General features: G+C 49.7%; 44 protein-coding genes, 3 tRNA genes, 1 pseudogene and 1 riboswitch (1 of these 49 running past the window's edge). Of the genes and pseudogenes, 38 read left to right on the top strand and 10 right to left on the bottom strand.

The genetic code is table 11. The features are described from left to right. The 3 genes in view from EK22_RS03425 to rsfS are tightly spaced (at most 32 nt apart) and all read left to right on the top strand, a layout consistent with a single transcriptional unit that may run on beyond the window. On the top strand, window positions 1-430 hold the 3' portion of the coding sequence (locus tag EK22_RS03425; RefSeq protein WP_020157580.1) for a glutamate-5-semialdehyde dehydrogenase. 827 nt of this gene lie to the left of the window's left edge; 430 of the gene's 1,257 nt are visible here — the last part of the coding sequence; its start codon lies off the left edge, out of view; its stop codon occupies window positions 428-430. Next, on the top strand, window positions 431-1,051 hold the full coding sequence (nadD, locus tag EK22_RS03420) for a nicotinate-nucleotide adenylyltransferase (RefSeq protein ID WP_036248103.1): 621 nt from the start codon (window positions 431-433) through the stop codon (window positions 1,049-1,051). It begins immediately after the preceding gene. 32 nt (window positions 1,052-1,083) lie between these two features. Next, entirely contained in the window at window positions 1,084-1,425 is a 342-nt protein-coding gene (gene rsfS / locus EK22_RS03415) for a ribosome silencing factor (RefSeq protein WP_020157578.1), read from the top strand. Between the two features lie 58 nt (window positions 1,426-1,483). On the opposite strand, the gene EK22_RS03410 is transcribed toward rsfS, so the two are convergent. From EK22_RS03410 to EK22_RS03375, 8 genes are all read right to left on the bottom strand, one after another. Beyond that, window positions 1,484-2,053 carry a hypothetical protein gene (locus EK22_RS03410; RefSeq protein WP_036248100.1) on the bottom strand — a complete coding sequence of 190 codons (570 nt, stop codon included), beginning with the start codon at window positions 2,051-2,053 and terminating at the stop codon, window positions 1,484-1,486. Between the two features lie 47 nt (window positions 2,054-2,100). Further along, the gene (locus tag EK22_RS03405) at window positions 2,101-3,939 is read right to left on the bottom strand and encodes a TonB-dependent receptor domain-containing protein (protein ID WP_036248098.1); all 1,839 of its coding nucleotides are present in this window, start codon (window positions 3,937-3,939) and stop codon (window positions 2,101-2,103) included. A 103-nt stretch (window positions 3,940-4,042) separates the two neighbouring features. Then, a riboswitch (cobalamin riboswitch) is annotated at window positions 4,043-4,249 on the bottom strand. Between the two features lie 268 nt (window positions 4,250-4,517). Then, complete coding sequence (mutM, locus tag EK22_RS03400) at window positions 4,518-5,333, bottom strand: bifunctional DNA-formamidopyrimidine glycosylase/DNA-(apurinic or apyrimidinic site) lyase (RefSeq protein WP_020157574.1); 816 nt, start codon at window positions 5,331-5,333, stop codon at window positions 4,518-4,520. A 161-nt stretch (window positions 5,334-5,494) separates the two neighbouring features. Then, window positions 5,495-6,841, bottom strand: a complete 1,347-nt coding sequence (locus EK22_RS03395) for a GldG family protein (protein ID WP_020157573.1) — start codon at window positions 6,839-6,841, stop codon at window positions 5,495-5,497. Next, a complete protein-coding gene (locus EK22_RS03390; protein WP_020157572.1) occupies window positions 6,838-7,590 on the bottom strand; it encodes an ABC transporter permease subunit in 753 nt (250 codons plus the stop codon). Before EK22_RS03390 ends, EK22_RS03395 begins: the two co-directional genes overlap by 4 nt. Next, window positions 7,587-8,522, bottom strand: coding sequence for an ABC transporter ATP-binding protein (locus EK22_RS03385; RefSeq protein WP_036248096.1), 936 nt, complete (start codon window positions 8,520-8,522; stop codon window positions 7,587-7,589). Before EK22_RS03385 ends, EK22_RS03390 begins: the two co-directional genes overlap by 4 nt. Before the next feature lie 9 nt (window positions 8,523-8,531). Next, window positions 8,532-9,155 (bottom strand): high frequency lysogenization protein HflD, encoded by a 624-nt coding sequence (gene hflD / locus EK22_RS03380; RefSeq protein WP_020157570.1) that lies wholly within the window; start codon window positions 9,153-9,155, stop codon window positions 8,532-8,534. 31 nt (window positions 9,156-9,186) lie between these two features. Continuing rightward, a complete protein-coding gene (locus EK22_RS03375; protein ID WP_036248093.1) occupies window positions 9,187-10,392 on the bottom strand; it encodes an EAL and HDOD domain-containing protein in 1,206 nt (401 codons plus the stop codon). 260 nt (window positions 10,393-10,652) lie between these two features. Here EK22_RS03375 and EK22_RS03370 point away from each other — a divergent pair, with 260 nt between their 5' ends. From EK22_RS03370 to EK22_RS03215, 28 genes are all read left to right on the top strand, one after another. Further along, window positions 10,653-10,862, top strand: a complete 210-nt coding sequence (locus tag EK22_RS03370; RefSeq protein ID WP_020157568.1) for a heavy-metal-associated domain-containing protein — start codon at window positions 10,653-10,655, stop codon at window positions 10,860-10,862. A 51-nt stretch (window positions 10,863-10,913) separates the two neighbouring features. Then, window positions 10,914-13,163 carry a heavy metal translocating P-type ATPase gene (locus tag EK22_RS03365; protein WP_020157567.1) on the top strand — a complete coding sequence of 750 codons (2,250 nt, stop codon included), beginning with the start codon at window positions 10,914-10,916 and terminating at the stop codon, window positions 13,161-13,163. 3 nt (window positions 13,164-13,166) lie between these two features. Continuing rightward, window positions 13,167-13,670, top strand: a complete 504-nt coding sequence (locus EK22_RS03360) for a hypothetical protein (protein ID WP_020157566.1) — start codon at window positions 13,167-13,169, stop codon at window positions 13,668-13,670. Between the two features lie 113 nt (window positions 13,671-13,783). Then, on the top strand, window positions 13,784-14,239 hold the full coding sequence (locus tag EK22_RS03355; RefSeq protein WP_051961647.1) for a hypothetical protein: 456 nt from the start codon (window positions 13,784-13,786) through the stop codon (window positions 14,237-14,239). Continuing rightward, a complete protein-coding gene (locus EK22_RS03350) occupies window positions 14,208-15,407 on the top strand; it encodes a hypothetical protein (RefSeq protein WP_051961645.1) in 1,200 nt (399 codons plus the stop codon). Before EK22_RS03355 ends, EK22_RS03350 begins: the two co-directional genes overlap by 32 nt. An 8-nt stretch (window positions 15,408-15,415) precedes the next feature. Further along, entirely contained in the window at window positions 15,416-18,214 is a 2,799-nt protein-coding gene (locus EK22_RS03345; protein ID WP_020157563.1) for a bifunctional diguanylate cyclase/phosphodiesterase, read from the top strand. A 405-nt stretch (window positions 18,215-18,619) separates the two neighbouring features. Then, complete coding sequence (locus EK22_RS03340; protein WP_036248090.1) at window positions 18,620-19,555, top strand: Gfo/Idh/MocA family protein; 936 nt, start codon at window positions 18,620-18,622, stop codon at window positions 19,553-19,555. A 55-nt stretch (window positions 19,556-19,610) separates the two neighbouring features. Further along, window positions 19,611-20,708, top strand: coding sequence for a DegT/DnrJ/EryC1/StrS family aminotransferase (locus EK22_RS03335; protein WP_036248088.1), 1,098 nt, complete (start codon window positions 19,611-19,613; stop codon window positions 20,706-20,708). A 112-nt stretch (window positions 20,709-20,820) separates the two neighbouring features. Beyond that, window positions 20,821-21,969, top strand: coding sequence for a lipid-A-disaccharide synthase (gene lpxB, locus EK22_RS03330; protein WP_036248085.1), 1,149 nt, complete (start codon window positions 20,821-20,823; stop codon window positions 21,967-21,969). A 131-nt stretch (window positions 21,970-22,100) separates the two neighbouring features. Beyond that, on the top strand, window positions 22,101-23,138 hold the full coding sequence (gene recA / locus EK22_RS03325; RefSeq protein WP_020157559.1) for a recombinase RecA: 1,038 nt from the start codon (window positions 22,101-22,103) through the stop codon (window positions 23,136-23,138). 98 nt (window positions 23,139-23,236) lie between these two features. Then, window positions 23,237-23,629 carry a regulatory protein RecX gene (locus EK22_RS03320; protein ID WP_232216313.1) on the top strand — a complete coding sequence of 131 codons (393 nt, stop codon included), beginning with the start codon at window positions 23,237-23,239 and terminating at the stop codon, window positions 23,627-23,629. A gap of 30 nt (window positions 23,630-23,659) precedes the next feature. Further along, a complete protein-coding gene (gene alaS / locus EK22_RS03315) occupies window positions 23,660-26,263 on the top strand; it encodes an alanine--tRNA ligase (RefSeq protein WP_036248314.1) in 2,604 nt (867 codons plus the stop codon). Between the two features lie 18 nt (window positions 26,264-26,281). Then, window positions 26,282-27,508, top strand: a complete 1,227-nt coding sequence (locus EK22_RS03310) for an aspartate kinase (protein ID WP_020157555.1) — start codon at window positions 26,282-26,284, stop codon at window positions 27,506-27,508. 92 nt (window positions 27,509-27,600) lie between these two features. Beyond that, the gene (csrA, locus tag EK22_RS23490; protein ID WP_081917748.1) at window positions 27,601-27,801 is read left to right on the top strand and encodes a carbon storage regulator CsrA; all 201 of its coding nucleotides are present in this window, start codon (window positions 27,601-27,603) and stop codon (window positions 27,799-27,801) included. Window positions 27,802-27,809: 8 nt separating this feature from the next. Further along, window positions 27,810-27,901 (top strand) — tRNA-Ser (locus EK22_RS03305). 84 nt (window positions 27,902-27,985) lie between these two features. Beyond that, window positions 27,986-28,062 (top strand) — tRNA-Arg (locus EK22_RS03300). Between the two features lie 23 nt (window positions 28,063-28,085). Next, a tRNA-Asn gene (locus EK22_RS03295) sits at window positions 28,086-28,161 on the top strand. A 1,810-nt stretch (window positions 28,162-29,971) separates the two neighbouring features. Further along, window positions 29,972-31,102 carry a sugar transferase gene (locus EK22_RS25155; RefSeq protein ID WP_036248078.1) on the top strand — a complete coding sequence of 377 codons (1,131 nt, stop codon included), beginning with the start codon at window positions 29,972-29,974 and terminating at the stop codon, window positions 31,100-31,102. Window positions 31,103-31,521: 419 nt separating this feature from the next. After that, window positions 31,522-32,022 carry an acyltransferase gene (locus EK22_RS03270; RefSeq protein WP_020157551.1) on the top strand — a complete coding sequence of 167 codons (501 nt, stop codon included), beginning with the start codon at window positions 31,522-31,524 and terminating at the stop codon, window positions 32,020-32,022. A gap of 341 nt (window positions 32,023-32,363) precedes the next feature. Further along, complete coding sequence (locus tag EK22_RS03265; RefSeq protein WP_036248076.1) at window positions 32,364-33,407, top strand: Gfo/Idh/MocA family protein; 1,044 nt, start codon at window positions 32,364-32,366, stop codon at window positions 33,405-33,407. Beyond that, window positions 33,404-34,567, top strand: coding sequence for a DegT/DnrJ/EryC1/StrS family aminotransferase (locus EK22_RS03260; RefSeq protein WP_036248073.1), 1,164 nt, complete (start codon window positions 33,404-33,406; stop codon window positions 34,565-34,567). The genes EK22_RS03265 and EK22_RS03260 overlap by 4 nt, the downstream gene beginning before the upstream one ends. Window positions 34,568-34,818: 251 nt before the next feature. Continuing rightward, window positions 34,819-39,792, top strand: a complete 4,974-nt coding sequence (locus tag EK22_RS23020) for a beta-xylosidase family glycoside hydrolase (RefSeq protein ID WP_051961643.1) — start codon at window positions 34,819-34,821, stop codon at window positions 39,790-39,792. A 321-nt stretch (window positions 39,793-40,113) separates the two neighbouring features. Then, on the top strand, window positions 40,114-40,737 hold the full coding sequence (locus EK22_RS03250) for an Lcl domain-containing protein (protein WP_161786370.1): 624 nt from the start codon (window positions 40,114-40,116) through the stop codon (window positions 40,735-40,737). A 49-nt stretch (window positions 40,738-40,786) separates the two neighbouring features. Continuing rightward, window positions 40,787-41,629: an ABC transporter permease gene (locus tag EK22_RS03245; protein ID WP_036248070.1), complete on the top strand. Its 843-nt coding sequence runs from the start codon at window positions 40,787-40,789 to the stop codon at window positions 41,627-41,629. 75 nt (window positions 41,630-41,704) lie between these two features. Further along, window positions 41,705-43,042 carry an ABC transporter ATP-binding protein gene (locus EK22_RS03240; protein ID WP_235209208.1) on the top strand — a complete coding sequence of 446 codons (1,338 nt, stop codon included), beginning with the start codon at window positions 41,705-41,707 and terminating at the stop codon, window positions 43,040-43,042. A 405-nt stretch (window positions 43,043-43,447) separates the two neighbouring features. Continuing rightward, window positions 43,448-45,223 (top strand): GumC family protein, encoded by a 1,776-nt coding sequence (locus tag EK22_RS03230; protein ID WP_036248061.1) that lies wholly within the window; start codon window positions 43,448-43,450, stop codon window positions 45,221-45,223. Between the two features lie 3 nt (window positions 45,224-45,226). Further along, a complete protein-coding gene (locus EK22_RS03225) occupies window positions 45,227-45,982 on the top strand; it encodes a CpsD/CapB family tyrosine-protein kinase (RefSeq protein ID WP_036248058.1) in 756 nt (251 codons plus the stop codon). A gap of 293 nt (window positions 45,983-46,275) precedes the next feature. Further along, window positions 46,276-47,616: a nucleotide sugar dehydrogenase gene (locus EK22_RS03215; protein WP_051961641.1), complete on the top strand. Its 1,341-nt coding sequence runs from the start codon at window positions 46,276-46,278 to the stop codon at window positions 47,614-47,616. Window positions 47,617-47,621: 5 nt separating this feature from the next. Here the strand turns inward: EK22_RS03215 and EK22_RS03210 are convergent, their stop codons facing one another. Both EK22_RS03210 and EK22_RS03205 read right to left on the bottom strand, forming a co-directional pair. Continuing rightward, complete coding sequence (locus EK22_RS03210) at window positions 47,622-48,797, bottom strand: glycosyltransferase family 4 protein (RefSeq protein ID WP_036248054.1); 1,176 nt, start codon at window positions 48,795-48,797, stop codon at window positions 47,622-47,624. 76 nt (window positions 48,798-48,873) lie between these two features. Next, a complete protein-coding gene (locus EK22_RS03205) occupies window positions 48,874-50,343 on the bottom strand; it encodes a polysaccharide deacetylase family protein (protein ID WP_036248051.1) in 1,470 nt (489 codons plus the stop codon). Window positions 50,344-51,050: 707 nt separating this feature from the next. Here EK22_RS03205 and EK22_RS03200 point away from each other — a divergent pair. From EK22_RS03200 to EK22_RS03170, 7 genes and pseudogenes are all read left to right on the top strand, one after another. Then, window positions 51,051-52,175, top strand: a complete 1,125-nt coding sequence (locus EK22_RS03200; RefSeq protein ID WP_020157538.1) for a glycosyltransferase family 2 protein — start codon at window positions 51,051-51,053, stop codon at window positions 52,173-52,175. A gap of 71 nt (window positions 52,176-52,246) precedes the next feature. Further along, window positions 52,247-53,062: a glycosyltransferase family A protein gene (locus EK22_RS03195; RefSeq protein ID WP_020157537.1), complete on the top strand. Its 816-nt coding sequence runs from the start codon at window positions 52,247-52,249 to the stop codon at window positions 53,060-53,062. 58 nt (window positions 53,063-53,120) lie between these two features. After that, on the top strand, window positions 53,121-53,996 hold the full coding sequence (locus tag EK22_RS03190; protein WP_036248048.1) for a glycosyltransferase family A protein: 876 nt from the start codon (window positions 53,121-53,123) through the stop codon (window positions 53,994-53,996). A 184-nt stretch (window positions 53,997-54,180) separates the two neighbouring features. Beyond that, window positions 54,181-55,251 (top strand): glycosyltransferase, encoded by a 1,071-nt coding sequence (locus EK22_RS03185; protein ID WP_152564996.1) that lies wholly within the window; start codon window positions 54,181-54,183, stop codon window positions 55,249-55,251. Window positions 55,252-55,317: 66 nt separating this feature from the next. Beyond that, the gene (locus tag EK22_RS23015) at window positions 55,318-56,142 is read left to right on the top strand and encodes a glycosyltransferase family 32 protein (protein WP_051961637.1); all 825 of its coding nucleotides are present in this window, start codon (window positions 55,318-55,320) and stop codon (window positions 56,140-56,142) included. Between the two features lie 449 nt (window positions 56,143-56,591). Next, a complete protein-coding gene (locus EK22_RS03175; protein ID WP_152564995.1) occupies window positions 56,592-57,341 on the top strand; it encodes a glycosyltransferase family protein in 750 nt (249 codons plus the stop codon). Between the two features lie 100 nt (window positions 57,342-57,441). Beyond that, window positions 57,442-57,671: pseudogene (locus EK22_RS03170) on the top strand (IS110 family transposase); the annotation flags it as partial.

The raw sequence follows: 57,671 nt of genomic DNA, 5'->3' as shown, positions 1-57,671 counted from the left end.
GAGACTGGCCAGGGAATATGAGGAAAAAGGCGTGGAATTGCGCGGCTGCCTGAAAACCTGCTCCCTGATTCCAGGGTGCAAAAGAGCAACCGAGGAAGACTGGCGCAGCGAATACCTGGCGCCGGTTTTATCGATCCGGATTGTCGATGGGCCGGATCAGGCCATGGAGCATATCCATCGGTACAGTTCCGGCCATACCGAAGCCATCGTCACGGAAGACTACACGCTGGCCCGACGCTTCCTGAGGGAAGTCGATTCCAGTTCGGTCATGGTCAATGCCTCGACGCGTTTTGCCGACGGCTTTGAATATGGCTTGGGCGCCGAGATAGGCATCAGCACTGACAAACTGCACGCACGCGGCCCGGTCGGTTTGAAGGGCCTGACCTCGCTGAAATACATTGTGCTCGGCGATGGCCATATCCGGCAATAAATGATCGGTATTTTGGGCGGCACGTTCGATCCGGTGCACTACGGTCATCTGCGCCCGGCGCTGGAAGTCAGGGAAGTTTTCGGGTTGACCGAGATCCGCTTGTTGCCCAGCGCCCATCCGCCCCATCGCGAACAACCAGTCGCCACGGCGTTGATGCGCGCGCGGATGCTGGAATTGGCTATTCAAAATCAGTCCGGCTTTGTCATCGATACCCGGGAACTGGACAGGGCGGGTCGGTCCTATATGATCGATACGCTAAAATCCTTCAGGCTGGAATTCCCCGAACAGACTTTAATATTGTTTGTCGGGGCCGATGCGTTTAAAAATCTGACCAACTGGCATTGCTGGCAGCAGTTGTTCGATTATGCGCATATCGTCGTGATGACGCGGCCAGGGGTTCAATTACAGGAACTTGACGGCTATTTCGCGGCCAAAAAGGCTAACGGGATAAGCGAGCTCACGCAGGAGCCGGCCGGCAAATTATTCTTTCAGCCAGTTACACAGCTTGAAATCTCGGCAACGGCTATCAGACAAATGATTGCGGAAAAACACAATCCGGGTTTTTTATTGCCTGATGCTGTCATAGAATACATTAAGCAACATAAGCTTTACGAGAGTTAAGCTCTCATAATTTATTGACTATAGGAATTTGAATGCGAACAGATGAGTTATTAAATATTGTCCAGACCGTTTTGGATGAACGCAAAGGACAATACATCACCACAATAGATGTCAGGGGTAAAACCAGTTTTACCGATTATATGGTTATCGCTACCGGTACTTCCGATCGTCATGTTCGGTCTTTATGCGAGTACGTATCGGAAAAAGTCAAAGAGAGCGGTTTTAGACCGCTCGGCATCGAAGGCGACCAAGGCGCTGACTGGGTATTGCTGGATCTGGGCGATGTCATCGTTCATGTGATGACGGCCCAGGCACGCGAGTTTTATCAACTGGAAAAATTGTGGTCGGTTGACCGGGCCAAAGAAGTAGTCTGATTGGTACGGGCAGAACATTAGTGGCACAGAGGGCTTAAAGCCCTCTGTGGAAACAGCTTCAAACTTCTTTATGTGCTGCCTGTAAGTCAGGCATTGATTTCAATAGCTTGATAATCAGGTAACCGGCTAATCCATAAACCATGGCGAAGCCTACATAAGGCGGATAATACTGTGCCACGCGAGCAACGTATTGTGCCCATGACAAATCCGTATAACGTCCTGAAAATAGATAGAAACTGCCGTTCGAGATGACGAATGCAACTGAGGTGGCCAGTGTCATCAGACCGACCGAGATGGCCAGTTCGGGTGCGTTAAATGATTTGAACTTCGAGCAGTAACGGCCCGCCAGCCACATGACCGCATAGGTCGGAACCAGAAATACATAGGCAGGGGACACGCACCAGGCGCTGGTGCCGTTTGCGATCGCGACATAATCGATCAAGCCGGCCAGCAATAACAAAAAGGCGAATAAGGCTTTTTTGCGGTAAAAGCCGGCGAAGAAGAAAACCGCCAGCGAGGCATCGGGCAGATGCAGAACATCGCCGAAATGATGAAAGCGCGTCAGCGCCATGATAGCGATCAGCGGAATCGGCAAATACTCGACTTGCAGCCATTGTTTTATATTCATATTGTTATCTCCAAATGGGTTAGTGATTAAAGTCCAGCGATGTAGGGTCAATTATTATAATGAATAGCGAGGAAGAAGTTCCTGTCCGCAGTATTGTAAGTATTAATTGTCTGATAGTTTTTATCCAGCAGGTTATTGAGTTGCGCGCTCAATATCCAGTTTTTATTGAAATGATAGGCTGACCGCAGGTCGACGGTGACGTAACCGGCCACTTTGGTCTGGTTGCGAGCATCATCGAAGCGGTCGCCTTGGGCCAGGACATGCGTGCCCAGATCCAATGATCCGAATGACCTGGACAGATCAACCGACAGGGTTTTCTCGGCGCGGCGCGGCAGGCGGGCATTGGTTTCGCGGTTTTTGGGGCTTAACAGGTTGAGGCTCAGCTTACAGTCCCAACCTTGCCAATGCTTGCTGATTTCAGCCTCAATCCCGTCTATTTGAGCCTTGCCGGTATTTTCCGCGCTGAATTCAAAGGTGACGGGATTCATGACCGGCGTGATCAGGTCGTCGATATTGGTATGATAGCCTCGTACTTCCCATTGCAGCCAATGATCGCCGGCAATTCCCGCTTCAAACGAGGTCGATTTTTCCGGTTTCAGGCGGGCATTGCCGTAATTCGGAAAATAAAGATCGTTAAAGGTCGGTGCCTTGAAGGCATTGCCAAAGCTGGCAAAAAGGCTGATGCCGTGCTCCGAGTTATAACGCCAGCCGAAATTGCCGGTAACATAATCGCCGAAGGCCTCGTTTTCATCCCAGCGCAGCGAGGCATTGATAAAGTGATTGTCCAGTATGCGGCTGTGCAATTCCGTGAATATGCCTATATCGTAGCGGGATTTTTCATTATAAGATGTTGTGCCTTCCACCTCATCGAAGCGGTAATCCGTGCCGGCAGTCAGTTGATGATTGTCGGACAACGTGAATTGATTCAGCCAAGTGGCATTCCAGCGCGTCGTGTTGAAACGGCTGGCGAATGACCCGTCGGGCGCAAACTGGTCGCTGTCGTCACGGCTTTGCCCCAGGCGCAGCGTTGACCGCCAGTTATCCAGTAGATCCATACTGGCCGATGTGCCGACCACTTGGTCAACGAATTTGGTTTTGTTCTGGAAGTTGCCGTCGTATTCGTTTTTGCCTTCGGCGCGCATGAAAAAGGCTTCCAGTTCGGCATTATTGTCGAAACGGTAGCCGAGCCTGGCGTTCAAGCCCGTGTTGCGGTAACCGTCCTTGTCGGGCTGGTCGAGGCCGAAACGTCCCGGGACCGGCTCGCGGTTATCGAAGCCCTGGGAATTGAAATGCGATGCACCCAGGCTGTACCAACTGTTTTTCCATTTGCCGCTGACCGTGCCGGAGGTCTTGATGGTATCGTATGATCCGCCGCCGGCATCCACGCTGAAACTGGGTTTTTCTTCCTGACCGCCTTTGCGGGTAAAAATCTGGATGACGCCGCCTATCGCTTCCGAACCGTACAGGCTCGATTGCGGGCCTTTGATGATTTCCACGCGCTCGATCTGGTCGATGGGAATAAACTGAAACGGTGTCGTGCCCAAGGTCGCCGAGCCGACTTTAATGCCGTCGACCAGGACCAGTACGTGATCGGAATTGGTGCCGCGCATGTAAACGCTGGTGTTTTGACCGTAACCGCTTTGCGTCATATCGATACCGGTCGTGTGCCGCAACAGTTCCGGCAGGGTTTTGGATTGCAGACGTTCGATATCGGTTCGGGAATAAACGGTTGCCGAAGCCGCCAACTGGTTTTTCGGGGTTTCCGTTCGTGTGGCCGTCACGACCATTTCGGGTAAATTGAGCGATTCGTCAGCCTGAGTTTCCCGAGCCTGTACAGAGCTGTTAAAACCGGCCAACAATAATGAACTGACTATGAATTTTCGCATGTGTCCTCTGCGCCGCCCGCGCATAAAGGTTGTGTAATAACAACGGAGGACAAAAAGAAGACGACGAAGATATGCTGTCTTTTTCGCAGACAGCCCTCCGCTGTTCCGAATAATACTTTCGGGCCGGTCTCCGGGCTTATAAGTGGCGAGAGCCTGAATCGTCACCTTCCCATGCATGACACAGTGGCATATTAACGATTCTTTCACTTATCTACCGTTGCGGGGGCAGCGTCGGCATTGGCATAACCTGACCGACTTCCCGTTTAACCATCGGCAAAAAACCGATGGAACCTGAAAGCAGGCGGCAATTATAAGGATTAACAGGGATAAAGCAAATTTATCGGTATGGCCGGTTCGTTTCAGTTAAATACCGGCAACAATCTGCCGGACACTTACGGTTCGACAAGTATTTCCATGCCTGAATTTGACGATATTACCGCGCCGCTACGAAGATATTCGACAGATGCGGACATTAACCAGCCTTAATTGATTCGATTCAAAGTGGGTGAAATTCGGGATAGCGTTCGTAAATTTTCGAGTCAAGCCGCTCATGTTGGAAGTAGAAGTGCACCTTACCATTACCGCTGACAATCGCCGCAAAATACCGTTGAACGATTGGATAACCTGATTTCCTTTAAAGTCTGTCGGCAGCGGGGGCAAGGCAGTCCAGTCCGGCCGTAGACATTGAGCTGTTGCTGGAAATAGCCCGGTTTTCCGGCTTCGTTGACAAAGTCGCGCAATGTCGTGCCGCCTTGTGCGATAGCCTGATGCAGGATCATACGAATACAGTCGGCCAGTTTCTGATAACGGGACAGGGCAATTTTGCCCGCTTGACGTGCGGGGTGTATGCCGGCCATGAACAAGGCTTCATTGGCGTAGATATTGCCGACGCCAACCACTATGTGGCTGTCCATAATGAATGACTTGACCGCCATTTTTTTGTTTCTGGACAATTTATAGAGCAACTCGCCGCTGAAATCCGCCAGCAATGGTTCGGGGCCGAGGTTTTTGAGCAGCGGATGTTGTTCGGCCGGCGCCGATGTCCATAACACCGCGCCAAACCGGCGCGGATCGTTGAAGCGCAGGATGATATTGTCATCAAAAATAAAATCGATATGGTCATGTTTGCCGGTGATCTGGCCGTTGGCAATGATCCTCAAACTGCCGGACATGCCCAAATGCAGCAGCAACGTGCCGGCATCGGTGGCAAGCAGCAGATACTTCGCTCTTCTGCAAACGGCTTGTATGCGCCGGCCTTTCAAGATTTGATCGAGATTTTCCGGCACCGGCCAGCGGAGGCTGGGTTGGCGGATAATGACGCGTCTGACCGTTTGTCCTTCAATATAAGGCGCTATGCCGCGTCGGGTCGTTTCAACTTCGGGTAATTCGGGCATGAAAGTAAAGCCAAGGAGTCAAAGGTAATGGTGCTTAAAGCATAAAACCACGAAGCACACGGAGGACATGAATTTATTTGGTTTTGCCCGGCAATTCATGCCGTCGTTCATGAGTCGCGTGTTTTCCGTGGTTTGCTGATCAATCTATTGAAATTTTATATTTATCGCCGTTTGCGTCGGCGCCAGATCAAAAATCCGGTGCCCATTAACGATAAGGGTATGACCAGCAGGAAGCCGAAGCCGATGACGGCAACCGATGTTTCTGTCAATTGCAGGCTTTTATCGCTGGCGGTTTTAGCCGGAATGTCGATAAAACGGTCGTCATGGATCAGCCAGTTGACCATTCTGAGCCCCATGTCCAGGTTGCCGACATTGCCGATATAGGCATTGGACAGAAAATCGCCGTCCCCGACGACGACAATGCGTTGCTGCGTTTTTTCATTGACGGCGCGCGTCAACGCATAGGCCACGGGCAGCGGACCTTGTTTTTCATCGCTGTCGGCATCAAATTGGACATTTCCTTTAACAGGGCCGGTTTCTGTCCAGGACTGTCGGGCGCTGCTGAGTATGGCTTCGGCCTGAAAATCCGATTCCGCGTCCATTTCCAGCGCCGCGGCAGCGGGATAGATCGTGGTGGTCTGGAAACCTTGCGTGATGGCGTGAGGCCCGTATTCCGCCACGAGCACAAAACTCGGATCGGTAATGCCGTACAACTGGGTACTGCCGTCCATGATGGCGCCAGGCAGTCGATGTATGCCCAGGCGCTGCTCCAGGGTATCGAGATGCACGGCATCAGGATCGGCCAACACGAGCAGATTGCCGCCTTGCTCTATGTAGCGATTGATGATCTCGGTTTCGTTCGCCAGCAGCGGCACTGTCGGGGCGGTCATGACCAGCAATGCCGAGTTATCGGGAATGGCCGGCAGGGTGGCCAGGTTAATGGTTTGGGCGTTGATCTTGCGTCGGGCCAGTTCCTTGCCGAATTGCTCCAGATCAAAATTGGCCTGTCCTTCAACCGAACGCTCGCCATGGCCGGTCAGGAACGTGATCCAGCGTTCATGAGCATTGGCCAGTTGCAGCAGGGCATTGGTCAAGGATGATTCATCAATAAAGGTTAATTTCTCGATACGACCCTGATATTCGATCAGAATGGCGCCGGCTGGGCCGATATTCAGCTCGCGCGTCTTTTCCGGTTGCGTATCGGGATCTATGAAAGTGAGGCTCAGGTCGGGTTTATGTCGTTTGTAACGATCGACCAGTTGCGCGATCTGGCTGCGAATCGGCTGATCTGCTTTCATGTAAACCGTGATGGCGAGTTTGTCCGGCATGGACGCAAGCAGCTTTACCGAAGCCGGAGACAGCGTGTTGCCGGCATTGGCGGTTATGTCGGTTTCCAGGGTGTAGCGGGTGCTTAACCAGGCCAGTCCACCGATGGCGGCCAGCAACATCAAGGTCAGCAGCAGGTTTTTCACGCGTATCCGCTGATGTATGCGTCGGGATATCTTCATCTTTGCAACCGGTCGTTATCGAGTCTGCGTATGCTGAGCAGGATAAAAGTGCTGATAAACAGCAGAAAATAGCTGATATCGAGGCTGCTGACCAGGCCGGTTTGAATATTCTGGAAATGCCTTAACAGGGACAGGTATTCAAACAACTCGCTACGTTGGTCATCCATGCCCATTGTCCAGTCCAGAACCCACAGCACCAGTAACAAGCCGAACGTACCCAGGGCGGCAACGGTCGGATGACCGGCCAGGCAGGATACAAATAGGCCGGTCGCGGCGAAAGCGGAAACCAGCAGCAGTAACGCCAGTATGTTGGCGAACAGTTTGCCGAAATCCAGCTCGCCGCCCGCAAGCAGGGATAACGGCATCAGCGCGGTCAGCAGGATTATCAGCAGCAATAAGCCGAGCGTGCCCAGATACTTGCCGATAATGATGTCGCTGTTGGAAACAGGTGCCGAAAGCAGCAATGACAAGGTTTTGTTTCTTCGTTCCTCACAAATCAAGCGCATGGTCAACAGCGGGGTTACCAGCAACAGGATAATGGCCGCGTTTCCGAACAAGGGTGTGACGATGATATCGGTCAGCCCCGGCGCGCCTTCGATAGCAGCCAGTTTGGGCTGGAGCATGGTAAAGGTTTCGACTTGCGATAAGAATAAAAAGGCGAGGATGAATTGCAGAATCGCCAATATCGTCCAGGCCATCGGCGATGAAAACAGGGTTTTAAACTCACGCGCGGCAATAGCTAGAATCATAAGTCGATCTGTTTCGGTTCTTGGGTCAGGGTAATAAAAATATCTTCCATCGATCGTTTGATCGGTGTCAGTTCCTGCAGACCCCATCCTGAAGCTACAATGGTCTCGGCAATTCGCTCGGCCGTGTGGTCGTTCGTGCTGTGATGAATTCTGATCTGGCGTTCGGTCACGGTTTCGATGGAGGTCACGCCAGGCAGCGACATCAGCGCGTCCAGATCAGGCGGGAGGCGCGTACTGGCCCGCAACGTGCCGGTATTCATTTGCCGGTTAAGGCCGGCAATGGTTTCTTTCAGGATCAGTCGCCCCTGATGGATGATTTGTACATGCGAACAGGATTCCTGGACTTCGGTCAGAATATGCGTGGACAGGATAACACCGTGATCCTGGCCCAGTTCGCGGATCAGCGTGCGGATTTCACGGATCTGAATAGGGTCGAGGCCCACGGTCGGCTCATCCAGTATGATGACTTCCGGGTTGTGCAGGATGGCCTGGGCAATGCCGACGCGCTGCTGGAAGCCTTTGGACAGATTGGTGATCAGCCGGTCGGCGACGTCATTGAGACCGCAGCGCTCTTTAGCCTTGGCGATGGCCGGCTTTATCGAACTTCGGGGGATGCCGTGCAGTTGCGCGCAATAATGCAAAAACTCCTGCACGCTTAAGTCGCGGTATAGCGGCGGCGTGTCGGGTAAATAGCCTAGGCTCCGTTTGGCTGCTTTGGGCCGGTCGAGCAGATCAAAGCCGTTGATTTTAATCTGGCCGGCACTGGGCGCCAGATTGCCGCAAAGCATCTGCATGGTTGTCGTTTTACCGGCGCCATTGGGTCCGAGAAAGCCCAGTACCTCGCCTTTTTCCAAGGTAAAGCTGACGTCATGTACCGCACAATGTTTGCCGTAATAGCGATGCAGATGCTCGGCTTCTATAAGAGTTGTCATGTTAACACTTTAGATTTGTTTCAGCAGGTTTTCCAATTCGACTTGAATCTTTTTCCTGAAAAACAGGAACTTCCAGCGGGTGCCGCCGCACTGTTTCCATAAAATGGCCGAGCGAATGCCGGCCAGCAACAATGCGCGTATTTTATTGACGATATCGGGCCGGGACAGGTAGCCCGGCTCGCCATTGACCATAATCCTCGGTTGCAGGGTGCTGATCGTGCTGTGGTATATTTCGCCGAGGTTAGCCAGTACATTTTCATGCATCGGGCCGAAATGCTCACTTTGGAGCTTGGCTTTTTCCACGCCGTTTCGTATGGTTTTGAGCATATCCTTGCGACCGGACAGCTGTTTCTCCAGAAAAACCAGGGACGCGGAATAACGCGCCTGCTCAGGATTGACAATTTTATAACCGGTCATTTGCTCATGGAGCTGTTCAAGCCCTAGTTTCAGGCCGGACAAGCCGCCATAGATATCGGTCACGCTGTCGGAATCGATTTTTAAAATACTGGCAATGCTGGCTTCCATGGCGTCGGCATCGGCCGTGCCGGTTGTTGCCAGTTGTTGAACCAGCGCCGCCGCCTGGGCAATACCGGCGAGTGCAATAGTTTGGTTGGTAATCGTGTTTAATTGCATAGATTTATTTACAGGTGTGGAGTCGGGCAGTTTATATCAATATAACCTCGCTCAGTACATCTTTTGCCCAGTTGATGCTTTGGATGTAGGCTTCGCCTATGATTTTCTGGTCCAGGTCCTGAAACGCCACGGCTGAAATATTCCAATAGTTATAATTGATGACGCACCGCAGGGCTTCTCCGGCCGGTCCCTCGCAGGCCAATATGGCTGAAGTCATGTCGTCGGTCAAGGGTAGTTGGGCAAGTGCGTCTTCCAGGGGGATATCCAGGATGCTGTCCAGGCTGGACAAGATGCCGACCAGGAAAAAATGCTCGGATTGTTCGCCAATCAGATCGCCTAGCCGCTCGCACATTTTGGCGCGGATCAATGCGTTCTGCAGCATCGCCACCGGTTTGTTCGATAGTGACGCCAACGTCAATATATTCGACCAGCGTTTGATTTCCTTTAAGCCCAGATAAGATATCGCGTGGCGGATGGATTTGATTTTATTCGGCACCGAGAAGAAAGCGGAATTGATGTAATGCAGCAGCTTGTAGCTGAGCACGGCATCCTGGGAGATGATCAGGGTGAGTTGTTCGAATTCAACCTCGGGATCGTTAATGACCGTCAGCAACCGGATAGCGGCGGCCTGATTGACGCCCAGGCGCTTGCCCGCGATGATATTGGGCTTTTGGAAGAAGTAGCCTTGAAAATAATCGAATCCCATTTCACGCAGGTATAGATATTCATCATGGGTTTCTACTTTTTCAGCGAGAAGTTTCACGTTATAAGGTTTAAGTTGTTCAATGGTAGTCCGGGTTTTGTTTTCGCCCAGGTCCAGAATATCCAATTTGATGATGTCGGCAAACTCTATCAAGGGCTTCCATTTCTCGGAAAACACAAAATCATCCAGGGCGATAGTATAGCCCTGCTGGGTCAGTTCTTTCAGGTTGCTGACGATTCTTGAATCGACGGACACATTCTCTAAAACTTCGACTACTATCCGGTCCTTGGGAAGATTCATGGGCGTTTTTTCCAGAATGTTCTGTGTGGTGAAGTTAATAAACGCCTTATGAGGACCGACGATCTGGTTGAGGCCAAGTTCCAGAATGGAGTCGGTAATAACTTGATTGGTGGCCTGCGTGGCGCCGTCTTCCCGTCTTAAATCGAAATCCTGGCCGCGAAAAAGAATTTCATAGGCGTAAATGTTCAGCTTTTTGTCAAGAATCTGCTGCCGTCCGATAATAAAGTCTGCCATTTTATTTAGGTGGGTATTAAATTTCGGAGGGTGTGAATACAAAATCCATTGTCTGAAGCAAAGTGAGACCGGTTGGCTATTGTTGTGACTGAATCTTTATATTTTAGCGGAAGTAACAGAAATTTCCGGTTAGCAACAAACATCCGGGTAGGCGGGACAAACCAGATGTTTGTATGATGAAATGTCAATTTATATCATGATTATTGGCGATCGGTCGAGTATGATATAAAGACTAACGTACTGGTTAAAAGGAGAGAGAAATGACTGAATCTGTAACATTAACCGTTACCGGCATGAAATGTGGCGGTTGTGAATCGAATGTAACGAATAAACTGAATACTATCGAAGGTGTCGTGTCAGTTAAAGCATCGGCCAAGGATAATGAGGTGAGCGTTGAATATGATGCTGGAAAAACGGATCTGGATGCGATTACAGAGGCCATTACGGAAGCGGGCTTTACTGTAGAGTGATATTTTATTGGCTGTAAGGTATCTAATATTGTTAGTCAGACCGGATAATTTATGAATGCACAAGAAATTTCTGATACGGCGGCGGAAGAGTTGCGGTTATCTATTTTGGGCATGCGTTGCGCGGGTTGCGTAAGTGCTGTTGAGAGTGCCTTGTCCGCGGTAGAAGGCGTAACTTCGGTCAGTGTCAATTTTGCCGATCATTCAGCGATGGTAAAAGGACACGCCGATCCCGAGGTGTTAACGCAGGCCGTTAAGGAGGCCGGTTATGACGCAGCCGTGATGGAAGGGCTCGAAGATGTAACCGAACAGGAAGAGCTGGAGCTGCAACGTTACCGAAACCTGATGAAAAAAGCATCCGCGGCCGCGATGCTTGGCGTGCCGCTGATGCTTGGCGATCATCTCGGGTGGTTGCCTGAAATCGATTCGGCGGCAGGGCAATGGTTCTGGCCGGAAATCGCGCTGATCACCTTCTGCATCCTGTTTTATTCAGGCGGGCATTTTTTCAGCGGCGCGATCAAATCGCTACGTTTAGGTCAGGCCAATATGGATACCCTGATTGCTCTGGGCACGGGCTCTGCATGGCTTTATTCCACGATAGTCATTGACTATTCCGACACGCTGCCTTCCCTGGCCCGGCATGCCTATTTTGAGGCCGCCGTGATCATCCTGGCATTTATTAATCTCGGCTCAGCGTTGGAAATGCGGGCCAGAGGCAAAACTTCCGGAGCGATTCGCCAGCTGATCGGTTTGCAGCCACGCACGGCGCGCGTGCTTAGAGACGGGGTGGAAATGGATATTCCGATTGAACTGGTAGGCTTGGGCGAAACGTTGAGAGTGAGGCCCGGTGAAAAAATCGCTGTGGACGGCGTGCTGCTGGAAGGGCATTCCACTATTGATGAGTCCATGCTGACGGGCGAGCCGCTGCCGGTAGAAAAAACGGTAGGATCAGAAGTGGTCGGCGGCACGATAAACCAGACCGGCAGTTTTCTGTTCAAAGCGACGCGTATCGGCCGCGATACCGCATTGGCGCAAATCATTAAAAGCGTGCGCCAGGCACAAAGCAGTAAACCTGAAATCGCCCGGTTGGCTGATAAAATTGCAGCCGTTTTTGTACCGGCAGTGGTCACGCTTTCGGTGCTGACATTCCTGATTTGGTATACCTGGGGGCCGGAACCAGCATTAGGCTATGCTTTTGTGACTTCCATGACGGTATTGGTTATCGCCTGTCCTTGCGCGCTCGGCCTGGCGACGCCTATCTCAGTCATGGTCGCGGTCGGCCGGGCCGCCCAGTCAGGGATTTTGATCCGCAATGGTGAGGCGCTACAGACGGCAGGTAAGCTGACTTGTATGATACTTGACAAAACCGGGACGGTAACCGAGGGCAGACCTGTCGTTTCGGCTATCGAAGCCATCGGTGATTATAGCGATGAGGCTGTTCTGCAATGGGCCGCGAGTATTGAAGCCGGCTCGGAGCATCCGTTAGCGGCGGCCATTTTGTCGGCGGCGGAAGACCGGGGCATCAGGCTGGAAAAAGTCAAAAAATTTGAAGCGGTTACGGGGCATGGCGTAACGGCGCAAATCAACGAACAGTCCGTGTTGTTCGGCAATCAGGCGCTGATGGATAAAAAAGGCGTCAAATATTCGCGATATAACAGCAAATTGCAAAAGCTTTCAGCCCAGGGCCAAACACCGATGCTGTTGGCAGTGGATCATAAAGTCGCCGGCATTATCGCCGTGTCGGATCCGATTAAAAAAGATTCGGCGGAGGCCGTGCAGTTATTGAAAAGCCAGGGCGTTCGCCTGCTAATGGTAACTGGTGATAATGAAATTACGGCGCAGGCTATCGCCCGCCAGGCGGGTATTTCTGAAGTCAGGGCGCAAGTGCTGCCGCAAGATAAGGCGGCTGTCGTGAAGGAACTGCAGCAGCAAGGGGAAATTGTCGGCATGGTAGGTGACGGCATCAATGACGCGCCGGCATTGGCTCAGGCCGATGTCGGGTTGGCTATCGGTACCGGCACCGACGTTGCTATTGAAAGCGCTGATGTCGTCATTCTGCAAGGGTCGTTATTAAAAATTCCTGAGGCCATCGAATTGTCCAAAGCGACTCTTGTCAATATAAAACAGAATCTGCTCGGGGCTTTTTTCTACAATACGATCAGTATTCCGGTCGCGGCGGGGTTGTTGTATCCCGTATTTGGAATTTTATTGAATCCTATGATAGCTGGTGCGGCAATGGCCATGTCATCCGTGACAGTGGTCTCTAACGCCAACCGTTTGCATTGGGTAAAATTTAGAGGGTAAATAATGAAAAACATGTTTCAAGCTGTCATTGTCGCCGTGCCTTTACTTTTGGGCGGTTGCAGCGATTCGTCAAATGATAAGGGTTCGGCGGCACAGGCCTATTCCCATATTGAAGGTGTCGTCTCGGACAGGGATGGGCCGGTAATCAGCGGTGAGGTCGCGGTTAAAGATAAAAATGGCGTACCGGTGACTTCGGTAGTGCTCAATGGCGACTCCCAATATTCGGTGAACATTCCGGCCAATACCGCCTATCCGGTCTTCCTGGAAATCACCGGCCATGATGAATTGCTGGAAGCGGTTGTTATCGATCCTTCGGCAGTGAAACAGGATATTACGCCTATGTCTACACTGGTGGTGCGTTCGGCACGAGATCTCGGCGGCGTGACAAAAGAAAATATGGCCAGGGCGGCCATCAATGCAATTTCACAGAGCAAAACGGCTAGCGGCAAAGGTACAACGGCCGGATTTAAAGGCGATCCCACCAAACAATACGGAGGGTGGCATTAGGCTTTAAGCAAATGGACCAATTGTTTGGGTGTTAAAGGAGAACATATAGCCCCAGACCTGAATCAGTATTAATAAACTCGTCTATAAAGACTCATGCCGTTAGATAAAAATTAATGGAAACTTTTACGTTGCAGCAGTTTGTTCATGAAAAACTGGCTAGTTTCTTAAGAGTCGGCATTATCATCGCTATCATGAGTCTTTCTTCTGTCAATGCGGCGGAGATAGTCGTCAATCAAACCGTGCCTTCGAAGCAGTATACGCTGGCGGAAGTTCGGGCTGTATTCATGATGCGCCAGCAATTCTGGCCTAACGGCGAGCGAATCAAAGTTTTTACTTTATCCGATGATGACTTTCTTCATAAGGATTTTGTTAAAAACAATCTCAATATGTTTCCACACCAGCTCAGAAGAATATGGGACAGAATGCTTTACTCTGGGACTGGGGCGATACCCGTTCAGCTGGATTCTGAACAGGAAATGATTGATAAAATAGCCAATACGCCCTATGCCATCGGGTATTTAAATAGCAGAACGGACAATGAAAAAATACGCTTATTTGAATACCAATAACGGAATTTTACTGTTGAGCCTGTTCTGTCTGTCCGGTATCGCGCAAGCCGGTATTGTTCCTGATGAACTCAAGTTTCATGGTTTTTTGACACAAGGTTTTTTTCATTCTTCCGATAATAATATTTTTGGGCAAAGCGACGACGGCATTACTCCTGGATTGACTGAAATAGGTTTGAATGTCTCCTATCAGCCGCTCGATAGATTAAGATTCACGGCTCAAGGCTTATATCGGCGTGATGGAGATGTTGATCGTGGCAGTGTAAAACTCGATTATGGCTTGGCTGATCTGACATTATGGAATTATGCAAGCGGCCGGATCGGCCTCCGTGCCGGCCGGGTTAAAACGCCGTATGGCCTATATAATGAAACCAGGGATGTATCTTTTACGCACCCGACTATACTATTACCTCAAGGCATCTATTTCAATCGTTCACGCTCGTTGCTGATTTCCGCGGATGGCGGTTCACTTTATGCCGAGCAACGCACGCATTATGGCGATTTTTCCTTCAAGTTTAATGTCGGCGTCCCGCTAGGAAATAATAGAGAAATACGGTCAACCGTACTCGGTCCTGATGCCAAAGGCGAGTTTCAGGCGCAGCCTGCTATTGCCGCGCAGCTTAATTATGAAATTAATGGCGGAGAATATGTTTTTGCCGTGAGCTATGTGGATCTTGAGCTTGAATATCGACCTGTGGCGGGCGATACGTTTTCGAGCGGTGAGGCTCATATTCGGCCATTGGTGTTTTCCGCCCAATATAACGGCGAAAAATTTTCATTAACAGGCGAATATGATTATCGATGGAATCATGTCAGTAATTTCGGAACTTCTTTTCCAGATTTTAAATCGGTAACGGAAAGCTGGTACATTCAGGGGGGCTACCAGATTTTGGAGCAGTTGCGGGCGAATATTCGCTATGATGTTCTCTATAATAATAAAAATGATAGGGGCGGGCAGAGAGCCGTTGCACTCGGGTTGCCGAATCATGCCGCTTATGCCAAGGACTGGATGTTTGGCCTGCGTTGGGACATGACGACATCCTGGATGTTAAGGGCTGAATACCATCGAATCCATGGTACGGCCTGGATACCCCAGGCGGACAATTCCATCAGGAGCCTTACCGTTCAGGACTGGGATCTGTATGGATTGCAATTATCGTTTAGGTTTTAATTAAGCACATGCATATTAAAGGAATTTTTTTTAGTCTGAGATGGAAATTAGCTATTCTATTCGGTAGTGTCTTCCTGATCTTGCACAGTGTTTTCTCCTATTTTTCCTATCTGGAAGCTATAGATAATTTCGAACTCGACCGGAAAAAAATTCAAAGCAGTCATATTAATATAGCCAAGGCATTGACTGAAGACTCATTTCTGGTTCTAGAACAGTTTGGCGAGCTGTTATCGCTAATTGATGTGCTTTCGTCACAGGACAAGCCTCGATATCAGGTATTGTCAGTATTGGATGAGACGTTATCGAAATGGCAATTCAGTTGGGACATGGAAAACGTCACTTATTTTGATAATCAAGCCCAGCCGATAAAGTCCTGGGGTAGCCAGTTGGTTTCCTTGAATTCAATTGTCAAGAAGGTTCTGCGCAATGAGGCGCCGGAACATCAGGTTTTTTGTCCCCACAAATGTTTTCAGCAGACTGTCACGCCGGTCATGGGAAATTCGGAAACATCCGGAGCTTTCAGTGTGATTCGGTCGTTTGCCGATGTCATTATCAAATATAAACGGGCAACACGTTCGGATATCGGGCTTTTAATCATGGATGAAGCGACAGAGCAGCATCAATGGCCTTATAAGCTCTCCGGAATGACATTACCTGAAAAAAATGGCCCTGTATTTGATTACATTTCCAGGCATTTTACGATTGATGAGTTATTGGAACACAGTAAAACAATCAGCTTGAATGACGCTGTTTTTGAGGTTAGGGTTTTCCCGGTTCACCAAGAAGCGGCTGGGCCGCCTTTTTTTCTGTTTGTGGACGATATTACCGCCGATTTTACCGGTTTTAACGAGGATTTGAAGCAAGTCTGGTTTCAAGGCGTCATCAGTTTTCTGGCTTCACTTATGCTGCTGATAGTGGTTCTGCATTTTTCATTACGCCGAGTCACTCAGCTCTCGCAGGCATTGCCTCTATTGTCACAAAATCAATACGAGCAATTTAAAAAACAGGTGACCATTAAAGCTTTCTCCAATTTTGGCTATGATGAGTTGGATAAATTAAATCATACGGCTTTAACCTTGTCGGACCAGTTGGAGCATCTGGAGCTGGAGGTGCGCAGCAATACGCTTAAGTTGTTGGAAAAAAGCCAGGCCTTGGGAAAAGAGAGAGACTTTGTCCGGCAATTAGTTGATGTAGCGCCTATTATTATCATCACTCAAAAACTGAACGGCATGATTTTGACGATCAACCAGGCTGGTGTCGATGAATTTGAGTCGGATAGTCGATCCATAATCGGTAAAGTGTTTGATGCCTTCCTGCCGGAGTCGGACAAGGAACATCTGGACAAATTAAGTCGGTTAAGAGCAGGGGATTTGCGTTCCGGCAAGTTTCAGGTGGACGGACTTTTATTGACCGAATCAGGTAAACTGCTGAATGTTTCCTGGTTGCATACGCTTTTGAAATCCGTTGGCAATACAAACGAAGCAGTGATTCTGACTTTAGGTGTGGATATCAGTGCCTGCAAAATTGCTGAAGAAAAAAGTTTCAGAATGCCCGTTTATGATTATTTGACCGGCTTGAGCAATAGCCGAAAATTTCAGGAAGAGCTAGCTCTAGCCCTGGCTTCAGCCCAGCGCTATGATTATCAGGTTGCCCTGGTTTACATGGATCTGGATCACTATAAGGCCATTAATGATTGCGGCGGCCAAGAAGGTGCGGATCAGTTGCTTGTGCGCATTGCCAGTGCGCTTAAAAATACCCTACGCTCAACTGATTTATTGTCTCGAGTGGGCGATAACGAATTCGCGGTCGTTATGCCTCATGCAGACTTAGAAGGTATTGAATGTATCGCTAAAAAAATTAATGAAGTGCTTATGGCCCTGGATGTCGGGTTTGCTGAGAAAAAGTATCAAGTCAGTGCCAGTTTGGGTATTGCCTTTTTCCCTCAGCACGGAATGGCCCCCAATGAATTGTTGGCCAATGCGAATTTTGCCATGTGTCAGGCAAAAGCAATGGGCGGAGGGCAATACCATGTGTTTTCTCCCGATTTTGATTATCAGGTTAAATTAAACCGTATGCTGTATTGGCAAGCGACTCTCGAGGATGCCATAGCCAATGATAAGTTTGTGCTGTTTTACCAGCCCATTCTTAATATCAAGACGAATGCAATAAGTCACTTTGAATGCTTGATTCGGCTACAGTTGGATGATGAACAATTGATTATGCCGGCGGATTTTATCGGTCATGCGGAAGAGTTGGGTTTGAGCGGGCAAATCGACCGGTTAGTGCTGAAAAAAGTCGTAAAAAAACATATCGAATACGAACGCCAGGGCCAGGATTATAAATTGACAGTTAATTTATCCGGACATTCATTCAATGATCCGACGCTTTTTGAGGATGTTTCCCAACTCATCAATATGCCGGAAGTTGATCCTGCAAAGATTATTTTCGAAATTACTGAAACAGCGGCGGTTTCCAATTTCGCGGCAGCGAAGATATTGATTGACCGGATTAAAGCGCTGGGTTGTGTGTTTGCCTTGGATGATTTCGGAGGCAATTTTTCTTCATTTTATTACCTGAGGCATTTTCCTGTTGATTACGTCAAGATTGATGGCTCATTTATCAGGCAGATCGATAAGCGTGAGGACGACAAGATATTCGTCAAGGCTTTGGCCGGAGTCGCGCATGCATTTGGCAAAAAAATAGTGGCGGAGTTTATCGAAAATGAAGCTATTTTGACTATTCTTAAGGAGTTCGGCATTGATTATGCGCAGGGATACTACATAGGCAGACCGCGACGGGCGGATTGACTTGATCGGGGTTTCAATAAAATAAAAAGGACACGGCTTTTACCAGCAGGATGTCTGCAAAATTTTCTGAATACAGACTGATGGTTTACAATATGCGGTTTTATCCCGTAGCAGGGTAGATAACACCGCGAGGTCTTTGTCACTATTGAAGAAACGTGAATTTTATAACGCCCGCAACTGACTTGTCTTTCCGTCCATCCCCTGCGTTGCCTACAGGGATGTAGGTAAGGGGCGTGAGTACGACTGCATGGACAGGAAATGATCCCGTCATTTCTCTGCATTCACCCCATCCATGCAGTCATTGAACAGGAACAGAAATCCTGCCTCAATCGCGGGTCTTATTTCATTCCGTTCCTAAGGCTTCTTGTCGGGTTGTAAGTTGAACTAAATTAATAAAGTAATTACATGAAAAAAATAAAATGCGCTGTTATTGGCACAGGCTATCTAGGGAAATTTCACGCACAGAAATATGCGTCACTGCCGGATTGTGAGCTGGTTGCCGTTGTCGACATCAATGAGGCGACAGCCAAAGAAATCGCAGGGCAATACGGCGCCCAGGCATTGACCGATTATAAACCCCTGCTTGGCGAAGTCGATGCGGTCAGTATTGTCGTGCCGACAACCCTGCATCACAAAGTTTCAAAGGATTTTCTTGAACATGGCGCGCATGTGCTGGTTGAGAAACCGATTACCGTAACGGTTGAGGAAGCTGAAGAACTGATAGCTATTGCCAAGGCAAAAAATCTGATACTGCAAGTGGGGCATCTGGAACGGTTTAACCCGGCCATATTAGGTCTTGATAACGAGGAAAAGCCGCTGTTTATCGAGTCTCATCGCCTGTCGCCTTTCAATCCGCGCGCTAATGACGTCAGCGTGGTGCTGGATTTGATGATTCATGATATCGACATCATTCTGGCACTGGTGGATTCAGAAGTAGAGCGCATCGATGCCAGCGGCACGCCGGTGCTGACTCAGGGCACCGATATCGCCAATGCCAGGCTGATGTTTAAAAACGGCTGTGTAGCCAATGTGACCGCCAGCCGCATCAGCATGAAGATGGAGCGTAAAATGCGCATGTTCCGTCCTCGTTCCTATGTATCGGTGGATTTCCAAAACCGTGTTTTGACCAAACACCGTACCGGCAGCAAGGAGATGTTCCCGGGCATCCCTGAAATAGAAACGGAAGAATCCGTGTTTGAAAGCGGTGATGCCTTGCTGGAAGAAATTAAGCATTTCATCAATTGTATTCATACCGGAGAAAATCCTCTGGTATCCGGTGAAGCCGGTAAAAGAGCGCTTGAAACGGCGATACAGATTACGCGTTTGTTAGGCGATAAATAGTCGTCTTTTTGCATTGCGCTATAAGATTTTCTGAATAAATTAAAGGCAATAAAATATGATACCAATGGTAAACCTGAAGGCTCAATATGCTGAAATCAAAGATGAAATTGAGCAGGGGCTGGCTGAGACAATAGCAAACTGCTCGTTTATTCTAGGGCCTAATGTTCAGGCATTCGAAAAAGAAGCGGCCGAGTATCTGGGCGTCAAGCATGCCATCGGCGTGGCTTCAGGCACCGATGCCTTGCATTTGGCGCTGCTTGCCGAAGGCATTGGTGCTGGTGATGAAGTCATCACTACTGCCTTCACTTTTATTGCCACGGCCGAGGCGATCAAGTATGTAGGCGCCAAGCCGGTCTTTGTCGATATCGATCCGAAGACTTTCAATATCTCCCCGGAAGCGATTGAAAAAGCCATTACGCCAAAAACCAAGGCAGTCATGCCGGTGCATCTGTTCGGTCAGCCCGCCGATATGGCTAAAATCAAGCAGTTGTGCGATCAACATGACCTGAAGCTGATTGAAGATTGCTGCCAGTCGTTCGGCGCGAGCATCAACGGACAACAAACCGGCGCTATCGGTCATGCGTCTGGCTTCAGCTTTTTCCCGAGTAAAAATTTAGGGGCTTTCGGGGATGGTGGTCTGGTGACGACAAACTCTGACGAAACCGCAGCCGAAATCAAAAGATTGCGCAATCATGGTTCCGATATACGGTATTATCATGATGTTATCGGTTATAACAGTCGTCTGGACGATATGCAGGCGGTGGTTTTAAGAGCGAAACTGAAACGAATCGATCAGTACAATAAAGGGCGTCGTCATGCCGCACATCTTTATTCCGAATTAATGGCTGATCTGCCGTTGACGACTCCTTTTGAAGATGGGCTCGGCGAGCACGTTTATCATCAGTATACTTTGTTGTGCGATCGTCGGGATGAGGTGTTAAAAGCCTTGCAGGATAAGCAAATAGGTTGCGCAGTGTATTACCCGGTGCCGTTGCATCAGCAAAATGTATTTAAAGAGGAATGCGCGGATTTGAGTCTGCCTGTCACCGAGTCCGTTGCGGCCAACTGTTTCTCGTTGCCGATTTGCCCTTATCTGGCTGATGCGACTATCAAAGAGATTGTCAGCGTTATCCGTGAGGTATTAACCGCTTAAGTGATTGCAGGATTGGTCAAGCGATAAAGATTGACGCAATAGCAATGAAGGCCGGCTTTTAGTCGGCCTTTTGTTTGGTAGTCTCTAATATAGTCATTCGATAGGTTCACTCTTGTCACAAAACAAACCATTCACTGTTATGTTCAGTGCCGGCGAGTCTTCCGGCGATCAGCATGCCGCCAATATGTTCCTGGAATTGCGTAAATATCAGCCGGATATCAATGGCATCGGCATGGGCGGCGCGAAAATGGCTCAGGCGGGCGTTGATATTCGTTATGACTCATCGACTATCTCTGTGATCGGTGTTGTCGAAGTGATAAAGCATTATGGTGAAATTCGTCGCGCTCTGAAGCTCATGCAACGGATACTTTCGGATGAGCGACCGGATCTGCTGGTTTGCGTCGATTACAAGGAATTTAACTTCAAGCTGGCACGATACGCCAAGCAGCACGGTATCAAGGTGCTGTTTTACGTCGGTCCACAAGTGTGGGCATGGCGTCCAGGACGGGTTAAGAAATACGGGCAAGTCATTGACATGATGGCGGTCATCTTCCCCTTTGAGACGGCTTATTATGAAGCCGAAAATGTGCCGGTCCGCTATGTCGGACATCCGTCTGCCGATAAAGTCCATGCCCGGTATTCAAAAGAAGAAGATCTAATGCGATTCGGCCTGGGGCAAAGAAAAACAGTGATTGGCTTATTACCGGGGAGTCGTGCCAATGAGATCAAGCGCATGCTGCCGGTCATGCTGGAAGCCGCCGGAAAGATTCAGATCGATTTTCCTGAAGCCCGGTTTCTGCTGCCTCAGGCTGATTCAATCAGCGATGCATTGCTCGAAGAATATCTTCGCCAGTCGCCGGTTAAAATTACCACGGTAAAAAATCAGCCTTATGATGTGATTCAGTGCTGCAATGTGGTCATGACAACATCGGGCACGGCAACGCTGGAAATTGCCTTGTTAACCATTCCTATGGTAATAGCCTATAAACTTTCCCTGGTAACTTACTTTCTAGGGCGATGGCTTGTGAAAACACCGTTTATCGGATTACCCAATATTATTGCTGGCAAACGTATTGTGAGAGAGCTGATTCAGCATGAGGCGACTTCGGAAAATCTGGCGGCGGAAATCAACCGGATTCTAACCGACAAGGCTTATGCCGATACGATGCGTGGCAACCTGGCCCAGGTTAAGGCGCAGTTGGGGCAAGGTGGAGGGTCGAAAAACATGGCGGAACTCGCTTGGACTATGTTGTCTAATTGAAGTTAAGAAATCAGGGTTGCAAAAGAGGTAAGGTTGATTTGCAAATCAAGGCTATCCGAATACATATCTCTATGTGATAATAAACAGTTCGATTGAGCGATACTTCCTTTTCAATATACAGGGCATAAACAATGGATGAGAACAAGAAGAAGGCGCTGGGCGCAGCGCTGATGCAGATAGAAAAACAGTTCGGTAAGGGATCTGTCATGCGCATGGGCGATGTAGCTGCCGCGCGTGATATCGAAGTGGTTTCTACCGGTTCTCTGGGGTTGGATATTGCGCTGGGCTGCGGAGGCTTACCGCGCGGCCGTATTGTGGAAATTTATGGACCTGAATCATCCGGCAAAACCACCTTGACGCTGCAAGTTATTGCTGAAATGCAAAAACTCGGTGGCACAGCGGCTTTTGTCGATGCCGAACATGCATTGGATCCCAGTTACGCCGAAAAAATCGGCGTCAATGTCGATGATCTCCTGGTGTCTCAACCCGACACCGGTGAGCAGGCCCTGGAAATTACCGACATGCTGGTGCGTTCCGGTGCCGTTGATGTCGTCGTCGTCGATTCGGTCGCGGCCTTAACGCCCAAGGCTGAAATCGAAGGCGATATGGGCGACTCCCATATGGGACTGCAGGCGCGCCTGATGTCGCAGGCATTGAGAAAATTAACAGCCAACATCAAGCGATCCAATACGCTGGTTATTTTTATTAACCAGATCAGGATGAAAATCGGCGTTATGTTCGGCAGCCCCGAAACAACGACCGGCGGTAATGCACTTAAGTTTTATTCCTCGGTGCGATTGGATATTCGACGTATCGGCTCGGTTAAAAAAGGCGAAGAAGTAATAGGAAACGAAACTCGCGTAAAGGTTGTTAAAAATAAAGTCGCTCCACCTTTTAAACAGGCTGAGTTCGAGATTTTGTATAACGAGGGTGTGTCGTTCCTGGGCGAACTGGTCGACTTGGGGGTCAATTATGGTTTCATCCAGAAGGCGGGGTCCTGGTACAGCTATGGCGATGAAAAAATTGGCCAAGGCAAGGATAACGCTAAAACCTTCCTGAAGGAACATCCTGAAAAAGCCAAAGAGATCGAAAGCAAAATACGGGCCGAGGCGTTTGGGCGGAAGCCAGAACTCATTGAGGAAGCTTCTCTGGCGGATGAAGGCGACTAGCCGCTCGGTTGATTTAATCTGTTGTGAATGACGCTTGTAAAGCAATTAAGGAAACCTGTCTTCGATTACTGACTCGCAGAGAGCATAGCCGGAAAGAATTGCTCGTTAAATTAACGGGAAAAGGTTTTGATAGGGCAGACATACTGGCTGTTATTGATGAGTTAGCGCGACAAGGCTGGCAAAATGATCAACGCTATGCCACAAACTATGCCCGCTATCGTATGCAGAGAGGCTATGGACCTGTCCGCATTGAATATGAGCTTCGGCAAAATGGAATTGATGAAATTGATTTAGAGGAAGTTTTACGAGAGTCCGGCGATAGTTGGATGGAACTGCTGGAGCAGGTTTACAGCAAAAAATATAACCATAAGAAAAACCTGGATCGAAATGAGTGGGCAAGACGCAGCCGATTTTTATTGCATCGCGGCTTTACCGGTGAAATGATCAGTGCTTTATATGATCATTTGAATATTAACAAGAATAAATTTTAGTTTTTAAATCATTTAGTTACTATGAGAAAAATGACTAGTTCAGAATTGCGCTCCGCATTTCTGGAATTCTTTCGCGAACGAGGTCACTCTGTGCAGCCTTCAAGTTCGCTAGTGCCCGGTAATGACCCGACCTTGTTATTCACGAATGCCGGCATGGTGCAGTTCAAGGATGTATTTCTAGGCAGAGATCAGCGCGATTATAGTCGGGCCGTGACTAGCCAGCGCTGTGTGAGAGCAGGCGGCAAGCACAATGATTTGGAAAATGTCGGTTATACGGCCCGTCATCATACGTTTTTTGAAATGCTGGGCAATTTCAGCTTCGGCGACTATTTCAAGAAAGAAGCAATCCATTTTGCCTGGGAATTTCTGACGAAGGAGTTGGGAATTCCAGCGCAGAAATTATGGGTAACCGTTTTTGAGGAAGATTCCGAAGCTGAAAAAATATGGCTGCAGGATATCGGAATCGATCCGAGCCGGTTTTCAAGAATCGGTGCCAAGGATAACTTTTGGTCCATGGGCGATGTCGGTCCTTGCGGGCCATGTACCGAAATATTCTATGATCATGGCGAAGACATTCCTGGCGGTCCGCCGGGTTCACCGGAAGAGGATGGAGACAGATATATCGAAATCTGGAACCTGGTGTTCATGCAATATGATCGCGACAGTGAAGGAAATTTACATCCCTTGCCCAAACCTTCTGTCGATACAGGCATGGGGCTTGAGCGAATCTCAGCAGTGATGCAAGGGGTGCACAGCAATTATGAGATCGATCTGTTTCAGAAATTGCTGAGAGCCGCGGCTGAAATCGCCGGAACCAATGATTTAACGCAAAGTTCATTGCGGGTGATTGCCGATCATATCCGTTCCTGCGCCTTCCTGGTGGCCGATGGTGTCATGCCGTCAAACGAAGGGCGCGGGTATGTCCTGCGGCGGATCATTCGCCGGGCTATCCGCCACGGTTATCGTCTGGGTATTCGTGATGTGTTCTTCTATAAATTAGTCGCGCCACTGGTAGAGGCAATGGGCGAGGCTTATCCGGAACTTAAAAACGGGCAGGCGCAAGTCGAACGGGTACTGAAAAAAGAAGAAGAGCGCTTTGCTGAAACTTTAGAACAAGGCATGAAAATCCTCGAAGCTTGTGTGGCCAGAATGGAAGGTTCGGTAATTCCTGGTGATACGGTATTCCAGCTTTATGATACATACGGTTTTCCGGTGGATTTGACGGCTGATTTTGCTCGTGAAAACCATCTCTCCGTCGACCATGCCGGTTTTGAAATGGCTATGTCCGAGCAGCGGCAAAGAGCTCGATCCGCCAGCAGTTTCGGGGCCGATTATGATCAGGATATCAAACTGGATGTGCAGACCGAATTCACCGGTTACAAACAACTCGATGATCAGGTACATATCCTTGGACTTTACCAAAAAGGCCAACCGGTTGACAGTCTGGAGGAAGGTGACGAAGGCATTGTGGTTCTGGATAAAACGCCTTTCTATGCTGAATCCGGGGGGCAGGTGGGCGATTGCGGCAGAATCGAAGCCGATGGCGCAGTATTTGAAGTGACTGATACGCAAAAGCAGGGCGGTAATCTGTTTTTACATAAGGGTAAGGTCACTGCGGGAACTCTGAGCAAAGGGCAAGTGTGCGATGCGCGTGTCAGTGCCGCCGATAGAAAGGCAACTGAACTGAATCATTCGGCTACCCATTTACTGCATGCGGCATTAAGACGGGTTTTAGGTGATCATGTGGCTCAGAAAGGATCCCTGGTTAACGCGGAGCGTCTGCGATTTGACTTCTCGCATTTTGAACCAGTGACAGCCTATGAAATCAGCGTTATTGAACATCTGGTCAATGAGCAGATCCGGTTGAACAATCCCGTTTCCGCGCAAATCATGGCGAAAGATGAAGCTATGAATGCCGGAGCCATGGCTTTGTTTGGCGAAAAATACGGTGACGAAGTCAGGGTTCTTACGATTGGCGAGTTCTCAACCGAGCTTTGCGGCGGCACACATGTCGATAGGGCGGGCGACATAGGTTGTTTTAAAATAATCAGTGAAACCGGTATTGCGGCGGGTGTTAGACGTATTGAAGCGGTAACCGGAAATGCCTGTATTGACTGGATTGAAAGTCGAGACAAGGCCTTGACCGGTATTGCGGGGCTTTTAAAAAGTTCAGTCGAAAAGGCGCCCGAAAAAGTCGAACAACTGATAGAAAAAAACAAGTCATTGGAGAAACAGCTGGAACGCTTGAAATCAAAACTGGCGAGTTCAACAGGTGGAGAGATCAGTGCGCAGGCTATTGATGTCGGCGGTATCAAGGTTTTAGCCGTCAAACTCGATGATGTTGACCCTAAATCCATGCGCGACATGGTGGATCAGTTGAAAAACAAATTAGGCAGCTCTGCAATCGTGCTGGCGGTCGTCGATAACGGCAAGGTCATGCTATGCGCGGGCGTCTCCAAAGATCAAATGGGACGTATAAAAGCTGGCGATCTGGTTAATTTTGTGGCGACAAAAGTCGGTGGCAAGGGCGGCGGCAGACCTGATATGGCCCAGGCCGGCGGCAATGATCCATCTCGTTTGGCCGAGGCATTGGCTCAGGTTCCGGCTTGGGTGCAAGAGCAAATGAATGCTTGAAAATTAAGGTTATAGTGAATGGCATTATATGTATACAAATTCGGCGGTACTTCGGTAGGTTCTGTCGAGCGAATTAAAGCAGTCGCTGAAAAAGTCAAAAAAGCGCATGATCTAGGTGATCAGATTGTCGTCGTCGTTTCGGCGATGAGCGGCGAAACCAATCGTTTGGTGTCCTTGGCAAGGGAAATGCAACAACAGCCCACTGAAAGAGAAATGGATGTTCTGCTGTCAACAGGAGAGCAGGTCACCGTTTCGCTTTTGAGTATGGCTTTGCACGAGATTGGCTGTCCGGCGTGTTCTTATACCGGAGGGCAGGTAAAAATTCTGACCGACAGCAGTCATACTAAAGCCCGGATACGCAATATAGATGATACCCGCATACGAATGCACCTTAACGCGGGAAAGGTCATTGTTGTCGCCGGTTTTCAAGGTGTTGATGAGCACGACAATATCACGACATTGGGACGTGGTGGTTCTGATACGACAGCAGTTGCCTTAGCGGCGGCTTTAAAAGCCGATGAATGTCATATTTATACGGACGTGGACGGTGTCTACACTACTGATCCCAGGGTAGAGCCGAAAGCCCGCAGGCTCGACAAAATCACTTTTGAAGAAATGCTGGAGATGGCCAGCTTGGGTTCAAAAGTGCTGCAAATCCGATCAGTTGAGTTTGCCGGCAAATATAATGTTGCTTTAAGAGTATTATCATCATTTAAAGAAGGTAAGGGTACGCTCATTACCTATGAGGAATCACAAATGGAAAGTGCTTTAATTTCCGGAATCGCATTTAATCGAGACGAGGCAAAATTAACCATTACCGGGGTACCTGATTTGCCGGGTGTTGCGTTTAAGATTCTTGGGCCGATTGCCGATGCCAATATCGAAATCGACATGATCGTCCAGAATATTGCCGATGATTCGACGACGGATTTTACTTTTACCGTGCATCGCAATGATTACCTCAGGGCGAAAACGTTATTGGAAGGCATACGCGAAGAGCTTGGTGCCAGAAAAGTTACTGGCGATGACAGTATTGTAAAGATTTCAATTGTGGGCGTTGGCATGCGTTCTCATGCGGGCATTGCCAGCACTATGTTTAAAACGCTTGCAAAAGAAGGGATAAACATTAGAATGATATCGACTTCTGAAATTAAAATTTCCGTTGTTGTTGATGAGAAATATCTGGAGCTGGCAGTCAGAGCACTACATGCTGCTTTCAAGTTAGATCAAGAAGTAGAATCTTAAACTTTATTTATCTGAAAAAGCTGCTATAATTGTGCATCTTGGTTGGATGCTGTGTAAGAACAGTGGTTTTTAAATAGATATAGGGAGAAGCCATGCTTATCTTGACTCGTCGGGTAGGAGAGACTTTGATGATCGGTGATGAAGTTACAGTCACTGTTCTTGGAGTCAAAGGAAATCAGGTTCGCATCGGTGTTAACGCACCAAAAGAAGTCTCTGTTCATAGGGAAGAAATTTATGAAAGGATTAAAAAAGAACAAGCTGAGTCTACAGGATTGAGCGACTCAGAAGAGTAAAAGTTTTAGGAGAGATGGCCGAGAGGCTGAAGGCGCTCCCCTGCTAAGGGAGTATGGGTTTTATCGCCCATCGAGGGTTCGAATCCCTCTCTCTCCGCCACGATAGTTAAGGTTGATTTTTATTTTTTAAAAAAATAAAGTTGACAAGGAATCATCAACAAAGGATAATGATCGGATCAATAAGGCGCCCGTAGCTCAGCTGGATAGAGTACTCGGCTACGAACCGAGCGGTCGGGAGTTCGAATCTCTCCGGGCGCGCCATTGAAGATTCTAAAAAAGTTTATTCCCCTGTAGCTCAGTCGGTAGAGCGGATGACTGTTAATCATTAGGTCGGCGGTTCGAGCCCGTCCGGGGGAGCCAAGTAAAATTAGGGCCTGCAAACTGCAGGCCCTTTTTTTTGCCTTTTTTCCAATCAATTTCCGGTTCATAAAGTCATTAGGTCGGTATCAAGACCTGTTCCGAGTTGTCCCCGCTTGCTTATTTTCCTTAAGAAAACAGCTGATAAGTTACTCGTTCCTAACTCTCCTGTGTGAAATGCGGGCCGAGGCTGTGAAAGAATTGGAACGTCATAAAAAGCCTTGTTCACCACGGAGGACAAGAAGAAAATTAAGTCAATCGATAGCTTAAGACTTCATGTTCTCGATTGCTGTTCCAAACATAATTCTACCGAGTCCTACATGGAGGCGTTCGTGTCCTCGGTACACCGCTAGGCTGCTCCTGAATTGCTAAGCCCCAGGGATGTGACGAATGGAAAACGCAGGAGTTGTTGCCGAGGAGCAAATATCTGCACCTGCATTCGTGTGGTTAAATCCTTTAAATTGAATACTTTCACGCTCTCTTTAGTGTAGCGACATTACCTGAGGAGGTAGCGGGTGTGTGGAAACTGGTGACCTTGGCCTTCAATTTAAGGCGAATGCATATGCTGGAGGCGGGATGGGAAAATGACCTGAAGCCCCTTCCCCTCGGCTCGACGGAATCGAGATAACTACAGGCCATTTCCCAATGTGATTCCAGCAATCGCTCAACTAAGGAGCGTGAATTTTATAACTCCCGCAACTGACTTGTCTTTCCGTCCCTCTTCGGCGTTGCCTACAGGGATGTAGGTAAGGGGCGTGAGCAGGAGCGGAAGCTTTGCGCAAACAGTTACATAGCTGGCTATGCGCCTGTTTGCGCGCCTTGAACAGGAACAGAAATCCTGCCTCAATTGCGGGTCTTATTTCATTCGCGTTCCTAAGCGAGTCAAAGTCGCTGAAAATCTGGTTGTATATGACCTGAATACCGAGCTCTATTCCCGAACAGACCCCCTAGAGACATCTATTTGTGTAGGCACGTTTCTGTTCGGTTTTTTTGAATTCAATTTCTTGTTGCAAAATAGTCTACACAAGCCGGTCTTGATGTTTTTTGGTTTGGCTATTAGCCCCTTGCATCACGGGATATGTTTCAACAGATCATTTACATTTGACATTCTGATAGCGGTCGATTGCATTGTAATGGAAGATTTCAAGATATTAGGAATGGGCATAAAATAACTTCCTCAAGTGCACGGATGCATTTCCGGTGTAGGTGCGGATTTATCCGCACAGTGCGAATACCCTGAAGGGCACAAGTGAATTCGCACCTACAATTGCCTGATTTATTCCATGCTCATTACTTAGTCTGATCATTGATCAGCAGGTCACCTAGTAGTGCGGTTGTTATCCGCCGAATTACAAGTTTTTCATATCCTCCTGATAATCCCTTTACAGCAAAATACCTGCCAGATTAAGGCGCGTAAGTCCTGGTAATGTTACTTAGGTATTTGTACCAAGTGTGATTTCGGGTGAAAAAAAGGAACAATAATCACTCAGTAACATGCTCAAAATTATTAAGCATGGATGTTCATCGACATCATTTGCGTATTACAACTGCGTGATCTTTAGATTACGCTAGCCGGCTAAAAAATTGATTAAGGAATCAAGCTTAAAAAAAAACAGCTTTAAGCGCGATTGCATGTATTTTGAAAAAATTGATGAAACAAAAAAGTTGTTGCCGGTTTTGAAGACACTATGTGTATTTTATTCGATGAGTATCTTGAACAATGGAGCTATGTTGTTACTCATTAACAATGAGGATTTAAAAGATGCTTAAAATATTTTATGTACGTTGCTAAGACGTTAGCATTGGGATAAAAATGAAAAAAAGCGAAGATTTACTTTTAAAGCCAACGCCATTTTCCAACCCCACCCATAATTCAAATCACTATCGGCCTGATTTCGGAAAAATTTTTTATGATTCCAGTTTTATTGAGCAGTTACGTCTTGAGAAGCTTCGGGCTCAGCGATCCAGGTCAGCATTATCAATTATATTGCTGACTCTCAATAAAGAGGCAAGTGAGGAATCAACGGATATGATTGAGATTTTGCACGATGTTCGGTCAAAAACACGGGATACCGATATTTGTGGCTTTGTCAATCAAGAAACCATCGGTGTACTTCTCCCCGATACTGATGAAACCGGAGCCAAAGTGATTTGTGGAAAATTAATCAATGGAAATAACTATCCAAAATTTTCTATCACCACTTCGACTTATCCGGATCAAATATTTGAAAGTCTCGTAAAAAACGGCTGTATTCGGCCAGATGCTTACCCTTTCGAGTTGGAAGATTCAAGGAGGGCTTCAGAGCTGAAATTACTGGTCAAAAGAGGCGTCGATATCATAGGTTCGATCATCGGTATATTTACTTTAATGCCTGTAATGTTAATTACCGTATTCGCTATCAAAGCGACTTCTCCGGGCCCCGTTATTTTCAGGCAAATCCGATTGGGCAAACAAGGTATCCCTTTTACATTCTATAAATTCCGATCCATGCATGAGGGTATGGATGATCAGATACATCGTGAATATATTCAAGACTTTATCGATGGCCATCACGTAAAAATTAATCAGGGGAATGAGGAAAAGCCGTTATTCAAAATTAAATCTGATCCCAGGACAACCAGGATTGGGAGATTCATTCGAAAAACCAGTATTGATGAGCTGCCTCAGCTTTTCAATGTATTACAGGGGGACATGAGTCTGGTTGGTCCCAGGCCGCCTCTTCCTTATGAAGCGGAAAAATATCAACCGTGGCATCTCAGGCGAATATTAGAGATGAAGCCCGGGATCACAGGGCTCTGGCAAGTGGAAGGGCGGAGCAAGACCGGATGGGATGACGCTGTAAGGCTAGATATTCGGTATATTCAAAACTGGTCTCTCTTGTTTGATTTAAAGATTTTACTGAGAACTGTGACGGAGGTTTTAAGATGCCGGGGGGCTGTTTGATGCGTAAGGCAACGAAAGCCAGCAGATCCTGCTTAATTGACCGAATCCCCGATATTCGGGCCTGGAAACAGTTGCATTTCCTGGGTTTCTGGTTCGGCGCCTCCGGTAAGCCTGAAAATGGCAAGTTAAGGACGAATAACACTCAGGATCTGGCTAAAAATGACTTCCTGAAACTGGAATCCTGCATAGGATGCGCTGACCAAAAGTAGGTGCTCCAGGCGGCGCAGTGAAGCGCATCGCTCGCGAACGATGCGCCTCCTGTCGTCGGCGCATCCTATGTTTAAACAGGGAAATTATTTAAGACCAAATCCTAAGCAGCGAAAGCCGGCAGCGGTACCGGGCATCATCGTTAGTCTGAGTCTGGGCAACGAATGATTTTGCTGGATAGAACAACTCCTATTCAATTTAGAGGAAACAGAATGATTAAAGAGAATGTGGTTTTAGGTGAAGATGTTGTCATATTCCATCCTCAGCTCGTAAATCTGTACGGTTGCGTTATTGGCGAGGGGACCCGAATCGGTACTTTCGTGGAGATACAAAAGGGGGTTTCGGTAGGAGCCCGTTGCAAAATATCCAGCCATACGTTTATTTGCGAAGGGGTTGATATCGAGGACGGGGTCTTCGTCGGCCATGGTGTTATGTTCACTAATGATATTTATCCGAAAGCCGTTAATGCGGAAGGAGATTTGCAAACAGAGGCTGATTGGCAGGTTATCAGGACTCATGTCAAGGCACGCGCTTCCATTGGCAGCAACGCAACTATTCTTTGTGGCATCACTATTGGCGAAGGGGCTTTGATTGGTGCCGGAGCTGTGGTTACCCGCGATGTGCCCGACCATGCAATCGTCGCTGGCATACCAGCCCGCGTCGTGGGAGATGCTCGTGCTCGGGGGAGCGCGGCGGCGACAAGTGTTGCCTAGGACATTGCTGCGGAGTTTTGACCATTACTGTAAGCGTATCAATAAGGGCAACCAGACTCTTGCAGCGCCTTGTAATCGATGAAGTTGATGACTGGGGCTCTTCCGATGCGGTGAGCCACTGAACAACGTATGTTTGGGACCATTTGTGGATTATCTCCTTAGAGTGGGCCCCTCCCGTGTTGGGTATTCCGCGTCGCGGGTTACCGGCACCTGAGTTTTTTATACGGATAACCGCGGGAGTAGCTCTCATACTGGTGAATTATGTGATGCGCAAAGTGGTTGGATTTTCAGCAATTTTGAAAGTAATGCAATTAATTCCATTCAACTGAAAGAGAGTCATCATGATTAAAATAGGCATTATCGGCTATGGCTACTGGGGACCCAATTTGGTCAGAAATTTCACCGAAACCCCGGGGCTGACAGTTGCCGGCGTAGCGGATCTGGATCAGAAGAGACTCGAGATTGTTCAGAAACGTTATCCGGGCGTGAAAACGACAACGCGCTTCCAGGATCTGGTTGAGGATATATCCATTGATGCCATCGCGGTGGCAACGCCAGTCAGCACACATTTCGAACTAGGAATGGCGGTCCTCAAGGCCGGGAAGCATTTGTGGCTGGAAAAGCCCATGACTGAGACATCTGCTCAGGCACACAAGCTGGCTGAGGAAGCCGAGAAACGGAAGCGCGTGTTGATCGTCGACCATACATTCATTTATACGGGAGCGGTACGTAAAATTGCGGAGATCATAAAGCAAGAGGATCTAGGCAGCATTTATTACTACGACTCGACCCGAGTCAATCTTGGCTTGTTCCAGCGCGATGTGAGCGTCATTTCCGACTTGGCTGTGCATGACTTCTCTATCCTCGATTACTTGCTGGGGGAGCAACCGGTGGCGGTATCGGCCGCTGGGACCAATCACTTTCCCGGCACACCGGAGAATCTGGCATATGTCTCACTGTTCTATGATTCCGGCATGATTGCGCATAGCAATGTAAGCTGGCTGGCGCCGGTTAAGGTGCGCCAGATTCTCATCGGCGGCAGCAAGAAAATGATTACTTATGATGACTTGGAGCCAAGTGAAAAGATCAAGGTCTATGACAAGGGCATTAGCTTTACCGACGACCCCCGGCAGATTTATGCGATGCGGGTTGGCTATCGTACCGGAGACATGTGGGCGCCATGGCTGGATTCCACAGAGGCCTTGCGGGTTGAGGGAGAACATTTCGTCGACTGTATCGAGCATGACAAGACCGCGCAAACGGATGGAGCACTGGGGCTGCGCGTGGTGCAGTTGATTGAGGCAGCGACCCGGTCGATGAGCGAAAGTGGCCGAGCCGTCAAAATCAATGGAATGCACATGTGCCAAGGGAGGATAGTGGCATGATTCCGTTTGTCGATCTTAAAGCGCAATACACTGGAATCCAGGATGAAATCAACGCCGCTATCCAGGGGGTATTGGAAACTTGCCAGTTTACCCTGGGAAGCGAGGTGGCAGCGTTTGAAGAAGAATTTGCCGCCTATTGCCAGGCCCAATATGGCATTGGCGTGAATACAGGGACCAGCGCTCTGCACCTTGCCCTGCTAGCGGCTGGAATTGGTCCCCAGGATGAGGTGATTACGGTTCCATTTACCTTTGTGGCAACCGTGGCGGCGATTGACTATACCGGTGCTAAAGCCGTGTTTGTTGACATCGACCCGCAAACGTTCACGATTGATGCGAAGGCGATCGAAAGCGCTATCACCGATAGGACCAAAGCCATTGTGCCCGTACACCTGTATGGTCAGCCGGCCGACATGGACCCCATTCTGGAAGTTGCTAGACGGCATGGTCTGGTGGTGATCGAAGATGCCGCCCAGGCTCATGGGGCCGAATACAAAGGGCGTAGAGTGGGCACTCTGGGAGATATGGGCTGTTTCAGTTTCTACCCGGGCAAGAATCTGGGTGCCTGCGGTGAAGGCGGCATGGTGGTGACTAACAATACCGAATATACTCGCGCCATCCGCATGCTTCGCGACTGGGGGGCAGAGCAGAAATACCGGCATGTGCTCAAGGGATACAATTATCGCATGGAGGGTATCCAAGGGGCTGTCCTCAGAGTCAAGCTGCGCCATCTGGAAACATGGACTGAAGCGAGGCGGGCGGCGGCCAGGTATTACAACGAGCTGCTGTCTGACAGCGGAGTGCCGACGCCAGAGGTCATGCCTTATGTCCGGCATGTGTACCATATCTATGCGGTCCGGACCCGGCGGCGTAATGAATGGCAACAGGCATTGCTGGCCAAAGGCATTCAGACAGGCATTCATTATCCCATTCCCGTGCATTTGCTGCCGGCCCATGCCGACCTGAGCTATGCAAGAGGGGATTTTCCCCATTCAGAACAAGCGGCCGAGGAAGTCCTCTCCCTTCCGATGTTTGCCGAGCTAAGTCGGGCTCAATGCAAAGCGGTTTGTGAAGCGGTCAAGATGCTGGCGAGCCAGTCGGGGACTGAGCCGGAAGAAAACCATGATACGCATGCATTTGTTCAGAAACAGCTTGCGAATTGAGCGTTAGTTGGAGCAGCAGTGTTATTGGGAATGTTGTGGCGGAAGCACGAGATGCAGGAAGCTTGGCGCGAGGATGTAAAGCCGAGCTCGCGGCGGGATATAACCAACGGGTTAGCCGCGTTGAATAGGTTTTCCGCTGGTTATGCTTTAACCGACGACGGTGAATACAGACGTATTAAGAATGGCAACAGGCGATAATTGAAAGGATCAGTGCCAACTGATGGAAAATATAAAACCTAGAGGCTGGTGACATGATGGCATTATATAAAACGGTTCTTGTAATTTTATTGTTCTTCATCCTTGGCACTCAACAACAACTCCTGGCTGACGAACACTATGATTTTGTCTATCCCAATCGGGCAAGCTTACTGGCGGCGGGTTGGGACTTTACGGCGAAAACAAGCAGCGGGGATGAGAGAAATACCGAGCAAACCACAGGTGCGGTCGTTTCCTATGATCAATCCTCACATCCCGGGATCTTGCGGATACCGGCGGATGTTGGCGACTTATGGTCGAATCTGAACAATTCCCGCAATACGCTGTTTCGCGATTTGCCTCCCGACTGGACGAGTATCACACTCAACTTGTCATTCGCGCCTACGGATAACTATCAACAAGCGGGGCTGTTGCTTTATCAAGATGACGACAACTACATACAGGTAACCCGGATATACAATGGCGGCAATCATTTTGAGTTCGTTTACGAATCCGATGGCGTCGGCGTCGTTGACAGCGCGGCCGGAACCAGCGCGACCAGTAATCTTTATCTTCGTTTAAGTCGGGGCAACGATAGCTTTATCGGGGAATATTCAATCGGCGGAAGTGCCTGGACTGAGCTTGGCAGGATCGCTCAGCGGCTAAAGAATCCACGTCTGGCAATTTTTGTCGGCGCTTCTCCTTTCGGTTTTCCGAATGCCGATCTGGCTTCGGTTCATATCACAACGGGCATAGTTCCAGGCCCTGACTTATCATTATTTCCCAGGGATATTGTTTTTAACACAACCGCCGGTTCCGCGAATCCGTCTTCACAGAGCATCAATGTTTTGTCACGCGGGTTAGAGGATTTCGATTGGAATGCGACGCCGGAGGCACCGTGGTTAGCGGCCTCTCCGTTGAATGGCAGCACTCCGGGTACCATGGACGTTTCTGTAAATGCATCAGGTTTGTCACCTGGCGTCTATTCCTCAACCGTGACAGTCAGCGCCGAAACGGCCGGGAATAGCCCGCAACAAGTAGGGGTCGATCTAATCGTAAATCCAAGCACACCCGTTTCCGTCTCGCCATGGAAGGATGGTTACAGAAGTGCTTTGAGCGCTTCCACGGACGATAGTCAGACTTCGTGCTACAACACGGAACTGACTAATTCCATGGAAGGCGGGTTTTATATACAGGGGTTGGACAACCAGTCGCCAGCGCCTCCTGAAAATGTTCTATTTTCAACAATTTACAGTAATAACATGGAGCTGGGATCGCACACGGTCAATCATATCTGCGCACCAGTGTCCGAGGAGAATCTTCGGAATCAGGAATGGATTCCAAGCATCGAGTCCATCTGCGGATTAATAGGAGGCGGGCCGCTATGTTCTCAAATAACGACATTTGCCTGGCCCTGCGGTTTTACAGATGTCTATGAGCAGGATATATCCTCTGAGTACTTTTTAGCTTCCAGGGGCTATAACATTAACGAACTGGAAGACCAGACGCCAAGTAATTTCCACAACCTGAAGAGCTTCAACTCGCATGAACATACGCCGTACCCTCCCAGCGATTTGAAAACGGTCATAGATATGGCCGTGCAGCAGGAAAAATGGGCTAATCTGGTGCTTCATAACAGCTGTAACGACGATGATGCCATTGCTTATGCCGTCACTAAGGATATTTGGGGAGCGCCGGTCGATGCAGTGATAAAGTACATCCTGCAGAGGGATCGCTTTGTTTTAAATAATTATCAGGAAACGGAGGGCAAAACGACATTTGATTTTTACCGTTTGCCGATTCCCCAGACCGAGGTCAGGACATTTGATGACTCGTTCGGCCCTAACGATGTTATTACCTTAAAGGTCGATATCGACGATACTCGGACGGTTTCCTCAGTCCTCATCAATGGCGCCAACACGTCTTTTTTTATAAAGACAATCAATGGTAATGACATCCTGTTTTTTAATACCGCCATCGATATCAATCCCAAAGCCGCTGAAATCAATTATGGCGCTGTCGGACCCAATCCGACGATTGGCGTTTCTCCCGGTAGTTTGAGCTTTGCCGCTACGGAGGGCAGTAACCCGGCCAATCAGACGCTGGCGATCACGAACGCGGGCGGGGGCACGCTGAACTGGACCGCGTCGGCGGACGGGGCCGCACCGGCCTGGCTGGCGGTGAGCCCGACGAGCGGCACGGGAGACGGCACGCTGACGGTATCGGTCAACAGCGCCAGCCTGGCGCCCGGCACTTATACCAAGGCCATTACCATCGCCGCCGAAGGTGCGACGAACACGCCGCAGACGGTCAACGTGACGCTCACGGTCAGTCCGGCGGATAATCCGACGATTGGCGTTTCTCCCGGCAGCCTGAGCTTTACGGCCACGGCGGGCAGCAACCCGGCTAACCAGACGCTGGCGATCACCAACGCGGGCGGGGGCACGCTGAACTGGACCGCGTCGGCGGACGGCAGCGCACCGGCCTGGCTGGCGGTGAGCCCGACGAGCGGCACGGGAGCCGGCACGCTGACGGTGTCGGTCAACAGCGCCAGCCTGGCGCCCGGCACTTATACCAAGGCCATTACCATCGCCGCCGAGGGCGCGACGAACACGCCGCGGACGGTCAACGTGACGCTCACGGTCAGCCCTTCAGGCACCGTCCATGACGATTTTACCTACCCGGACAGGACCAGCCTGTTGGCAGACGGTTGGAATTTTCTGGCGCGGACTTCTACCGGAGGCACGCGCAATACCGAGCAGACCTCCGGAGCCGTGGTCAGCTATGACCAGACGGCGCATTCCGGGGTGATTCGCATACCGGTGGATACCGGTGATGTTTGGGAGGATGCGAATGATACCCGGAATTCATTGTTTAGAAACCTTCCGGCCAACTGGACGAGCATAAGACTCAAGTTGCAGTCTTTTTCGCCGACTCAGGATTACCAGCAGGCCGGGTTGCTGGCTTATCAGGATGATGACAACTATGTGCAGGTAACGCGAATTTACAATGGAGGGAACAGGATTAACTTCGCCCACGAGCTCAATGGATCGCCAACAGATCTTAACTCTGTTTCAGTGAGCGCGACCAGCAACCTGCACTTCCGCTTGGACCGTAATCCGGCGACAGGCAATATCAGCGGCTATTACTCATTGGACGGGGCTAACTGGACATCCCTGGGCAGCGTGGTTCAGACACTGAACAATCCGCGCTTCGCGATCGTGACAGGCGCTTCACCCGGTGGATTCCCCAATGCCGATATCGCCTGGACTGAAGTGATCACCAGTGCGGAATCTAATCCGACGATTGGCGTTTCTCCCGAAAGCCTGAGCTTTACGGCCACGGCGGGCAGCAACCCGGCCAACCAGACGCTGGCGATAACCAACGCGGGCGGGGGCACGCTGAACTGGACCGCGTCGGCGGACGGCAGCGCGCCGGCCTGGCTGGCGGTGAGTCCGACGAGCGGCACGGGAGCCGGCACGCCGACGGTGTCGGTCAACAGCGCCAGCCTGGCGCCCGGCACTTATACCAAGGCCATTACCATCGCCGCCGAGGGCGCGACGAACACGCCGCGGACGGTCAACGTGACGCTCACAGTCAGCCCTTCAGGCACCGTCCATGACGATTTTACCTACCCGGACAGGACCAGCCTGTTGGCAGACGGTTGGAATTTTCTGGCGCGGACTTCTACCGGAGGCACGCGCAATACCGAGCAGACCTCCGGAGCCGTGGTCAGCTATGACCAGACGGCGCATCCCGGGGTGATTCGCATACCGGTGGATGCCGGTGATGTTTGGGAGGATACGAATGATACTCGGAATTCATTGTTTAGAAACCTTCCGGCCAACTGGACGAGCATAAGACTCAAGTTGCAGTCTTTTTCGCCGACTCAGGATTACCAGCAGGCAGGGTTGCTGGCTTATCAGGATGATGACAACTATGTGCAGGTGACGCGAATTTACAATGGAGGGAACAGGGTTACCTTCGCCCACGAGCTCAATGGCTCGGCGAATGTCCCCAATTCTGTTTCGGTGAGCGCGACCAGCAACCTGCACTTCCGCTTGGACCGTAATCCGGCGACAGGCGATATCAATGGCTATTACTCATTGGACGGGGCTAACTGGACATCCCTGGGCAGCGTGGTTCAGACACTGAACAATCCGCGCTTCGCGATCGTGACAGGCGCTTCACCCGGCGGATTCCCCAATGCCGATATCGCCTGGACTGAAGTGATCACCAGTGCGGAATCTAATCCGACGATGACGCCACAATCGATAGCGGTAACACCGGCGAATCCGACGATTCAGGTGGGCGCGACCCAGCAATTTATAGCAACGGGGACTTATCCGGACAGCTCTACCGAGGATCTTACCGATAACGTAACCTGGGATTCCTCGAATACGGCGACGGCGACTATCGACCAATCCGGAGTGGCGACCGGGCATGATGCCGGAGAAAGCACCATTTCGGCGACGCTTGATGGCGTCACTGGCAGCACCGTGCTGACAGTGCAAAGCGCCAATATCTTTGTCGGTCCGACCGCCAATGCGCCGGTAATAAACCATGGCGACGGAAATGGATTTCAAACGAATCCGGCCAATGCTCACGGCGATGATGGCCTGTTCGCCGTGGACACAAACAGTGGCACCAATAGCAATACCTCCTGCACGAATGCCGGCAAGGATAAACATATCTATTATAACTACGGCCTCAACATACCGAGTGGCGCCACCATCGCGGGCATAGAGGTTCGTCTGGACGCACGGGTCGATGCCACGAGTGGTTCTCCGAGGATGTGTGTGCAACTTTCCTGGGATGGCGGCGCAACATGGACAGCGGCCAAAGTCACGCCGACGCTCTCAGGCAGCGAGGCTACCTATATTCTCGGCGGCACTGCCGATAACTGGGGCCGCTCCTGGGCTTCAAGCAATCTGTCAAACGCCAACTTCCGAGTGCGCGTTGCCAACGTGGCTTCGAATACGAGACGCGACTTTTCGCTGGATTGGGTAGCCGTGAGGGTGACCTATTAGTCATTTGCCCCCGCATTGTTGAGCATGAAACCGCAGGCAAGTCAGGCATGAATAGGGGTAAGAAAGTGATTATGAAGAAAATGTAACTTTAGGCGAATAGGGGGCCGCCGATCATCTCCAGTTCGTAATTTTTACGGTTGGATGATTGGTGCCCTTGCCAAAATCGATACATGGGGTGTACCGCGGCTATTGCCGGTGGGATTTACGTTATTTGGACTTGTACTTTTATGATGAGTAACGACCATGAAGCTATTTTCTGAGCAGCACTTGTTAGGAATTTTGACCAGCCTTCAAACATTTCGAAAGGCCGGCAATCGGGTTTTGAAAAAGGTAATACTGCTATCGCCATTGTTACTGTTATCCGGCGCGGGAGAGGCGGTTGCAGAGGCCGATGGCCCCTGCGAACGTGCCGGGTTCCGCTATGCCGATTGCGGCAATGGCACGGTAACCGATGCCGAGACGGGGTTGATCTGGCTGAAGGATGCAAACTGCGAAAATTTCGGCCCGAGGAATTGGGCCGATACCGCTGTCGCGGCGGCGGACCTGGCCAATGGTCAGTGCGGCTTAACTGATGGATCGTCACCAGGCGAATGGCATTTGCCCTTCTGGTTCGAGTGGGAAAGGACAGCTGCCGATGCGAGGGAAAAAAACTGCATGCCCTTTTTGACCGATGCAACCGGCGATCGTTGTTACAGCGAGGGATCGTCGCCATTTATCAACGTGCAAAACGGCTTCTATTGGACGGCGGCGGTCCAGCCAAACGCTCCTGGCACGGCATGGGCTTTGAGCATACCGGACACCACCGGCTACAACTATCGTGACCAGGCCTATGGCTGGCCGGTCCGGGGCAATAATATCGGTATTAATAAAGAAAGTTGTAAAAATAATGGTTGGCAGGCGCTCGGATTCAGAAATCAGGGGCTATGCATCAAGGCTCTAATGTAATCCGGTTACCAATGAGTCAGAACTTGATTTTAAAAGCAAATATGATTACATGAATACCTATAATATTGATATAAAACCAAAAAAACATCTGTTGAAGATTAATTTCAAGGAAATCTGGTTTTATCGTGACTTACTTTACATGTTTGTCAAGCGCAGCATTATCACCGTTTACAAACAAACTATACTGGGGCCGATATGGTTCATAGTACAACCGATTATGACCACGGGCATGTACATGTTGGTTTTTGGCCGGATTGCCAATATATCCACGGACGGTCTTCCCCAAATACTGTTTTACCTGTCCGGCATTGTCATCTGGAATTACTTTCACGAGTGCTTCAACCAGACCGCGCATACCTTCAACCAAAATGCCCAAATATTTGGAAAAGTATATTTTCCACGGCTTATTATTCCTTTCGCTGAAGTACTGTCGGGCTTAATAAAGTTTTTTATCCAGCTGGCGATTTTTATCATCATCTATTTGTATTTCCTTTACTCAGGTAATACGACCATTCAACCTAACTGGACTTTGGCATTAGTACCCGTTTATATCGTCTTGATGGCAGGTATTGGGCTGGCGGCAGGTCTTATTTTTAGCTCTTTAACGACAAAATACCGGGATTTGAATCACTTGCTCACGTTCGGCATTCAATTGCTGATGTATGCGACGCCTGTCATTTATCCGGTATCGACTGTTCCGGAAAAATATAAAATCTTCATTCAAGCCAATCCGTTAACCCCTGTTCTGGAAGGCTTCAAATATGCCTTTTTAGGCGCGGGTGACTTTAGCTGGCAGGCCCTGGCTTATTCTGGAGGCTTTATGACGATTCTGTTATTCATGGGCATCATCATTTTTCACCAGACCGAACGAAATTTTATCGATACGGTTTAATTAATCATGAAAAACAATCCAACGAATATAGGCCAGAAAATCTCGGGTCTTAATTTTTTTAAAAATGGAATGTACATGTCGCAACCCATAATTAAAATAGAAAATCTCGGTAAACTTTATCGTCTCGGCGAAGTCGGGACGGGCACCTTGTCTCATGACCTTAACCGTTGGTGGAAAACCAGAATAATGGGCAAGGAAGACCCGTATTCCATAATAGGCACAATCAATGATCGGACCCAGGCCGCGAAAAAAGGCGAACATGTATGGGCCTTGCGCGATATTAATCTGGAGCTCCAGGAAGGTGAGGTACTGGGCATTATCGGTAAGAATGGCGCGGGTAAAAGTACCTTGTTAAAAATCCTCTCCCAAGTGACCTCACCGTCGAGCGGGCGTGTCAGGGCGCGTGGCAGAATGGCCAGCCTGCTGGAAGTGGGTACCGGTTTTCATCAGGAAATGACAGGGCGGGAAAATATCTACATGAACGGTACCATCATGGGGATGCGCAAAAGGGAAATTACCAGCAAGCTCGATGAAATCGTAGACTTTAGCGGGGTAGCAAAATACCTTGATACGCCGGTTAAACGTTACTCCAGCGGCATGATCGTGCGCCTGGGATTTGCCATAGCCGCGCATCTGGAACCGGAAATTCTGGTTGTTGATGAAGTGTTGGCGGTCGGTGATGCTGAATTTCAGAAAAAAGCAATTGGTAAAATGCAGGATGTGTCTAAAAGTCATGGCCGGACCGTCCTCTTTGTCAGCCATAATATGGCGGCGGTAAAAAGCCTGTGCAAAAACGGCATCGTGCTCATTAATGGCTACAAGCGATTTGAAGGAAAAATTTCAGACGCTATTGATTTTTATCAAGATAACAATGTGCTGATAACCAATAAAAACAACTATTGGGAATTTGGCAACGATGCCGAAAATGACAATATCCGGGTAAATAGCATAAAAATAACGCCTATAAACGGAACCGTATTGGACATCGGTTCGGGTGTTCGGATAGAAATAGATTTTTTCAACAAAGTTAAGGATATTACCGAAGACCTGACGTTTGAGATACTCACAAAAGACGACGTTTTGGTTTTTCATCACGGTTTTGTGTTTGCCAAGGATAGAAACTCGAAACAGGGCAAACATAAAATCACTGCCTTCATACCGCCGGACCTGCTTAATGCCAATATTTACAGCATGAATCTGTTTTTTGGTCAGAGCCAGCGTTACCTGCTATTTCGACGAGATAGAATATGCGCCTTTGAAGTCGAAAACATACCTCTGGAAAACAATATGGCGGTACTGCCTGGTATTGTCAGGCCGGCGGTCAGCTATACCCTGGATTACCATGAAAATAACACTCAGACGATAACGAAAACTATTTTGACCGATGCAACCGGCGATCGTTGTCAACAATGATGGGTCGTCGCCATTTATCAACGCGCAAAACGGCTTGTATTGGACGGCGGCGGTCCAGCCAAACGCTCCTGATATTGCATGGGCCTTGAGCATACCGGACACCACCGTCTACAACTACCGTGACCAGGCCTATGGCTGGCCGGCCCGGAGGCATTAATAAAGAAGTAAAAAATAACGGTGGCGGGTGCCCGGATTCACAAATCAGGGGCTCTGCATTAAGGCCTTGAACTAAAGAAGGATTAACAAAAAGTCAGTCACTTGACGATAGAAAAAAACAGATCGTCACGCCTTCATACGGAAAATGTATTTTTACGATCAGGCCGACAGGCGAGGTACTCGTAGCGGGATTATGAATTCGGCCCCTAAGTTGTTTGATTTTAAAGCGATTATTTTTCTCTGAGCCTTATGGATAAACACACTAAAACATTAGCCGATTACCTTGACTTTGTAAAACGACGCAAGTACTACATCGTAGTGACCTGGCTGCTTGCCAGCCTGGTTTCTGTCATCATCGCCTATAATCTGCCTAAGGTTTATCGGTCAACGGCAACGTTGTTGATCGAAGCGCCAATTCCCACAAAACTTTTCGAATCGACCGCGTCCCGCTATGCGGCGGAACAGATCCAATCGATATACCAAAGGGTCATGATGACCGATAACGTATTGTCGATTATTGATGCGACTGGTCTTTACAGCGGGTTCAGGAATGGCTATACGAAATATGAATTGGCGAATTTGTTCAGGGATAGCACCGAGGTTGGGCTAACCACATCTTCTTTAACGCCCCGGAATGAATCAAGAATGGCTGAAGTCGCCTTTTATATTTCCTTCAGCCATGGCGAACCCGCCAAGGCGCAAGAAGTGGCGGGTAAGCTGGCGGCTCTGCTCATCGAGCAAAATGACAAAGCCCGAACCCAACGGGCTACCAATGTGGCTGAGTTCCTGATGGAGGAATCGGCCAAGCTGAACCGGGAACTTCAGGAGATCGACAACAAAATCGCCAACTACAAAGAGCAAAATAACTTCAGTCTGCCGGAGCAAGTGCAAGGGAATCTGGCAGCGATCGACCGCGCGGAGAGCGAACTGAGAGACACCGATAACCAGATCAGGGCGACAAAGGAAAGGATCGCTTTTTTATCGGCGGAGCTGGCAAGAGCGCAACAGGAACTGCCGGGCAAGTCTGATGACAAGGCGCCGAAAAGCCGGGCCGAAACGCTCAGAATCTTGCGCGCGCAATACCTTCGATATTCCAGTCTTTACTCACCTTCCCATCCATCGGTGGTTCGTCTCAAACGCGAAATAAAGGGGTTGGACCCGGCTTTCGAAGGGCAACTGGCGCATGAAGACGTGAGCAAACAGTTGGCGGAAGCCCGGCGTGAACTTGAATTACTGGAAGAAATGTATGCCGATAATCATCCGGATATAGTCAAGCGCAGAAAACAAATCGACCGGCTTGAACAACGCTTGAAAAATACGCAGCCGCATTCGCGGCAGGAGCAGGAAGCGGTGGCCATGAACGCCATTAATCCGGCTTATTTAGGTGTGCAGGCGCAGTATAAAAGCAGTCAGTCAGAGCTTCAGTCATTGATGCAGAAGCAGGACTATTTAAAAGCGAAACTTGAAAAATTGCACACTATCCTTGCGATGGCGCCTCAGGTTGAAATGGAATATACCAATCTGATCAGGGAACGGGACAACACCATGAAAAAATACACCCAGCTCAAGGAAAAATGGCTGGATGCCAAGCTTGCTCAAACCCTGGAAGTACAGCAGCAAGGGCAAACGCTGACCCTCATCGAACCTCCCGCTATTCCCGCGCGGCCGGAACAAGTCAGCAGAAGAAAGGTCGTCATCGGCGGTTCTTTCATGGGAATTATCGCAGGCCTCGGCATTGCTTTCCTGCTTGAATTCCTGGAGCCCGGAATCAGGGGGTACCGGGCCATTAGCGAAGTCACCGGACTGATGCCGTTGGTTGTCGTTCCGTACATCGAGTCGCCGGCCGAGGTGGGCGAACGGCTGGCGAAGCAGAATAGAATGAGGAAAGTTGTTGTCAGGACCGGCATCGCTTTCATCATGCTGGTTGCCATTGCGATGTATGTTCTTTTCTTTCCGTTGAATACAGCCATGAATCAAACGCAGGGACATAGTAACGGTAATAATCATGCCCTGATTGGAGAATGACCAATGATTAATAAGGCGGATGGATATCCACTCGACTCGATCCAATACACGAAAACCCAACGGGTCACTATTGATCCCGATGTGCTGCGCAATAACCGGGTTATTATGGGACTTTACAACGATCCAAGAGCGGATATATTCCGTGTGCTCCGGACCAATGTCCTCAAGCAGCTCAGGGAAAACAACTGGAATAGCTTCGCAGTCACCAGCGCGACGCCAAACGCGGGAAAAACATTCATCTCCATCAATCTCGCGATCGCCATGGCCATGGAGGGAAATCAAAGCGTTCTCGTCGTTGACGCTGATCTCAGGCGGCCAAGTGTGGGCCAATATCTGGGATTGCAATGGGAATTCGGACTGGTCGATTGTCTGGAAGGAGAGGTGCCCCTGGAAGATGCCTTAATCAATCCCGGTATTGAACGCCTGGTGATATTGCCGGGTAAAAACGCCAGCAACAGTGCTTCGGAATTGATTTCATCCCACAAAATGGTCAATTTGATCGAAGAGATCAAATCGCGCTATGAGTCGCGGATAATCATTTTCGATATCCCGCCGCTTTTTGCCGCGGACGATGCGCTGTTGTTTATGCCCTATATCGATGCGGCTCTGCTGGTTGTAGAGGATGGAAAGAATACGGCCGATGAACTCCAGCATTCCATGTACATTCTGGAGCAGACCAACCTGCTTGGGCTGGTGGTGAACAAGTCACTGCAGCCGCTTCCGACCTATCAGTATGGGTACCCGTGTGAAACCGCCTGAAAAAATCAGGGCTTATTATTGCCTGAATCGCTCAGGATTGAACTGAAGTGGAGGATGGGCGAATGATTCATGTTTTACAAAAAAAGCCGTTGAGGGGAGGCGGGAATGATTTCAGCACAGTCGGAAATGGGCTTTATTTCCTGACCGGCGCCCACGCTTTTCCGCGACTCGCTTGACGGCATGAGGCAATAATACCGGATCGTTGAAAGCCCGTTGAATTGCGCCAGTGCGCCTGATTTCGCGGCAATCTCAATGACACGGTTTTCAAAACAAGGCATGAGGAGTATTGCAGAATGAAGATTACGGTAGTAGGCGGCGGCCGGATGGGACTTCCCCTGGCTTGCATGTTCGGCAGACATGGCGCAAGCGTAACAGTGAACGACATCAATCAGACGCTTGTGGATGCTGTTCATGCCGGTGTTTGTCCTTATGAAGAGCCGGGGCTGGCCGAGCTCATGGATGATTTGCACAAGGAAGGCCGGCTTCAGGCCGGCACGGATACCAGCAAGGCCGCGTCCGAAGCCGATGTGATCGTGGTTATCGTACCCGCCCACCTGACGTCCGAACGCGATATCAATTTCAGCATACTGCAGCAGGCTTCGGAGGAAATCGGCAAGGGGCTTCGCCCTGGCACGCTGGTGGTGTACGAGACCACCGTGGCCGTGGGCGGTACCCGGCGCTGCCTGATACCGTGCCTGGAACGGCACAGTGGTTTAAAGGCAGGGGTAGACTTCCATGTGGCCTACAGTCCGGAACGCGTGAAGGCAAACCATGTGCTGGCGCGACTGGAGACCACGCCCAAAATTGTCGGCGGTCTGGACTCTGATTCATGCGCAAAGGCGGTGGCATTTTATCAGCGCTATCTGGGGGCGCCGGTTGACGATGTGGGCACTATCGAAGCGGCGGAGATGGCCAAATTGCTGGGCATGCTCTACCGGGACGTGAACATTGCCTTGTCCAATGAGTTTGCGGCTTTTTGCGAAATCGCCGGCGTTGATTTCGAGCGGGTGCGTCTGGCCGCCAATACTGACGGCGAGGCAAATCTGCTGTTGCCGGGCATTGGTGTAGGCGGTCATTGCGTGCCGGTCTATCCGTATTTCCTGACCCGGGAATCGCGGCGCTTGGGCCTGCCTCAACGTATTTCAGAAGCCGCCCGCGAAATCAACGATTCCCAGCCCGCCAGGCAATTGAAACGGATTGAAGCAAGATGGAAGAACCTGAATGGCAAAAACGTGCACATCCTGGGGCTGGGCTTCCGGCCTGGCGTCAAGGTGGACACCTTCAGCCCAACCTATGCACTGCGCGACGAACTCCAGCGATTGGGCGCGCGCGTGACGATCGAGGATCCCCATTACACCGATGAAGAAGTTCGCGATGCCGGGTTTGAACCGGGCACGATAGAGGCTGCATGCGTCGTCGTTCTGAGCACGGCCCACGCTCAATTCGCTGATCCTGATTTTATTGCGTGGCGAAAGCAAGGGGTGGAAGTGGTGCTGGATGGCCGTAATTTCTGGAACCAGCAGGACGCCGAAGCGGCCGGCGTGCTTTACTTCGGAATCGGGCGATCTTCGCGCGCGGAACGCACTGTCCTGGAAACGATCTCTACGGTGAACCCGCCGCATGGGCTTGGCTGAGGAGGCTATTGTCCAATGAGGCGTTCTACAAGATCGGTATAGACCTTTTTGTGCGCGCTCCAGTGGTAAACCTTTGCGAAGCGTTCGGTCGCGTTACGGGACAGAACGCTTCGTTTACCGGCGTCCCGATAAAGCGTAATCATTGCCTCGGCGAGGGAGCCGGCGTTTTCCGCCGCGAAGAACTGCACCATTTCCTCATCGAAATAGCGGCTGATCGTGCCTGTTTCAGGCACGATGCAGGGGATTCCCATCGTGACGTATTCGAGCAACTTGGTGGGCAGCATGATGTCCGTGCCGCTGCTGATGCGCAAAGGAATCAGGCCGACATCCGCGTCGTGGATCATCGAGGGAATCTTTTCCACCGGCACGAAGCCGTCGCTGAACTTGACCGTATCCTGCAGGCCGAGCCGATCGCTCAACGCCAGTAAGTGCTCCCGTTCCTCGCCCGCGCCGATAATGCGGAGCTCCATGCGCGGTATCGCGTCTTGAGCTTTCGATACCGCCTCTAAGGCGATATCCAGTCCGAGTCGGCGGGCAAGGGTGCCATGGTAAACCATCACGAACGGCGCGTTTTCGGGCTTGGCGGGCAATTGTCCGCGCGCCGCGAAAATGCGGTCATCGGGCAGATTCATCAGTATGTGGATTTTCTCGCGCGGGATGCCTCTTGCGGACAGAATATCCTTCAGGCGATCCTCGACAGTAATCACGGCCGAGGCGAATTTTCCGGCCCAGCGTTCCTGCAGTTTCAGTGCCCTGACGATCCAGTGCTGTTCTCCGGAAGAAAACTTCTCCAGATAGAGTTCGGGCATTAAATCGTGTACGTCATGAATTACCGGGACGCCGAGCAGACGCGGCAGGCAGGTTGCGAATACCAAAAAATCAGGCATGTTGTTGATATGAATCAGCTGATAGCGCAACGGGCGCAGCGATAAATGCGCGAATATCATTAAAAAGAATACAAGGTAATCGATCATGTATTCGAGAAATGAAGTGCACTTGTTCTTCAAGCCGATGGTTTTGATGATATCCACGCCGGCGATGGTTTCACGGTGCGGTTCCCCGTGCTGGCGCCGCGCCAGAAACACGACATGATGACCGCGCTCCACCAGGGCCTCTGCCTCGCGTTTCACTCTGGGATCCCGGCGGTAATTGGTATAGGCCGCCATGAAAACACATGCCATAGGCTATTTCCTCATTGATCAATATTGGCAATCCCGCGCCATTGCGCGGCTAACATTCATCACGCTTCATGTACCTTCAACCATCTTCTTTATAGCCTTCGCCGAAGCTTATGTAATTTTTCGCTTGCCGGCGCCAGAAATCATTGATGGTTCTGCCATCTGTAGCGAGACCGTTCGTCTCAAGCGTATAGCCGACCATTTTCCAGAACAAATGGTCATAACCGGGGTCGCGCGCGCCTTTGAAAACGATCGGATGCCATACGATCGAGACGCAACCCCGCTTGCGGCGCAGGGTGTCGAGCGTAGTCCGGATGACCTCCCACGCGCGTGCGCCTTTCAACCCCAGATAGCCCCGCAAGGTAACGTCCATCAGGAACAGGTTGAGCTGAAGCACGTTATAAGGACGATCCTCGGCGAGGCAGTAAGGGAAATAAGGATAGGAAAATCCGGCACGCGGCCCCGTGCGGTCCGGGAATCCCATGGACATGTCATACTGGATGCCTGCCTGTTCCTGCGCGCTAAATAAGGCGTCATAGTGGAATGAAAGAAAGTGCTGGCGCGAGCCGGACGGCCGGCCCAGGCGCCGCGCCAGAAGTGCCGCTTCCTCTACATACCAGACGGGGTTTTCGGTGGACCGGTAGCTGCCGTGCAGACACAGGTCGAAACCGGCATCGGGAATCGCGCGCAAATAGTCGCGGATGCGGTCGTCCTCGATGCGATAGTTGACGTCGTTGGGATGCCTGTGACCGACGGCTACCTGGAACGATGCACGCACCCCCAGTTCTGTCTCCCGCTCAATGATATCGGGCACGCAGCCATAAGGATCGTCTCTATGCATCAGCGCGCGTGCCAGTCCTGCCGCAGCCCGCCAGGCGTCAGCCGGATCGCGGTGGCGGACGAGGTGGCGCAGCACCGTTTTCGCGCCCTGTTTGACGATATCGATGATATTGGCCGGAATAAAATCGATATCATGCGACAGGACGAGCGCATAGGCGGCATCTTGCGGCCATGCGAGCGCGTGCCATGGTTCTGTTTCAAGCCGGACGCAGAGCGCATGCAACTGTGTCATGAGCGCATCAAGGTACTGATCGACGATATCTTGCGGCACGCCCAAACGCGCAAAGATACTGTTCGAGTACAGGCTTCGCGTTTCATCCTTGTCCGGCCCGAGACGTTCGGACCAGGCGCTCAAGAAATAAAAGGCATTGGCGGCGAGATCGAAAGGGATGTTCAGTGCGGTCTCGAAACCGGCGGCTGTTTTTGGGAACAGGACGATCGATCCATCGACGGCGACAGCGGCCTCGATAGCGGCATGGCTTTCGAGAAATAGCCAGGATTCCGGACAATGGGCAACAGCCAGACATCGTTCGAGCGGCCATGAAGGCTCCTTGGAAGAACTATACAAGAGCCAGGGACCGTGCGCCGGCGGCAAAGCGGAATACACCACCGGAATCCCCCGCGCCATGAATAATGTATCAAACACATAACGGACTTTGGGCAGTAACGGATCATTACAGCGCAAGACGATATGAAGTGGTTCGCTCATGTCAGGGTGTTTCCCTCCGCGCGGTGAAAGCATTCATGATTTGTCCAGATGAATAACCCCAGAGAGCACAGAGTTTACTCGTTTCCACGCTCCTGCGTGGAAATGCAGACCGGGCCATACGACGTGCCGCTCTCAAAGCTCAGTACCGGTTCCCACGGAGGACCATGGGAACCAGAAACGCTCCTGCGTGGGAATGCATAAGGGCACAAGTACCCATAGGGCATAAATGAATTCGCACCTACAATTTACCCGCCATAATGAAATTGACTGACTATAGACACATCATATTGCTTAACCGTAGCCAGATCATTAAGTGCTATTGCTTAGGTGTTTATACCAACTTTAACGTTGTGCTAAACCAGAGGACAATAATCCCTAAGGATTTGGTCGTAAATAATTTCCCTGTTTAAACATAGGATGCGCCGACGCCAGGAGGCGCATCGTTCGCGAGCGATGCGCTTCACTGCGCCGCCTGGAGCGCCTACTTTTGGTCAGCGCATCCTATGCAAGGTTCCAGTCTCAGGAAGTCTTTTTAGCCAGATCATAAGTCAACGAAAATAAAGCGGATAACAGTTCGCGCACAATATCTGCAACGTCAGCCGCTGGGCATTTCAACAACCTGGGGTGCATCCGCAACTACTACAGAATAAAGGGGCAGGTTCACGCGCACGCGCGTGAATTAACAGAGACTTAACGCAGGTATTCGCATGAATGGCATTGTTGCTAAACAGCAAAGTTCGGCTGACCGCACGGTTGCTCTCAACAGGAAAGCTGGTGCGATGAGTTCTATCGACGTAATGGTGCCATGTTATAACTATGGTCGCTTTCTGCGGGAATGCGTCGAAAGTATCCTAAGCCAATCGGGGGTTGATATCCGGGTTCTGATCATCGATGACGCCTCCCCCGATAACACGGCGGAAATCGGGGCTCAGCTGGCGCGAGAGGACGCGCGCGTCAGCTTTTATCGACATTCCGGCAACAAAGGACATATCTCAACCTTTAACGAAGGCGTCGATTGGGCTTCCGCCGACTACTTTTTGCTTATCTCAGCGGATGATTTCTTGTTTCCCGACGCCTTAGGCCGGGCGGTTGGGCTAATGAACAGACATCCGGAAGTGGGTTTTATTTTTGGTAAAGCGGTTGATTTCATTCTCACTGACGGCGATTACATCAGTCAACCGCAAACCTTCGTTAATAAGGTCATCACACAAATCACTGATAATTTGGAGTCCCGCACTCTGAGTGGGGTCGAATTTCTTAAGCTTATCGAGACCAGTCGATCGGTAAATATTGTGAGGACTCCTACCGCAGTGGTTCGGACAGAACTACAGAAGCGTGTGGGGGGATACCTTTCTGAGCTACCGCATAGTGCCGATATGGAGATGTGGTTGCGTTTGTCCGCGCATGCTTCGGTAGGGATTTTGAACGAATACCAGGCGGCGACCCGTTACCATGGCGGCAACATGCAGTTTAACTACTACAAGGCGAAAGGTTTGGCGGATCTTGAGCAACGGAAAGAGGCTTTCGAGTGCTTCTTCAAGGCCTATAGTCATACCTTGCCTGAAGCTCAACAACTACACGGCAGATTACTCAGCCATCTTGGCTTGCAGGCGGTTAGACAAGCAAGCCATGCGTTCAGCGATAAAGAGGTGGCACTCAGCGAGCAGCTCGCTGAGTTCGCGCTCAATAGTTATCCGGAAGTCAAGAAATCACTGCCTTGGGCTATTTTGACGTGCAAACGAATGATGGGTGTTGAATTATCCAGTTGCTTGGCCCCTGTTATCAGACGGATCCGCCAAGTGGCGCCGGCATTGTTGAGGCGCGACTCGTAAAGCGAGCAGAGGGCTGTAATGGCCTTGTTTTTCACCTTGCAATTGGCTTAATCGAGAACGGGTTAGCGGGTATGGGCCGTATAAAATACTCTACTGTTATCAGGACCTTTAATTCTGAAAAAACCCTGGCTATTACTTTAGATTCATTGCAGCGCCAAACACTGGCGCCTAGCGAATATATCTTTGTCGATTCAGGTTCGACTGACGGCACGCTTGATTTGTTGCCGGCTGATTCCGTGATCCATAATTTTGTGGGGACTGAGTTCAATTACGCCGAAGCCCTGAACCAGGGCATCAGTCACGTTTCCACGGCGTATGTATTAATCATCAGTTCTCATACCGCGCTAGGGGTGGATAATTCGATCGAGTTCGCGCTTGACTTGCTGCGTTTGAATGAAAATATAGGAGCGGCATATTTTGATACCTATAATCAAGAGGATCTTGGCGCCTTAAGGTATGAGCTGATAGATGAAAGCAATTTCGATGGATTTTGCGGGCTTTCGAACACCTGCTCGATCATCAAGGTTCCGCTGTTGCGGAAACGAGGATTCAGGCCCGAGGTATTCACGGCGGAAGATCAGGAATGGGCAAAGTGGCTGTTTTTCAGCGAAAAAAAGGCAGTTGCCCGGATTTTAGGGTCCGGAGCGCTAAATCACAATCCTAGAAAGGACTCGCTGAGAAAACGGCTCAATGAATATGTGAGCGTAGCTTATTATACGAATAGGGATTTGCTTGGTTTTCATAATATTGCAAAGCTCGCTTTAGGTGTCCTTAGACAGCCCGGTCCCCGGCCAAGACTAAGGCTAAGGCTATTCAATCTTGTACTTTGCTTTCGTCTGATTGCCTGTCATTTCGTCAAGCCAACTCCGAAATCCAGATATTTTTAGCTGATGTGCGAAACAGCACGGTTTTTAGTCATATCGATTTTGGAATCATTCTGGCGACATGCCTGGCTTTGTCTTTCACCTTGCAATTGACTTAATCGAGAACGGGTTAGCGGGTATGGGCGGCATAAAATATTCTACTGTTATCAGGACCTTTAATTCTGAAAAAACCCTGGCTATTACTTTAGATTCATTGCAGCGCCAAACACTGGCGCCTAGCGAATATATCTTTGTCGATTCAGGTTCGACTGACGGCACGCTTGATTTGTTGCCGGCTGATTCCGTGATCCATAATTTTGTGGGGGCTGAGTTCAATTTCGCCGAAGCCCTGAACCAGGGCATCAGTCACGTTTCGACAGCGTATGTATTAATTATCAGTTCTCATACCGCGCTAGGGGTGGATAATTCGATCGAGTTCGCGCTTGACTTGCTGCGTTTGAATGAAAATATAGGGGCGGCATATTTTGATACCTATAAACAAGGTGTGGATTGTGGTGCCTTAAGGTATAAGCTGATTGATGAAAGCAATTTCGATGGATTTTGCGGACTTTCGAACACCTGCTCGATCATCAAGGTTCCGCTGTTGCGGAAACGAGGATTCAGGCCCGAGGTATTCACGGCGGAAGATCAGGAATGGGCAAAGTGGCTGTTTTTCAGCGAAAAAAAGGCAGTTGCCCGGATTTTAGGGTCCGGAGCGCTAAATCACAATCCTAGAAAGGACTCGCTGAGAAAGCGGCTCAATGAATATGTGAGCATAGCTTATTATACGAATAGGGATTTGCTTGGTTTTCATAATATTGCAAAGCTTGCTGTAAATGTCTTTAGACAGCCCGAGCCCCGGCCATGGTTAAGGCTAAGATTCTTCCATCTTGTACTTTGTTTTCGTCTGATTGCCTGTCATTTTGTCAAGCCGGCTTCGAAGTCCAGATATTTTTAGCCGACTTCAGGCACCCTGATGATGAATGGCAGGATTATCCGTTCTCATAGGTATGGCAACGTGGCTAGCGTGTTTTTAACAATGTTTCCCCGGAGGCAGAGCGTGGTTTCCATAAACACAATCGGGTTGCAGGCGCTATATCGGGACAAGCGGCGTTTAGCGGCGGCTAATGGAACGTAATTGAGTGAATAACTCGATGATGACTCCACGGGTCTCAGTCGTGATGCCTGTCTACAATGGCGAGCGCTTTTTGCGCGAAGCTGTCGAGAGTATTCTCGACCAAAGCTTTCAGGAGTTCGAGTTCATCATCATTGACGACGGTTCCACCGACTCCACTGCCTCTATACTTGACAGCTACCATAAGCAGGACGCGCGGGTACGCGTTTACCACCAGGAGAACAAGGGCTTAGTGGCGTCTTTAAACTACGGTTGCGAGCTCGCACGGGGCAAGTATATTGCACGGATGGATGCCGATGACATCGCTATTGGAAACCGCCTGATGTGGCAGGTGGAGTTCATGGAAAAACATCCAGAGGTCGGGATTCTGGGCGGTGCCGTCGAAATAATCGACACACTAGGCAAGTCCTTGAGGATTTCCGGCAATCCGGTTGCGGATCACGAACTCAGGCGGGCCTTCCTTGAATATTGCGCGTTTTGGCATCCCACCGTTCTTATGCGAAAAGACATCCTTGCTTTAACCGGTGGTTACCGAAAAGCTTTTTTCGGCGCTGAAGACTACGAATTGTGGTTGAGAATCGCGGATCATTCCCAATTGGCCAATCTTGACGCAGTGCTGCTGAAGTACCGGCTCCATCTTTACCAGGTAACGGTTGGCAAGGTCAGGCAGATGGCTTTTAGCACCCTTGCCGCCCAGGCGGCCGCGGCGCTCAGGAAAAAAGGACTCCCCGATCCATTAAGTTCGGTTGAGGAAATTACCCCGGCGGTGCTGGCCGGGCTTGGTGTGAACGAGGCCGCGCAGCAGGCCGCCCTCGCCCGGAGATACCTGTGGAGTATCGGCACGCTATACGACAATGGTGAGTACGCCCGCGCTTTCGATGTGCTGACTGAAATGTTAAAGCATTGTGACTGGAAACAGGCGGAGAAGCGGATAATTGCCGACCTTCGCCTGCTGGAAGCACGGCTATACTGGAGGCAAGGACGGTTCGCGAGGAGCATTGTGAGCGCCGGTCGCGCGGCCGGCATCCGGCCGATCATATTGACGCGCCCGCTCAAGCCATTGTTGCGCCGGCGTTGAAATTTTTCGATTAATCAAACTGGAAGGCATCAAGGAACGTGCCCGTTTATTTGAAAAATATAATTTATGAACTCAAAAATACCGAAACGAATCATTCAGATATGGGGAGGAAGTCCCGATTTGCCGTTGTTAGCGAAGGCCTCTGCCGCCAATGTGAGGCTGCTCAATCCTGAATTCGAGTACTTGCTTTTTGACGATGGTCGCATCGAGAGCTTTATCAATGAACAATTTCCTGAATATCGAGGCGTATTTGAGTCGTTCCGGTATCCTATCCAACGGTACGATTTTCTCAGGTACTTAATTATTTATCGTTATGGCGGCTTTTACTTCGATCTGGACGTCTTCCTCGCGTTTAACCTGTCAGAGCTATTGGATTTTGGTTGCGTATTTCCTTTCGAACGGCTGACCTGGAGCGACTTTTTACGCAACGAGTATGGGATGGACTGGGAAGTCGGCAACTATGGGTTTGGAGCGGCGGCAGGGCACCCTTTTCTGCGGGCGGTCATTGAAAATTGCGTGAGAGCGCAACATGACAGGAAATGGAGCGAAGCCATGACGCATTCCCTTCCGCGCCTGCTCCGGCAAGAATTGTTTGTTATCTACACAACCGGGCCGGGATTGGTATCCAGGACGCTGGCAGAATACCCTGATGCCGCCAACCAGGTAGAAGTGCTCTTTCCGGATAATGTTTGCGACAAAAAAAATTGTTGGAATCTGTTTGGAAAATATGGAATCCATTTGGGAGGCGGCAGCTGGCGTACTCAACATGGCTTCTTGGGAAAACGCTTGATCAATTTTTGGGCGGGACGGAATGAAAAACGGGCAATAGCATACGCCCGCGGGCTCGGCGGGAGCAGGTCCCTGGAACATAAGAGCATGACCAGCGGCTGATGGCATTGCCAAGCCGTTAATGTCAGCTCATGCCTCTCGGCCTTGTTCTGACGAGTAAAAATCTGCAGCTTATTCAAAGTGTGCAAATAGTGCGAATAAATTCGCACCTACAAATTAACCTTCACGATTAAACTGGCTGACTATGTAGGTATGTATATGAAATGTATGGTAATAACAACGTGAAAAACGCCTATATCTATCCCATCAGCGCCAGAGCCGAAAAGGTTGCCACACATAACCCTTATCTTGACGACTTTGTTGAAGCCATGGGAACGCATTTCAATTTTGTCAATAAAGACAATCCGTCGACAGCTGGTTTGTTCGGCATGCTCAAATATTTATTCCAGATCGACTATGTTTTTTTTAACTGGATTGAAGATGTTCCGGACAAAAAAGCCGGATTGGCTCAGGCAATCTTTCTGCTCTTTTTTCTGCACATTTCGAGCTCATTGAAAATTAAAGTGATCTGGACGATGCACAATAAGCTTTCTCACTCCAATGAGCATTTTTTGCTGAAAAAAATAATATTCCGAACTTTGCTGCGCAGAGCGGACGGGATACTTACCCATTCGAATGAAGGCGTCCTATACGCGGAAAGCATGGTGCCCGGCAGCCGGGAAAGAATCATCTACTTGCCGCACCCGGTAAAAAACAGAATAAGCCAGCGTGACAGTCAGAAAAAATTCGATCTGTTGATCTGGGGGACAATAACCCCCTATAAAGGCATAGTCGAATTTCTTGAATATCTTTACAGGAACAATTATCAAAATAAATACGAAATCTTGATAACCGGTAAAGTGGCCTCAGAAAAACTACTGGATCTATTACTCGGCTGCTCCAATCAGAATATAGTTATCAAGGATGAATGGACGGACAATGAAGCCTTGCAGTCTTTAATCGGCCAGTCAAGGCTTGTTCTTTTTACTTATGCCAAATCCAGCGTTTTGAGTTCAGGCGCGCTAATGGATTCGCTTGGATTCGGGGCCCGGGTCATTGGGCCGAATGTAGGGGCATTTGCCGATCTCGAAAAAGAAGGCCTGATAAGGACTTTCAATGATTTCGATGATCTAGTTGCAATATTGGATGATGAACTACATAACGCGAGCGGCATTTGCAACGACAAGCTGACGTTTTTTTTGGGCGATAATTCATGGGTTAGATATGCCGAGAAATTAGGAAATTTGCCCTTCTTCAGTTAATTTCCCTGTTTAAACATAGGATGATGATATGGACTCCTCTTCACTCCCACGGTGTCATAATGCACCCAACAATAAACAACGGAGCAAAGAGGAGCCCGAAATGAATGATAATGTAGTTGGCCTGGACATCGCAAAGAACATCTTTCACTGCTATAGCCTGAACGCCGAGGGCAAAGCGATCAGGAAAAAGCTCAAGCGAGCAGAATTGCTGGCTTTTTTCGCCAATTACCCGGCGAGTCTGATTGGCATAGAAGCTTGCGGCGGAGCCCATCATTGGGGGAGAGAACTGACTAAGCTGGGGCATCAGGTCGTGCTGCTGAATGCCCGTTA

It is taken from the genome of Methylobacter sp. BBA5.1, from assembly GCF_000746145.1.
Taxonomy (GTDB): Bacteria; Pseudomonadota; Gammaproteobacteria; order Methylococcales; family Methylomonadaceae; genus Methylobacter; species Methylobacter marinus.
The sequence above is the reverse complement of the archived record's forward strand: the minus strand, read 5'-3'. Positions and strand labels throughout refer to the sequence as shown.

What these genes read in the sequence shown, in the direction of transcription:
- EK22_RS03370 (WP_020157568.1), top strand. Translation starts at nt 10,653, where the DNA reads ATGACTGAATCTGTAACATTAACCGTTACCGGCATGAAATGTGGCGGT.
- EK22_RS03375 (WP_036248093.1), bottom strand. Translation starts at nt 10,392, where the DNA reads ATGGCAGACTTTATTATCGGACGGCAGCAGATTCTTGACAAAAAGCTG.
- EK22_RS03395 (WP_020157573.1), bottom strand. Translation starts at nt 6,841, where the DNA reads ATGAAGATATCCCGACGCATACATCAGCGGATACGCGTGAAAAACCTG.
- EK22_RS03310 (WP_020157555.1), top strand. Translation starts at nt 26,282, where the DNA reads ATGGCATTATATGTATACAAATTCGGCGGTACTTCGGTAGGTTCTGTC.
- EK22_RS03225 (WP_036248058.1), top strand. Translation starts at nt 45,227, where the DNA reads ATGATTAATAAGGCGGATGGATATCCACTCGACTCGATCCAATACACG.
- EK22_RS03270 (WP_020157551.1), top strand. Translation starts at nt 31,522, where the DNA reads ATGATTAAAGAGAATGTGGTTTTAGGTGAAGATGTTGTCATATTCCAT.
- EK22_RS03210 (WP_036248054.1), bottom strand. Translation starts at nt 48,797, where the DNA reads ATGGCATGTGTTTTCATGGCGGCCTATACCAATTACCGCCGGGATCCC.
- EK22_RS03335 (WP_036248088.1), top strand. Translation starts at nt 19,611, where the DNA reads ATGATACCAATGGTAAACCTGAAGGCTCAATATGCTGAAATCAAAGAT.
- EK22_RS03405 (WP_036248098.1), bottom strand. Translation starts at nt 3,939, where the DNA reads ATGCGAAAATTCATAGTCAGTTCATTATTGTTGGCCGGTTTTAACAGC.
- EK22_RS03190 (WP_036248048.1), top strand. Translation starts at nt 53,121, where the DNA reads ATGCCTGGCTTTGTCTTTCACCTTGCAATTGACTTAATCGAGAACGGG.
- EK22_RS03240 (WP_235209208.1), top strand. Translation starts at nt 41,705, where the DNA reads ATGTCGCAACCCATAATTAAAATAGAAAATCTCGGTAAACTTTATCGT.
- EK22_RS25155 (WP_036248078.1), top strand. Translation starts at nt 29,972, where the DNA reads ATGAAAAAAAGCGAAGATTTACTTTTAAAGCCAACGCCATTTTCCAAC.
- EK22_RS03215 (WP_051961641.1), top strand. Translation starts at nt 46,276, where the DNA reads ATGAAGATTACGGTAGTAGGCGGCGGCCGGATGGGACTTCCCCTGGCT.
- alaS (WP_036248314.1), top strand. Translation starts at nt 23,660, where the DNA reads ATGACTAGTTCAGAATTGCGCTCCGCATTTCTGGAATTCTTTCGCGAA.
- hflD (WP_020157570.1), bottom strand. Translation starts at nt 9,155, where the DNA reads ATGCAATTAAACACGATTACCAACCAAACTATTGCACTCGCCGGTATT.
- EK22_RS03345 (WP_020157563.1), top strand. Translation starts at nt 15,416, where the DNA reads ATGCATATTAAAGGAATTTTTTTTAGTCTGAGATGGAAATTAGCTATT.
- EK22_RS03245 (WP_036248070.1), top strand. Translation starts at nt 40,787, where the DNA reads ATGAATACCTATAATATTGATATAAAACCAAAAAAACATCTGTTGAAG.
- EK22_RS03355 (WP_051961647.1), top strand. Translation starts at nt 13,784, where the DNA reads ATGGAAACTTTTACGTTGCAGCAGTTTGTTCATGAAAAACTGGCTAGT.
- EK22_RS03365 (WP_020157567.1), top strand. Translation starts at nt 10,914, where the DNA reads ATGAATGCACAAGAAATTTCTGATACGGCGGCGGAAGAGTTGCGGTTA.
- rsfS (WP_020157578.1), top strand. Translation starts at nt 1,084, where the DNA reads ATGCGAACAGATGAGTTATTAAATATTGTCCAGACCGTTTTGGATGAA.
- EK22_RS03200 (WP_020157538.1), top strand. Translation starts at nt 51,051, where the DNA reads ATGAATGGCATTGTTGCTAAACAGCAAAGTTCGGCTGACCGCACGGTT.
- EK22_RS03385 (WP_036248096.1), bottom strand. Translation starts at nt 8,522, where the DNA reads ATGACAACTCTTATAGAAGCCGAGCATCTGCATCGCTATTACGGCAAA.
- EK22_RS03390 (WP_020157572.1), bottom strand. Translation starts at nt 7,590, where the DNA reads ATGATTCTAGCTATTGCCGCGCGTGAGTTTAAAACCCTGTTTTCATCG.
- EK22_RS03260 (WP_036248073.1), top strand. Translation starts at nt 33,404, where the DNA reads ATGATTCCGTTTGTCGATCTTAAAGCGCAATACACTGGAATCCAGGAT.
- EK22_RS03265 (WP_036248076.1), top strand. Translation starts at nt 32,364, where the DNA reads ATGATTAAAATAGGCATTATCGGCTATGGCTACTGGGGACCCAATTTG.
- EK22_RS03195 (WP_020157537.1), top strand. Translation starts at nt 52,247, where the DNA reads ATGGGCCGTATAAAATACTCTACTGTTATCAGGACCTTTAATTCTGAA.
- EK22_RS23020 (WP_051961643.1), top strand. Translation starts at nt 34,819, where the DNA reads ATGATGGCATTATATAAAACGGTTCTTGTAATTTTATTGTTCTTCATC.
- mutM (WP_020157574.1), bottom strand. Translation starts at nt 5,333, where the DNA reads ATGCCCGAATTACCCGAAGTTGAAACGACCCGACGCGGCATAGCGCCT.
- EK22_RS03360 (WP_020157566.1), top strand. Translation starts at nt 13,167, where the DNA reads ATGAAAAACATGTTTCAAGCTGTCATTGTCGCCGTGCCTTTACTTTTG.
- EK22_RS03410 (WP_036248100.1), bottom strand. Translation starts at nt 2,053, where the DNA reads ATGAATATAAAACAATGGCTGCAAGTCGAGTATTTGCCGATTCCGCTG.
- recA (WP_020157559.1), top strand. Translation starts at nt 22,101, where the DNA reads ATGGATGAGAACAAGAAGAAGGCGCTGGGCGCAGCGCTGATGCAGATA.
- nadD (WP_036248103.1), top strand. Translation starts at nt 431, where the DNA reads ATGATCGGTATTTTGGGCGGCACGTTCGATCCGGTGCACTACGGTCAT.
- EK22_RS03230 (WP_036248061.1), top strand. Translation starts at nt 43,448, where the DNA reads ATGGATAAACACACTAAAACATTAGCCGATTACCTTGACTTTGTAAAA.
- EK22_RS03350 (WP_051961645.1), top strand. Translation starts at nt 14,208, where the DNA reads ATGAAAAAATACGCTTATTTGAATACCAATAACGGAATTTTACTGTTG.
- EK22_RS03205 (WP_036248051.1), bottom strand. Translation starts at nt 50,343, where the DNA reads ATGAGCGAACCACTTCATATCGTCTTGCGCTGTAATGATCCGTTACTG.
- EK22_RS23015 (WP_051961637.1), top strand. Translation starts at nt 55,318, where the DNA reads ATGAACTCAAAAATACCGAAACGAATCATTCAGATATGGGGAGGAAGT.
- csrA (WP_081917748.1), top strand. Translation starts at nt 27,601, where the DNA reads ATGCTTATCTTGACTCGTCGGGTAGGAGAGACTTTGATGATCGGTGAT.
- EK22_RS03340 (WP_036248090.1), top strand. Translation starts at nt 18,620, where the DNA reads ATGAAAAAAATAAAATGCGCTGTTATTGGCACAGGCTATCTAGGGAAA.